A 57,671-nucleotide genomic window follows, 5' to 3' on the forward strand; every position below is an offset into this window, starting at 1 on the left:
GCACAGATATTTTTCCTACAGTGAAGGTATGAAAATCCTTAGTCATCAAAGCCAGAACTGCGGAATGTGGGTTAGAACAAGCTGAATGGTCGATCGCCCTCGTAATTCCCGGCGACAATCTCGAAAAAGAACTCCTTCCTTTCAAGATACTAGCAGTAGCCGCCGGCGTACTTGCGGCCGCAGCTATTTTCTCCGCAATTGTGGCGCTCAAGCTGTTTGCCCTAAATGGCATTCGCAGTCACACAGAAGCCCTTCTCCACCGCTTGACCGGCCGCATTCGCGCTTGCTTGGACCTCGATCGCATCCTCCAAACTACAGTAGACGAACTCGGTACTTTACTGAAGCTCGATCGAGCAATTTTCGCATGGTACGACCCCCGACAAGATACTTTAGAATTTGGCTGGGAATATTGCCGGGAAGGTTTGCCGGGGCGCTTGGGAATCTTTGGTGTTCCAGGAGGGCCCTCTGGAGATTTAGCTGCACGGCTTCACCGCTGCGAAACGATACTGCTATATAAAACCGCTTCCCCTGATGCCACAGCGTCTGAGGAACACGCCCATATCGAACTCACAAATAGTCACTACGCAGCAGTACCCGTACTAACTGAGAATCATCGGCTTGGATATCTGTTCGCCTGTGCAAACCGCCGATTTGCGACTCCCGACGAGGTGCAAGTTTTGGAAGCAATTGCCGACTCGCTGGCGATCGCAATTTCCCAATCCCAACTCCACGGGCAAATTCAAGAAGAACTCAAACTTTTGGAAGAAGTATTAGCCAAACTCAGAATCACCGAAGAGCATTTAGTACAAAGCGAAAAAATTACAATGGTGGGTCAACTAGCCGCCGAAGTTGCCCAGGAAATCAATAACCCGATTAACTTTATTTACGGTCGCCTGATACACCTCAACGATTATATCAAAGATTTGCTTAGTATAATTCGCCTCTATCGCGAACAATATCCCGAACCTGTGCCGCGAATTGCCAAAAAAATAGAGCGTTGCGACCTAGATTTTATCAGTCAAGAGTTGCCGCAAATCCTCAATTTTTTGAAAATAGGAGCCGATGGCATTCGCCAGATAGTCCTGGCTTTGCGAAAATTTTCACTTCCTGACGAAGCCAACAAAGAACACGCCAACGTTAATGAGAGCATCGACAATCTTTTGCTGTTGCTGGCTCACAGACTGGAGCAAAAAATATTAGTAGTCAAGGAGTACAACAACCTGCCACCAATTTTGTGTTATCCCGGTCAACTGAGCCAGGTATTCGCGAGTCTCATCATCAATGCTATAGATGCAGTTAAAAATATTGAAAATTCCGCTCAACTTATTACAATCAAAACCGATATTTTCGAGGATGATACAGGCAGGTTTATTGTTGTATCGATCGCCCACAATGGCTCTATAATTACGCAGGAAATTCAACACAGAATATTTGAGGATTTTGGTACTAATAAATCATTTAAAAATTTTACAGGGTTGGATCTGTCGGTTTGCTATAAAATTATTGTAGAATTGCACGGTGGCAGCCTGACAGTTGAATCTCCGGTTCAACCTCAAATTAAATCTCAAACTGGGGGCGGTGCTGAGTTTAGGGTAAAATTGCCGATCGTTTGATATCGCATTTTGCCGCCAGGGAAACCCGTCGCAAATCTTGCTAGTAAGCGGCGCGAAAAGCTTAATTTCGCTTCATAGGATCGTCAATTAAATAATTTCCCTTTTTTCTTGTGGGATGGGCGTCCCGCCCGCCCAGAAAGGACGGGCGGGACGCCCATCCCACAACAGTCATGAAAAGTGGATTTTATTTAATTCTCATCCCATAGTCAAGACTTTAGTCGTCATAAAACGGAGGGCTGAAGTCCTCAGTATAGAGCTAACGATCATTTGTTAAGAAAAATTGATAGCATAGGATTAGGGAAATAATAAAGGTGCAACCACAGCAAACAACCAGCCTCCCATTACCAAGACTTCCGCAACAATTAATAAAATATTTCTGTTCATTTTTAAATTAAGCATTTTCACATTAAGAGCGATCGACAAAAGAGCGAATTTTCTTCCACCAAGCAGCCGGCGAATCTTCCTGGCGATATGCGGCATCAAACATCGACAAAATTAGCGGCAAACCCCCCACCTTCGCACTCATCAACAAGTGCATTGCCAGACAAAATACCAATACCACCCAACCAGAAGCGTGTAAATAATACCAAACCTGCGTCAATTCCCCAGCCGGCAGCCATTCTTCCTTAACCATACTGCCAGAAGCGATCGCCCAAGTCAGTGCCAGCAACATCAATGTATTAACAATCCGGTGCAAACTGTACCACCAAATCGGTTTTCCCAACTGCGTTAGTTTCCCAAAAGAATCCGGCTGCACCAAGCGTTTTTGACCTGCGTGGAAACTGTACAATGCAAAAGTCGGCATTATTCCTAACAGCAACATCTTGCCAAAGGTACCGTGAATCCCGATAATATCTGCAATTTGAGGCACGGGGACTTTGCCAAACCGCCCATCGTAGGTGTTGTAAACCAGAAATGCGCTCAAAATTGCTAAAAGGGCGATCGCAGCGTTAACCCCATGCAGTAATCTGAGCAGCAATGGCTGGTAGGGTCTAGATTGCGGCATAGTCAATTCTGTTACTTGATAAATAATCTTTTACACAATACAGTTAAGCGCTGAGTTTTTCAACCCTCGCCAATTGTGAAATAAATGTGAGTCAAAAATGAAGAGATTATGATAATAACGCAATTGTATCAAAATTAAGTGTAAACTAAAACAGTCAAGAGGAACACTTTATTTATAACACCTAACACTTTACAAAAATGGATGCAGCCACTACCATCTTACTTTCCTTGGGACTAGCAGCAGATGCTTTTGCTGTCGCTGTTTCAAGCGGCTTAGCAATCAAACACATGAAGGTCAATAAAGCTTTAAAAATTGCCTTATTTTTCGGATTTTTTCAAGCTTTAATGCCCGTAATAGGATGGTTAATCGGTCTTAGTTTTAGTTTTTTGATAACACCGATCGACCATTGGATAGCTTTTGGGCTTTTGAGTTTCATTGGCGGGAGAATGATTTACGAATCGCTGCAAGGCGAAGAATGCGAGAAAAAGTTCAATCCCTTAGATACGGGGACTTTGATAACGCTTTCGGTGGCGACGAGTATCGATGCCCTCGCAGTTGGCATCGGATTTGCTGTCCTGAAAGATTCTATTGCTATTGCGGTGACTGCGATCGGATTTATTACTTTCTTTTTAGCCTTTGCAGGCGTGTTTATCGGACACAAGTGCGGCAACTTGTTTGCTAATAAAATTGAGATATTGGGGGGAGCAATATTGATTTTCATTGGCAGCCGAATCTTGTTTATGCACTTGACAGAGGTGCCATTAGTCATTAGTCATTAGTCATTAGTCAGCAGTCATTAGTCAGCAGTCATTAGTCAGCAGTCATTAGTCAGTAGTCATTAGTTGAACAGTGACATCAAAGTCTCTGTTGGCTGCAATTCCCAATTCCCAATTACCAAAAAATGCTATAACAGCAATATTGCGTTAAAGGATAAAAATTTCGTGCTGAAACTTTACGGCGGAGCCCGCAGCAGGGCCTCAATTGTCAAGTGGTATCTAGAAGAAATAGCGGTTCCCTACGAATTCGTCATGCTGGATATGCAAGCAGGGGCACACTTGCAGCCAGAGTATCTCGAAATTAACCCGATCGGCAAAGTACCCGCGATCGCCGACGGAGATTTTAAACTTTGGGAATCCGGCGCAATTCTGCTGTATTTAGCTCAAAAATATGGTAAAATGCCAGACACTTTGGAGCAGCAAGCTCAAATCGTGCAGTGGGTCACGTTTGCTAACGCTACGTTGGGGCCGGGAATATTTACAGAAGCAACTCGCGATCGCGAAACTCCCAAGTTGTTAAAACCGTTAAATGAAATCTTCGAGAAACAGCCGTTTTTAATGGGCGATGAATTTGGCGTCGCTGACGCAGCAGTCGGGTCAATGTTGGCCTACATTCCGATGATGCTAAAACTAGACCTCAGTGCTTATCCGGCCGTTGTAGATTACATCAAGCGGATCACAGAAAGACCGGCATTCAAAAGTGCGATCGGCGGTAGCTGAAGGAAGGCACTACACGGATTAATTATTCATCTCTCTCTTCTCTTCCTCTGCGGTCTCTGCGGTCTCTGCGGTTAAATCATTCCGAAACAACCGTAAACGAGATCAGCCCAAAAACTCAACACGTAAAAGCAGGAGCAATTCATAAATTGCCCCTGCTTTTAGCAAAATCAAACTTATCTGAACCCGACAGCCGCCTGCCAAACAAAAGCCAGCAACAAGAAAAATACGGGAATGACCGGCAAAACATTAACCAAAGGCTCAAAAATCGAATAAGCTTCGGGCAGTTTTGCTAAGAGTAATGCAGCTTCCATGAATCAACCTACCTATCCAACACAATTTTCATAATTGTCGCATATCTTTACCCAAGGCAATCATGATTGATCTACTCTCGGTGCAAGCCAGTGGGCAAACTCTTCAGTAAATCGATCGGCCAAAATCGCCTCCCGCATCCTCCCCGTAAAGCGAATTAACTCCGTCACATTGTGAATCGCCAGCAAAGTATAGCCCAGCACTTCGTTAGCCCGCGCCAAATGGGCCAAATAAGCCCGACTGAATTTTTGGCAGGTATAACAAGGACAAGACTCATCCAGGGGAGCAAAATCCTCCCGGAACCGAGCATTTTTCAAACTCCAGCGTTCCCCACCAACAAAAGCCGTCCCGTGGCGGGCCAGCCGAGTCGGAATCACGCAGTCAAACATATCTACCCCACTCGCCACCGCCAACGCCATTTCCCGATAAGTCCCAATTCCCATCAAATAACGCGGTTTATTTGCCGGCAACAGAGGCGCAGTCACCTTCACAATCTCTGCGATCAAATCCCCCGATTCCCCGACACTAACGCCGCCGATGGCGTAGCCTGGTAAATCCAAATCTACCAACTGGTTCGCCGCGCGCGATCGCAAATCGGGGAAAACGCCCCCCTGCACGATTCCGAATAAAGCTTGATCCGGGCGCGAGTGAGCTTGAATGCAGCGTTGCAGCCAGCGGTAAGTGCGATTTGTGGCCGCCTCCACCTCCTCCCGCGTAGCGGGGTAAGGGGGACACTCGTCAAAGGCCATAATCACATCGGCGCCCAACTGATTCTGAATTTCGATCGATCGTTCCGGTGTCAAATTAATCATGCGGCCATCGCGGGGAGAGCGAAAAGTCACCCCATTCTCAGAAATAGTCCGCATTTGGCTCAAGCTAAACACCTGAAAGCCGCCCGAATCCGTCAGCATCGGGCCCGGCCAAGCCATAAATTTGTGCAATCCGCCCGCGCCTGCGACAATCGCTTCCCCCGGCTGCAAGTGCAAGTGATAAGTATTTGCCAAAACCATTTGAGAACCCGCCGCCTCAAGATGTGCCGGGGTCAAAGTTTTGACATTAGCTAGCGTTCCCACTGGCATAAACTTAGGCGTTTCCACAACACCGTGGGGAGTGGCAAAAACCCCTGCACGCGCTTGGGTATGGCTGCAATTAGCCTGACATTTAAAAGAAAATTTCGCCCTGTCCTCAGTCATTAGTCCCCGATGCTCGTTAACCGCTACTCGGCCGTCCGTGTTATCTAATCTATTGTTGTTGACATCGCGACAAAAAACTCATGACCCCGCCCAAAAACGGAGACAAGTTTCCGACAATCGTCGTGGAGGGCAAAAAATTTTAGACCTTAGTTCTACCTCCCAGATTCACGGCGCTGCGAGTAAATCTAAAATCTAAAATCTAAAATCTAAAATCTAAAATCGACTGACTGACGATTAAAAGGGGGAATCATCTTCGTCCAATTGCAGATCCCAGTTGCCTGAGAGTACCTGATCGACAACCGCATCCAAAGCCGCAGCATTTAAATTCCGGGCGAATTGCTCTTGCAAAGGATTGGAGAGGGGAATTAACCGCAACTGCCGTCCCTCTTGAATCAGGTCAAAATAAGCACCATCGACCGGGGACTGTTTCAGTTCCAGGTAATCAAAACTATACACGTTCAAATAAAGCGCATGGTTGGCAATCAGAGTAGAACGGTGGGGGTTGGCGAAGACTTCGAGCACATAACCTTCCCCTTCGCTGTAAATCTGGCCATCTTGTATGTGAAGGTAGCGGACACGTCCTAAATCAAACAGCAATCTTTTGATATCGCGTTTGTTGACGACAATCCCTGTATCGATGATGCAAGGAGCAACTACCCTGTTATTCAATTGATCGTGACTCATGGAGTAAAAGCCTCTGTTGTAATGTATGTTCCCGTCTTGAAAATCAGGGAGTTAGCTAGAATTTTTAGGAATGGAAACGCGGATCTTGAGCTTAGTTATTTTAGAGAGGGAGCTTTGGGATCGCTGCCGACAGAGGTTTTCCGGGGAAAAGAGCGGGCGACAGGAGGAATGCTCGATCCAAAAAACTAGGGTGTTACAGTCCAATTCTGGCACACGCTAATCGATTGACAACTGCCTACCAGATGAAAAATTTTCTATCTTATGGTGCATGATAAATGGGTTCGCTCTACGATCGACTTTTTCCGGAATCAAGGGGCTGCCATCGCAGGCGCAGTCGCTTTTTATACTTGTTTGCCGGTACCGGTGTCTTGGACTTTGGAGTTTCGGGGCATTGCCCGCTTGGCACCGGCGATCGGGCTTTTGATTGGGGGGATGCTGGGGCTGGGGGATGTTGGGTTGCAGTTGTTGGGAATGCCTGCTCTGACTCGATCGGCCTTGGTGGTAGTTTTGGGCATCGCCGTGACTGGGGGGCTGCACCTAGACGGCGCAATGGACGCGGCCGACGGGCTGGCTGTACCCGACCCGGTACGCAGGCTGGAAGTCATGCGGGACAGCGTTACAGGAGCCTTTGGGGCGATGGCTGCGATCGCGATCGTGCTGCTGAAAACTGCCGCTCTTTCGGACTTGAATAACTATCGCTGGCTGGCTTTGATGGGTGTGGCGGGTTGGGGGAGGTGGGCCCAACTGGTGGCGATCGCCCGCTATCCCTATCTCCGGGCCGAGGGTAAGGGAGCTTTTCACAAGGAATCGATTTATTCTCCTTTTGATTTTATCCCAGGTGTGCTGTTGCTGCTGAGTTTGAGCGTGGTGCAAGTTGTCTTGGAGGGCGATCGGTGGCTGTTGGCGGTGGGGATGGCTTTGGGGGGAAGTGCGATCGGAATTTTTGCCGGAGCCTGGTTTAACCACCGTTTGGGCGGCCATACGGGCGATACTTACGGTGCCGTAGTCGAGTGGACGGAGGCTTTGTTGCTGTGTCTTTTGGCCGCTTTGGAAGGTTAAATTGTTTCTGAGTTAACGGCACCGTTCTGCATCATCCAAACGAAAAAGCTGAGGATTTGCTCGACTGGGGGCAGAGGATAGACGGATAAGTCGATCGTCACAGTTTGGTTTTCGAGTTTGATAAATTGCCATTGAATGCCATTACTCACACTCCCATAAATGATGGGGATGTTTTTTTCTTTGGCTTGATTGAAGCGTTGAGCGGCAACCATTTCGGCAATACACTGACCCAATCCGCTTTTGAGGTCGGTCTTTTTAGCTTCGACAATTACAACGGCGGGGGCTTCAATTTCTAGGACTTGGGACGATCGCGCTAGCAGAAAATCAAACACTCCATTCAGTCCGACAGCTTCGTCGATGGTGAAATCTTCGCCGGAAAAAAGGCTAATTTGGCGATCGAGAATCCGCCTCACTTCCAGCAGTACGGGATAGATAATTCCTTCCGATCGCGCTTTTTCACTTCCCGATGTAGCGACGATGGGGAGGCTATCTTTGAGAGTACCGCTGAGAATGTCTGAGGGTGCGATCGGGTTTAGCGGAGGTATAAAGCGAGATCCCTCTTGGACTGTGAGACCGAAAGCTTGTTTCGCTTTGGCGATCGTAGTAAATTGACTGTATGGCATAATTTTTTTAGTTCACCATTATAGGTTTTGTTTGGGTTTAAATTACAGTGTAAATTAGGTTAAACTGTAAAATAGTTACTCTGTTATTGATTGTTGAAACTATTACTTGAGTGCCGAACTATCCGGCTGCCGAAGACTAGAAGAGGCGGAAATCCGAACTCGCATCAGATATGTTTTATCCTGCTGACTGCCAATTGCTGCGTTAAATTATATAAAGCTAACCTCAATTTTTTTGAAAGCTATGGGATACTTGATTGCTGCGATCGTAATCGGAATGTTGATTTGGGCTGCGATCGAGATTGTCCAAACAATCCGCAATTGGGAAACGAATCCCGAAGAGACCACCAGCAAAATTCAAGCTGAAATGGTCCAAGAAACATATCGCGGTCAATTTGGTGCCGATGCGGTGGAGGGAGGGAGTCAGGCTGTCGGAAACGCACTCCATGCCGGCCACTGCGCCGCCGAAGCTGCAGCTTGCGAATCTGCTCCAAGTGCGATCGCTCATGCTGTAGAAAGCTTATCGCACCTGCTGCACCATTAATATCGTGTCTGCTAGCGTAAATTGTGCAAGTGTTTTTGATGCTGTAGGGGCGGGTTTTACCAATAATCTTTGACGCACGCAAACAATCTCATAAACCCGCCCCCCCACAACTAATAACCTATATCAACCTTGACTTTTATCTAAGGGTAAAAATGTAGGTAGAGGTTTACCGTTGAGAGATGGGGCGGGTTTATGGGATGATTAGTTTTTGGCGTAGATAGTTGGTAAAACCCGCCCCTACGAGGTCGCCAATTTTACAAAAACGAACCAATTAAACATGATATAAAAACACAAAATGAATGGAAAAGGCAATTTAATTTTTTCCATTCATTCTCAATTTTTACGCTTTCGGCTCAACCCAAATCGTCATCCCCTCAACCCTCAAACCTTTGCCGCGAGTACCGCAATATTGACCGTTAGCAGTAACAGGAGTATCACCTACATTCTCGATGTGAGCTGTATAAAATACGTCGTACTTATCAGCTTGCGGCCCTGTCAGGCGCGCGGCAAATCCTTCAATACGCTTAGCTTTGCCCCGAAAACCGGCTAGATCCCCTTCCGAGATCCAAGCAGTATCGCCAACTCCTTCAACGTGAGCCATGTACTGCAAATTTAAACCGGCAACGGGAGGCTCTATTTTAATTTGAAATCCTTCCACGCGGAGGCCTTTGCCGCGAGTGCCTGCATATTCTCGATCGCTAAAAGTTCGATCGCCAATTCCTTGAATGTGCGCCAACACTTTTAAACCCACAGGCGCCACTGTTTGGGAACTCGCAGACGGCGCGATCCAAACTTTGATGCCCTCTATTCTCAAAGCTTTACCGCGAGTGCCACAATATTCGCCGTTGGAGGACACGTCGGTGTCGCCGATATTCTGAATGTGAGCGCTATAAAATACGTCGTATTTATCAGCTTGCGGCCCGCTCAACCGCACCGCAAATCCTTCAATTCGTTTCGCTTGACCCCGAAAACCCGCCAATTCTCCTTCGCTGAGCCAAGGAGTGTCGCCAACACCTTCGACGTGAGCCATGTACTCGACATTTAAGCCGGGAATTGGCGGATCGATATTAATTTGAAATCCTTCGACGCGCAGCCCCCGCCCCTTAGAACCCGCGTATTCTTGAGAACCGAAAGTTTGATCGCCAATTCCCTGAATGTGCACCAAAACTTTGATTCCCAAACCGCCCTCTACTGCTACCGCTGGTTGAATGTCCCGAGGTGCGCCAAAAACAATGTTCCCGGAACCGGTTGTCTGAAGAGACTTAGGTACTTCCACGCTGGGAACAATAATTACCTCGTGCATGGGGACAGAAGGTGCGGGGGATTCCAAAATCTGGATCTGTGGCGCAACTGTAACTTGTTTCGGTGCGACATTTCCTGACGGGATGACAATCACTTCTGGCAAAGGTTCGGCGCTGATTTTTTGTTCTGGCGCTGCTTTAAATGCTGGTTCGACTTTTGCAGGTGCTGCTTTTACCATCTCAGCAATGGTTAATTTGCCTCTGGAAATGGCTACGGCTATTTGTTTGCCAAAAGCGGCGCTGACTGTTTCTTCGAGAATGACCCACTGTTCGTCATCTAATTTGTCTTGCTGTTCCACCAGGGCGAGCACTGCTGAAACTGGGTGTTTGCCGCTGACTAAGGATTCTGCGTCGGAATGCAGTTGAGTTGGGGTTGATTCGGAAATCGCGCGTTGCAGTTCGCGGGCTCTGGCATGAACTGATTGTAAGGGCGCGAAGTCGCTTTGTTCGCGGTGGGCGATCGCCAATACTCGATCAATCACTTTCAATGCTGCATCGCGAATTTCTGCTTTACCTTCGGAAGCTGCGGCAGTCTCGACTAAGTTTTGAATGTCTTTGAGGGAAGTAATTTCTCCTGGGGCGATACCGGATTTGTTGAGTTCGAGAGCTTGTTTTTGGACTGTGGCAAAGTTGCGACTGTAGGTGGCTACTTCTTGCAGCAAGCTGTCAGAGGGAGGAAGGCCGGAGTTTTGCAGTTGCTTTACTGCTTGGGATAGGCGATCTGCCAAATTAGCATAAGTTTCCGATAGTCGGGCTATTTGTTGTAGCAAATCTTTATGTGGTGCTTCCATATGTCTTGCCGTAAATATTTAACTTGCTGATTATAGACGTTGAGCGTCTTCTGAAGGTAGAAGGCAGTAGTCATCAGTCATTAGTCCCAGGGAAGAAGAAAAATGCTCCCACTCTCCGACTCCCCCACTCGGACACTCTCCGACTCCCCCACCCAGACACCCGGACACACTCCGACTCCCCACACTCCGACTCCTCCTCTGGCATCCCCCGCGTGATCGCCGTCACAAGCGTGCAAATACTTAGTCACACTCTGCGACTCCGGCTGTCACGAGTGGCCAGTAACAATGTCACACATATCGAGCAATAGCCGTCACTGCTGATTCTGTGAAAACAGTTGATACTTAGGCTTGAACCAATAAAATCCCGAAGTGTTATGGTACTAATTCGCGACCTCGCCCAGCAAGCTCTGGCTCTAGGCTATCTAACCCTTGAAGCCGAAAATCAACTGCGGCGGATGTTAACTACCACCAAATATGACTTGGAAGACTTAAATGCTTTTATGGCTTTGCAACTAGCAGCTATGTCCGGAGGAGTGAAACAAGAGTCTCGCGAGGTGAAAAAATTTGAAATCTTTGGCGAGACGGCTTCCGAAACTTCCTGTTAGCAATTAGTTGGATTTTGATTAGTTAAAATTTAGTAAGGGACTTTTCTACCGTGCAGATTCGTGAAGTTGTCAAACAAGCTATTGCCGCTGGATATCTGAGTTTGGAAGCAGAAAATGAAATGCAGAAGATTTTTTCCTCAGCCAAGTGTGATTTGGAAGATTTGAATGCTTTTATGAGCTTGCAGTTAGCTGCGATGGCTGGTCGCGTGAGGCAAGAGTCTTTGGAAGTGATTAAAATGCCCATTTTTACGGATAGAAATTAATTTTTTATTCTGTTGGCTGGCAAAATAAATATTAATTTTTCTATTCAAAAAATGCTGGTAAGATATAATTATTATTTTGATGATTTATATACTAATTAATTTAAAAAATATTGGTATTTTTGTTCAAGGGTGTTGAGCAAATTAACTAAAATTGACATAAATATTTAAATGAATATTTAAGTGGATTTTGATTGTTTTTTTGTGGGATGGGCTCTCGTAGCCCGAAGGCGTGTATTTTCACAGCAGGCGGAACACCCCACAATATATTAGTGTCAAGTTAAGCTTTTAGTCCGCCAGTCCTCCCGCTCACCCGGCAGTTCGCCAGGGAATGAATTCCACGGGGCTTATAGCTAAAGTCCTCTCACTCAAAGAGGACTGAAGAACTCATTAGTCCTCATAGCGAGGACTTTCGCTTTGAGGCTCTTGTTGAAACCCTTGCCGGACTGAGGGTTTAACGTGTTTGTTGACACCAATGCCCACAATAATCATCCTCAAATTGTGTAACGCCCCTTTTTCACCATCTTGACAGGTATGGCTGGGATGATGGCAAACAATTTATGATCAATGATTAACTGGACTTGGTAAGCTGTGTTGCATCTAGATTGCCTATGGTATTAGAGAGGGAGAGGGGGAGAAGAGGAGAGGGGGAGAGGATTTGACGATTTTTGATGGGGACTCGAAATATACAATTTAAATGCACAACAGCTTATGAAACAGCTAATATGATTTGCCTTCCATCGATCGCAATAAAATTAGTTAGTAGTGAGGACTTTAACCGTCATAAAACTAGCTCGTACTTCCGTCGTCACTATAAACGTTATAACGGTTATAATACCCATTTTTATATAATCACTGAGACTATTTTCTACGACTCCGACGCTCTAACTCTTTAATTACTCTCAGAACAAACAGCGACATTAAAGCGCCAATTAATGCCAGTTGCCACAACCCGCATCCAGCAGCAGTTCCTAAAGCTGCTGATACCCAAATAGCGGCGGCAGAGGTGAGCCCGTGAACTTCAACTTTGCCTCTTTCCTGGTGATTTTGCCGCAGGATTTCTCCGCCTCCCAAAAACCCAATTCCCGCAGCAATGCCTTGAATTACGCGCGCTACAGCATCTCCTCCGTTTTCATTTTTACCCATTGCCAGCGGCATTAAAACAAACAGCGCACAACCCATACTAACTAGCATATGAGTTCTCAATCCCGCTGGTTTGTTTCTGAGTTGGCGCTCCCATCCAATAATTCCGCCAACAAACATGGCTAGGCACAACCTTAACAGTATGCCTAGCCAATGATCGGGAGACCAAAAGTTAGCGATCGACAATGTTTTACTGCAAATAATTAATCCGAATAGCCCAATATTAGCGGAGCACGATGTCCGATCGCAATCTCACTGCCAAATCTTGTTCCGGGCGAATCACGAGTACGTCAACACTGCGCCGCCCCAACAATACTCCAGCTAAAGCGCCGATCCCAGCGCCTCCTAATACTTCTTCCGTCGCGATCGCTTTGTCGCCGGTAATGCCTGCTAGTGCTGCTGCTGCTGCTGCACCCAAGGCTGCACCTTGCGCTACTGAACCTGTGCCAGCACCTTTTTGGACTCTTTCGGTTCGGGTAATAATTCCCGAATAGCCATCAATCCGATAGCGTTGGCGGCGGCTGATAATTAACTCTCTGGCAACAAATTGAGTGCCGATTTGATTGCCTCTTCTGACAGGTTGCAGTGCCCCGACTATCTGGCTGCCTCCGGGGATTAATACTCTGCCTTGAGGTGTGCGGATGTCTTGCGCTACTGTTAAAGTTAAAGGTGAAGTTTCTTCGCGGGTGACAACTATTTTGTCTTTTTCATAGCTAACTGGAATTACACTGCCCGACGGAATTCGGATGCTATCAAATTGGGAAATTCGTTGTTGGGCTTCTGCGGGAGTAGCTACCACCAGCGGCGCGCTGCTTCCAACTGTAATGCCCAGTGCGAGGATTGCTGCTGTTGCTGAACGCCATTTTTGAGAAGTAATCATATAAATTGTCTCCTTGCTTCGGTTTTTGTTTACTTAGGAACGCACTACTGCTAAATTTGTTTCTGGTTTCGCATTCATTTGATGTTTTGATTATGGCCGGCTGGAATTCTACCAGTTGGGAAGATAAGGTCGATAATCAAGAATTTTAAAATTTGGAAAAATCGAGAAAATCCGCAAGACAGGGGCGATCGGGAAGATAAGGAAGATAGTCAACACTCAACAGCCAGTCGATTTGAGATTTGAGATTTGAGATTTGAGATTTGAGATTTGACTCCACAGATGGATCGGGAAGCTGGAAAGTAGGTGTAAAATATTTCGCTTGTCAACAGTCAACAATTAATTGTTGAGAGCGTTTAAAGCTAGCAATCCAGCACCGAAAGCTGGTTCGTATCGGGGCGAAATTACCTTAGCTTTTGGGGCGATCGCACTTATTGCAGCTTCAAACCGACCTCGGCAATTTGCCTCTCCACCCCACACACCTCCTACAATCACAATTTCAAATTCTTCTGTTTGGTTAAATAGCGCTGAAATGGCTATTTTTGTGGAATAGGTTAATTCTGCCACAGCATTATTGATAATGCAGTCAGCGACGCGATCGCCCTCTGCTGCTGCTCGATCGACAATCGGCGCTAAAGCAGCAATTTCTTTGACTCCCCAACCGCGCCCGTAAACGACTTCTACCAATTCTTCTAGGTTATTGAGGCCTAAATGCTTTTGAAATTTTTCCGCAAGCATGGTAAAATCTTCGCGTCCGTCATAGAACTTCAAAGCAGCTTGCAAACCGTGAAGGGCGATGTCGTATCCGCTGCCTTCATCGCCTAAAATATATCCCCAACCGCCGACTCGTTTAGTTTTCCCTTGACGGTTTTGCCCAAAAACAATCGAACCGGTTCCTGAAATAACGGCGATACCCACTGGATAACCTGTACCGCCAGCAAGTGCGATCGCGCAGTCGCTGCTAATTACTATATTCCTGGGCAGGAACGATCTGGTTACTGGTAAAGTATTCGTCAACTGCAAGTTCTGCACTACAAATTGCACTATTTCACGATCTTTTGGACGCCCGACGCCTGCTAGTCCCAGACCAATTGCTTCTATGTTGAGATTGCTATTCGTCTCGATTTTAGCGGACAGAACTGCTCGTTCTATCGCCAATTGGATGGATTGTTTTGCTGTCTCAATTCCCAGGGTTTGATAATTTGACGGCCCTGCTTCACCCCGTCCTAAAACAAGGTGGTTGTCATCCATTAAAAGGCAGATAGTTTTAGTGCCGCCGCCGTCGATGCCGAATACGTAGCTCATGAATAATTTAGAGAATAATAGAGCAACCCAGATTAACAGAGATATCTCTATTCTACGCTTTGTACAATCCGATTAAATCGACAGAGCAATGCTAATAATAATTAAACCTAATAAAGCTAACCAAACCAGATGGCGCTGACACCAATTTTTGATCGATTGCAGCCAGCCGCCGCTGATGTAACGGCTCGTCTGTGGCACAAGTGGCTCAGCTTGATTGTGATAAAGCGTGCATTCTTTGGCAAAGGGACGCGGCGGGTAGTTGCAAGTGTCGTCTTCGTGATAAATACAGGTAGTGCACAGAAAGTCTTCGGGTTTTGATCTATAAAGAGGGATACCCGGATGACCGAAAGCTTTGAGGGGGATTTTGCAGTGTGGACAGGCGAGCGCTTGGGCGTCTACAGGTTGGTGACAGCGGGGGCAATCAGGCATAGACAGCAGGGTGATGGGGTAATGTGGTGGGTAGGCTCATTAGCGGGTTTTCCGAACGCCGATTAGCGAGATCGCCTCGCCATCAGGCGGCTGGATGCTCCAAAATAGAAAGGTAGGTGTGCGCTGATGTAACTTTAACTACCAGCCGGGAAGTCCCTCGGTATATTTAGAGGGGACACATCTGAGCGCTGCGCGAAGTACCCCGAATAAATTACGCCCGCGTGATGGAAAGAAGCGTCGGATGTCGCGGACGGAAGCCGACAATTAGACTTAGCCACTATGAATCAATCTTCGGGAGTATCTTGATTTTCGATGTACTTCCTAAGTGGTGAAATGGTAAGTTTTGGTGTTGCATTGTGGACATACACAAACTATACTATGCAAAGGTCGAAAAAAAGAAGTTAAAAAATGCAACTCACGTACAAATACCGCCTCAAACCCACAAAAGCCCAACTAACAACGATGGTGGCTCACTTAGAACTCTGTCGTCGGCAGTACAACTACCGACTTGGCGAAAGATTTAGGTGGTGGGAAGCCACGAGAACACCTATCAACGCCTGTCCTTTAATTGTTTCTCTAGTCCCGATTGAGGAAATTTATCAAAATATTCCTTTGACGAGAGTGCAAACTAGGGATGGTAGAAAAAAGGATGAGTCAGGCAATCCTTTAACTAAAAAAGGTGAGGTTTTCTCAAACATTGAATGCGGATATGTACAGTGGCAAATAATACAACTGGCTGACCTGAAAAACACAAAAAAACTATTTCCTGATTATAAAGTGTTGGACTCTCAGGTTTTGCAAGATGTCGTCAACAGGGTGCAAACTTCCTTTTCAAATTTCACCACGCCAGACAAAAATGGTAATCGTAGAGGTAAGCCCAGATTCAAAGGGCTTCATTACTACAAATCTTTCACTTATCCTCAAATAGACAATCTTGATCTTGTCAAGGACGAGCAAAATAGGATTTGTATTGACCTCGCAAAAATAGGTCAAGTACCTATGGTTTTCCACCGTCCAATACCAACAAGGTTCACAGTTAAGACGGGAACAGTTATCAGAGAAGCTGATGGGTGGTATATCTCCCTGACGCTAGAAGATAAAACAGTTCCCGTAACGGTTGCAGAAATTCAACCGACGGTCGAAAATACTGTTGGCATCGATCTGGGAATCACTAATTACGCTGATCTTTCTAATGGTGAAAGAGTTGAAAATCCTAGATTCTTGAGGAAGTCTGCCCAGAAATTAGCAAGGCTTCAAGCGAAGTTAGCTAATAGAGTTAAAGGTTCTAAGCCTTGGAAAATCATCAAGAACAAGATTTCCCAACTCCATCAGTTTGTAGCTAGAGCTAGATTAGATTTTCAATTCAAAACGGCACATGAGTTATTTAGCAAGTGTGAGGTTTTAGTTGTTGAAGACTTGAGTGTCAAAAATTTAACTAGACGTGCCAAGCCCAAGACTGATGTTGAAAATGGTAATTTGGTTTATTTGCCGAACGGTCAGTCAGCTAAAAGTGGCTTGAATAAATCCATGCTTGATGCTGCTCATGGGCAATTCGCCAGCGTCCTAAAATATGTCGCCTGGAAATTGGGTAAAAGCATTTTGTTTGTCTCTCCAAGAGGAACTTCTCAACATTGCTGGAATTGCCTCAACAAAGTACCGAAAGAATTGTCGGAGCGCTGGCATTCTTGTCAATGCGGAGAATCTTTGGATCGAGATAAAAACTCAGCTAAGCTTATAAAGAGAATTGGTCTAAGTTACGAAAGTGGCGGGGGAACTCCGTCACTCAAAAAAGCCTTTGAACAAAAGGAAAAAGAAGCCTGCGGTCTAACTGTACTCAGTTGACCGTCAGGTTCGTTCACGTTTACAGATGGTTTCGCAGCGACTGCAGGCGACCTGAGCCGATCGGGTATGAAAGGGCAAACATTAGGAAAAATCTATGGATAACAATAGCAACTTACTCAAACAACTGGTAATGCTGGGCATTGGTACTACCTCTCTGGTGGCAGAGAAATTGCAGGAAGTCAGCGAGCAATGGGTCAAAGATGGCAAAATCAATCCTGAGCAAGCCAAAACCTTTGTCGATGACATGACCGAGCACATCAAGTCTGAACAGGGAAATTGGGAGACGCAGTTGCAGCGGCAACTACGGAATATGCTGCAAGATATGGGAGTTCCCCGACAGTCGGAAATGGATGAGTTGCGGGGAAGGCTCGATCGTTTGGAACGTCAGATGCGGGATTTAGAAAACCGTAACTGGCGCTGAGTTCGATCCTCTTCGAGGCCTTCGCTAACGCCCGCGAGAAGTTCGCTGCTATCTTGTGATAAGATGGTCACCCGAAGGCAGAAGGCTAAAAAAGGCACTTATGTAGAAGCCATTTATGTAGAATTACAAACATTTTGACTTCATACTTTTGCCTTGAAAATTATCTGGTACCTGCCGTTTTTTGGTGGAAAAGTTCAGATAAAATTTGGTAGTTCTTGTTGTACTATAGCAATCCTAAATGATTCAGATAAATTTGTAGGGTAGTGCTACCCCTACTCCCCGTGCCTACCCCCTATCTATCGGGCAACCGGGCGTGGGATTGCCCCTACAATAATTATGCAAATGATGCGAGGATTGCTATAGATGTCTTAGATATCTGAGATATCGCGGTTAAAAGTATCAGGAGGATTAATTTTGCGAGGAGTTCTAGTCAGCTTGGGAGTAATGCTGGTTTGCTTTGTGTTTTTGATAGTCGCTCAAATGGGCGGTTCTGGGTCCCAAGCAGTTGCAGCCGAATTGAACAATCTTTTACCGGAGACTGCTATTGAGAAGTTGTCAGCGCAGTCTTTGAATGAAAATAGCTTGCTAGTAGCTGATGCTACTTTACCAGAGGTACCAGCTACTATCGCTGGCAATGACATGACTGATAATACTGAGAAAACTGTTAATACTGAGAAAACTGTCACCACAGATTCAGGTCTGAAATATGTTGAATTGAAAGAGGGTAAGGGGGCGACTCCAAAAACCGGGCAGACGGTTGTCGTACACTACACGGGAACTTTGGAGGATGGCACGAAGTTTGACAGTTCGCGCGATCGCAATTCTCCTTTTCAGTTCAAAATTGGCGTGGGTCAAGTAATTAAGGGTTGGGATGAAGGTGTCGGTACGATGAAAGTTGGAGACCGCCGCCAATTGATTATTCCCCCTGAACTCGGTTACGGTGCTCGCGGTGCGGGCGGGGTGATTCCTCCTAATGCTACGCTGATTTTTGATGTGGAATTGTTGAGAATCGGTGGCTAGGTAGCTCAATCTCATTCAACGTAAAACTTTTACGGTATTTAGAAACCCGGTTTTTTTTAAGAAACCGGGTTTCTGTGTATGTTCTGGTTGATTTACGATCGCTTCGGAGATGCCAGATTGCGAAAGCAGGTAAATTGGGCGTCAAATAATAGTTTGATGATTCCTGTGGGCCCGTTTCTGTGTTTGGTAATAATTACTTCTGCAATTCCGCGATCGGGCGAATCAGGGTTGTAATATTCATCGCGGTAGAGCATAATTACTAAGTCGGCGTCTTGCTCTATGGAATTATGGGCATACAAACCTTGTGTGGCAAAGCTTTCAATATTTTCTACTGTCATATCGTAAACCATTTCTTCGCCACAAAAATTGATTTCTCTCACCTTATCCCAATAGATATCGCTAACAGCTAGCTTGAATATCTCTTCGGCATCCAAAATATTCCCCAACTGATATGCGCGTTCTCGACCAATATCACATTTGTAATCCGTTGTGGCTGAATAACGCATACCTAAGCAATCTTGCATCTGTTTGACGGTTAAACCAAGGCGCTTTTGGGCAAGATTGACTTGAGTTCGCCAAAGTTCATTCGGAATTAAATCCCGATTAGTCTTCCCACTATCAGCATTATTTAAATATATTTTTACCTCTTCCAAACTAGATTTTTTATAATTACCAACTGCACCAATTACATTCGCAAATATTTCTATGTCTGATTTCCCTCCTAACCAAACTTGATATTGTGCGCGCCCTTTTTTACCTTGAGAAATAACTCTGACAGCCGCATTGATGTTCAGTCTAAGCAACAGAGAACGGACTCCTCTGGCTAACTTCTCGCTACTAGAAGCATAATAAATAGCTGGATAAAGACATTTCTTCCCTTTAGTCGGTTTGATACAACCATCAGTTGCCCATAGGTGTCGAAGGAAAAGAGCGATCGATTCTTGCGGTTGGGTAAATACTAAACTGGGAATAAATTTTTCATGGGAACGTAAACCAAATATTTCTAATTGTTCGAGCCATTTAGTAATCTGATTTTTAATATTGGGAGCGAGACGATAACTAGCGGAGAGATAAACTTGATACCAATCGCGTTCGCGTTTAATGCGGGGATTAATTTTATCACCAAATACTTCTCTAGCCAAATGTGCAACTAATTCAGCTAAATCTAATTCTCGCGTCCTGTACTGAATGGTATGTCTGGGTAAAGTACAACCATCACCAATTAAATGTCCTAGTAAAGCTAATTCAGCATTACCCATCGTCTGCACTTCAGTACAAGGAATTGAGCGAGGTGTAGCAATTCGATCGCCTATTTTTAATTCATCTAACCGCTTCCAACCATCTGATGTAAAGAACTTATGATTGCCTGTTGCTGTAATCGAATTTCCCAAGCAAGTCGTCATCTCCCAGACGGGCTTGACTCCAGTACAAAAAGCATTAGTCACCATCGCTTTTTCCTGTTTCAGGGTATCTGAATTTAACCCCCAAACAGCAAAGCCAGATTTGCCGACTAAATCACGAATCGGGACTTCTAATCCACTATCCGCCAGGGTTACTAAACTATCGCCACCGAGACATCCGCTTTCGCGTAAATCAGACATCATCGGCCGCTTGTTTGTCCTCGCTTCCACACCCCGACTCAACTGAGATAAGGCAATAATCGGCACGTTGAGTTCGCGGGCTAAACCTTTAAGACTTCTGGTAATTCGAGATAGTTCTTGCACGCGGTTGTCGCTGCTACCTTCCATTAATTGCAGGTAATCTAGCAAGACTAATCCTAGGGTTCCGCCTTGTTCTGCTTGGAGGCGGCGGACTTTCGATCGTATTTCTGTGACGGTAATATTGGGAGTATCGTCAATAAATAGTGGTAGTTCTGATAAATTGCCAATGGCTGTACTGATTGGTTCCCATTCGTTTTGACTGATTCTACCCGATCGCAATCGGTTACTTTCTATTTTGGCTTCACTGGACAGGATACGCTGCACTAGCTGTTCTTTCGACATTTCTAAGCTGAAAACGGCAACCGGCAATTTCTGCTGTCCAGCGGCGATGTGGTGGGCGATGTTGGTACAAAAGGCGGTTTTGCCCATCGCCGGCCTAGCTGCAACGATGATTAAATCCGATCGCTGAAAGCCTCCTGTCATAGCATCTAAGTCATAAAAACCGCACGGAATACCGGGAAGTGTGAGGCCTTCATTGCGATTTTCTAGGTCTTGAAATGTTTGGTTTAGTGTTTCGCCGATCGACACTAAATCCTGTTGCGGGCGTTCTTGAGTGATGCTGAAAATTTCTTGTTCGGCGCGGTCTAAGACTGTTTCTAGTGGTGTTGCCGTCTCGTAACCTAATTGTACTATGTTGTTGCCAGCTTCGATTAATTTGCGGCGCTGATATTTGTCTTCAACTAAAACTGCATATTGGTCGATGTTGACTGCGGAAACTGTGCGATCGACTAATTGTGCTAATTTAGTTAGTCCTCCTACTTGCTCTAACTGGTTGCGGTCGGTTAGCGAAGTTGTTACCGTCATTAAATCGGTAGGTTGACCCTGTAAAAATAGCCCTAATGCCGATCGATAAATGACTTGATGAGCGGTGATGGCAAAAAACTCCGGCCGCAGCAGTTCGGCAATTCGGGAAATAGCTTCGGGGTCAATTAAAATCCCGCCCAAAATTGCTTCTTCTGCCTCTATATTTGTCGGCATCAAATCGCTCATTAGTCAATATTTCTCACTCAATAGTCATTAGTTATTAGTCGTTAGTCATTAGACATCTCCAATAATTCTTGTGGAACAGGCATCTTGCCTGTTCAAAACTTGCTTTTCTGGAGATGTCTATTAGTTATTAGTCCGCACAACTAATGACTAATGACTGATGAATGTTAATTACATCGGAACAACTTGAATATCAACTTCGGCGATAACTTCGGCGTGTAGTTTGATTTCAGCTTTGTATGTACCAGTTTGGCGAATTTCGGGCAGGGTGATGCCGCGCCGATCGACTTCTTGACTGGTAGAGTTGAAAATCAATTCTGCTACTTCTTGGTTGGTGACAGTACCAAAGATTGCGTCTGCTTCGCCAACTTGCTTGGAGATGATGAAAGGCCCAGCCGATTCGAGGGCGGTTTTGCGGACTTCAGCTTGCTGCTTGAGCTCTAGCTGGCGCACTCTTTCTTCTTCACGGCGGCGCTCTGCTTGCTTGAGAATGCCCGGAGTGGCTCTAAATCCCATTCCTTGGGGTACTAGGTAGTTGCGGGCGTAGCCTGGGGCTACTTCTACTACGTCGCCAGCTTTGCCGAGTTTGCTGACATCTTTATTTAAAACTAATTGGACGCGCTTGGCCATGATCGTGGATTGTGGGGTTTTAACTGCAACTTTTTATAATAGCGAAGTTTGAGGGGCGATCGCAAGGTGGAGGAAAGAAGGAAGAAGGAAGAGAGAAAAGTAGGTACGGACAGCCCACCAGCTAATTAGTGTCAACTTAAGCTATCAGTCGCTCAGTCTTTTCGTCCACCCGTCAGTCCGCCAGGGACTGAAGTCCCTGTCTCAAAGCTAAAGTCCTCTTCAGAGGACTAATGAGTTCTTCAGTCCTCATAGCGAGGACTTTAGCTATTAGACGGGGGTTTCAACCCCTGGCGGACTGACGGGTGGACGAGAAGACTGAGCGACTAAAAGCTTAAGTTGACACGAAGAAGGGCATTGCCGCGTCCCTACTGCGCCCCGTAGGTAACGATCACTCGCGCTACAGTAGCAACTAACAGGGTCGGATCGATCGGCTTGGCTAAGTGTTTGTCAAATCCTGCTTGCAAAACTTGGCGCTCGTTCGCTTCTCCAGCATAGGCCGTTAAGGCGATCGCCAACAACTGCCGATACTCAGGCGCAAGCTGAGTGCGGATACGATTTATCAACATATATCCGTCCATCTGGGGCATTCCGATGTCGCTGACGAGCAAATCCGGTGCAGTTTGTTCGATCGACTTTAGCGCCTCAGCAGCAGATGACAGGGAAATCACCTCTGCACCCGCTTCCTCAAGCACAAAAGCGACAAAATCTCGCGAGTCGAGTTCATCATCTACCACCAAAATTCTCAATCCAGCTAGTGGCAAGGATGAGAGATCGGGACTAGCAGCCCCATTAACGGCTTCCTCCTCCTGCCTTCTAGAATCATCATTTAATAGCGGTAATCTCACCGTAAACGTCGCTCCTTGACCAACTCCTGCGCTTTCTGCAAACACCGTTCCGCCGTGAAGTTCGATCAGTTGGCGAACGATCGCCAATCCCAGTCCCAAGCCGCCAAATTTGCGCGTTGTAGCGCCATCTTCTTGTCGGAAATGGTCAAAAACATAAGGCAAGAAATCGGGAAGAATGCCTTTACCCGTGTCTGTGACTTGAATTTGAGCTTGGTGTTCGATTTGCCCTAATCGAACTTCAACTCGACCGCCTTCGGGCGTGAATTTCACCGCGTTTGATAACAAATTCCACACAATTTGTTGCAAGCGACTTGTATCGCCGAGAACTTGCCCGACATCGGGATTTAAGATTGTTTGGATTTGAATTTTTTTAGCTTCGGCGGCTAATTGCACGGTTTCCACAGCAGACGGAATAATAATTGCCAGATTCACCGGAGCAACATTCAATCTGAGTTTTCCTTGCAGAATCCGAGACACGTCAAGCAAGTCTTCGATTAATTGAGATTGCAATCTGGCGTTGCGCTCAATCGTCTCAAAGGCTTTGGCACTTTGACTCGCCTTCAGCTTGCCACCGACGAGCAGTTGCGACCAGCCTAAAATCGGATTTAAGGGCGATCGCAACTCATGAGAAAGCACCGCCAGAAACTCGTCTTTAATGCGGTTAGCTCGCTCGGCTTCCGCGCGAGCAGTTTGTTCTAATTGCAGAACCATATCGCGCTCGGTTTCCACTTGTTTGCGTTCTGTAATGTCGATTACAGAGCCGATATAACCCTCAAATTGTCCGCTTTCGGAAAATCTGGGAGTAGCCGCATCGATCGCCCAAGAATATCCGCCATCCTTGCGCCCCACGCGATATTCCACGCGGAAAGATTTCTGGCGTTCGTTAGCGGTCAAAAATGCGTTCTTGGCGTATTCTCGGTCTTCTGGATGCAGCGCGTTTACCCAACCCAATCCCAAACCTGTTTCCTCAGTTTGACCTGTGAACTCATACCAGGTTTCGCTCAGGAAAATGCAGTAGCCTGTGGAGTCTGTTACCCAGACCATAAATGGAGCGTTGTTCGCCATATTGCGGAATCGTTCTTCGCTTTCTTGCATTGCTGCTTCTGCTTGTTTGCGTTCTGTGATATCCCGACAGACAATCACTCCGCCTTTGATTTCACTGCTAGCATCAACTACCGGATAACCGCTGATACTTATCCAGCGTTCTGGGGAATTTTCGCGGCGGACAAATACCTCTACATCATTGACATATTCACCTTTGATTGCTCTGGCTAGAGGTAGTTCAGCGTCGGGGAAGAGGGTTTTTTTGTCTGCCGTAAATAGCCCGTAGGTAATCGACCATTCCTCACAAGATTTTTCATTCGATAGCTGACCGAATATCCGGACTGCCGCTTGATTAAACAGCACAAAATCCCCTTGTTGGTTGGCCAAAATCAAACCATCACCAATGCTGTCAATGATTACTTGTAGTAACTTAGTTTGTTCTTGCAGGGCGACTTCTGATCGTTTTCGATTTGTGATGTCGCTGGAGATGCCAATCAGGCCGATGACTTCTCCCGCCTGATTGCGGTAGGGAGCTTTCATTGCCACAAATGTCCGAATGCCATCGGGAGATTCTTCGACGACTTCTGTTTGTCCAGATTCCATAATTCGCCGATCGTTGTCCGTGACTGTGGCTCCAAGTTCTGCTATTGGGTATAAATCGCGATCGCGCCGGCCAATTACTTCAGCAGCAGATTTGCCCAGTACGTCTAGCGTGGCTGGATTTGCATAAATAATCCGTCCTTCTCGATCTTTGACAAAAATTGGGGTGGGTGCTGACTCGTTAATCAGATTCAAAATCGCATTCTTTTGCCGCAGTTCTTCTTCAGTGCGTTTGCGATCGCTAATATTGCTCCAATAAGCCGTAAGTCCTTGGGCCGCAGGATAGGCGCTCACTTCTATATACATCTGGAGCGATGGCGAAAACTCTTCAAATTTGACAGAAACTTGCTCGTTAACGACTCGATGAAATTCTTGATATGCCCTTGAATAGGATTCTTTTTCGGCGGGGAATAGCTCCCAGATCGATAGACCTAACAAGTCGTTTCTCGATCGAGAAAGCAGTTTTTCTGCTGTGGCATTAACGTAGGTAAAGCGCCATTGTGAATCGATCGCGATAAAGGCATCGGTAATACTTTCTATAATATTGCTGACTTGTTGGTTGGCCCCAGAGAGCGCGAGTTCAGCGTTTTTGCGCTCGGTGATGATTTCGCAAAAAATCATGATGCCGCCAATCTCATTAGTGTTGGTTCGCCAAGGGTGAATTTCCCAGCGCACCCAGTCGATCGAGCCATCAGGGCGGGGAAACTGCTCTTCAGGGCAGGTTTCGACTGCTCCCGCCAGACAGCGCTGGTGGATTTGTTTGAAATGATCGGGCAAATTAGGAAAGATGTCGTAGTGCGATCGGCCCACAATGTTTTGAGTGCCGAGCCCGTAACTTGCCAGCCAGCGGTCGCTCACCAGCATATACCGCATCTGGCGGTCAAACATCGCCACTCCCGCAGGCGAATGTTTTACGAACAGTCGCAGTTGCTCTTCCTGTTGCCGCAGGAGATTCTCCGATTGTTTGCGATCGGTGATTTCTTGGAAAAGTATGGCGACTTTTCGGCTCTGCGGCTCAGGAGTGCGGAACGCCGAAACCTCAAACCAGCGGTTCATGACTTCCGAGCCATGCTCAAAGCGCAAGGGTTCCCCCGTCAGGGCGACTTTGCCGTAAATCTCAAACCAATAATCTTCGAGTTCAGGAAGCATCTGTCGCGCCGTTTTACCCACAGCTTGTTCGAGTCCGGTTTGTTTCACAAAGGCAGGATTGACTTCCAAAAAGCGGTAATCGATCGGCTTTTCGTTGGCGTCAAACAGCATTTCGATGATGCAAAAGCCTTCGTCTAGGCACTCAAACAAAGTGCGATAGCGTTCCTCAGAGTGGCGCAAAGCAGCAAGAGCTTGTTTGCGATCGCTAATATCCATAAAGGCAGCCACACAGCCACGAACTGCGCCCTGTTCGTCAAATAACGGCACCGCATTCACCAACCAATCAAAGGCTACCCCGTCCGATCGCACCATTTGAATTTCCATATCTCGCACTTCGACGCCGGAAGCCACGGCCAGTTGCATGGGCAGTTGTTCTCCCGGAATTTCTTCTCCGTTGCGGAATCGTCTAAACGGAAGGGCTGCGGCTTGCTCTCCGGTTCCAGAAACATTGGTATCCGGCGGCACTATCAACATCGACTGGGCAAACCGGTTAGCCCGAATTACTTTACACTGTGGGTCGTGGGCGATCGTAATGCCAACGGGTACAGCATCAAGTATCGATTCCAGTTCATTGACTCGTCGCTCTAGTTCTTGGTTGAGCCGTTCAATTTCTTTTTTAGTAGCTTTGCGATCGGTAATTTCCTGCACCGTCACATTCACCCCCAAAACGCGATCGTCCTCGGCTTTGAGCGGATAGAGACTCAACAGCCAATCCTGTTCGACTCCCGGCTGTGCTGAGTTCGTCCTGCGAACTTCGAGCTGTTGGAGTGGAACTTTAGTTTCAATAACTTGTTGGTAAAGCGGCTCTAAATCATCTGCCATTTCTGGTAAGATTTCGCGCAATGTTTTGCCGATGTGGGCGGCGGCTGGAACTCCGTTAATTTCTGCTAGCCGATCGTTGAGGCGGACAAACCGCAACTCGGTATCAAGGAAGCAAAGTCCGATCGGCGCACTAGCATAAATCGCCTCGATTTCTGCTAGTTGTTGGTGTGCCGTTTGCGCTTGTTGAATAAAAGCAACCCGAGCAGCTTTCTCCTCGGTCACATCTTGAAAATAAACGGCAAGCCCCGATGGGATCGGATAGGCTCGTACCGCATACCAAGCATTGAGCGGCGGATAAAAAGATTCAAAACTAACTGTAACTTGGAAGGTGGCGGCGTGGCGATATTCCTGCTCAAACAAACTGCCCACTGATTCGGGAAACTCTTCCCAAATGCTGTTGCCAATCAAATCTTTTGAGGCTCGATTCAGCCACCGCGCCGCTTGCGAATTGAGGTAGGTAAATCGCCAGTTTCGATCCAAAGCAAAGAACCCGTCCGAAATACTTTCGAGGGTGTCTGACAGTTGTTGCGCGGGCGCGTTACAAACTGGTTCAGGCTGAGGTTGAGCGATAGGAGTGAAGGTTGTTACTACGGCATAGGGAGTCGATCGATCTCCCTGAAATAAAGGTTGAGAATTGAGCGTCAACCAAATCAATTCTCCCTGTGGCCGATAAAAGCCCATGATGACATTTAAACATGGTTGCCCGGTTTGCAGCGCCACCATCGCCGGATGTGTCTCGCCGGGAAAATCTGAGCCATCTTCACGCAGAGTCTGCCACCGAGTTTTGATTGAAGTGCATAAGAGCATCTGTTCTGCTGTCATCCCCAACAGCTCCTGGGCGTGAGAATTGCACCCCTGAATGCTACCATCTGCCAATTGCAGAACCATCCCTACATCAGTTGGCAAAGGCGCGACTGGGTAGAACGCTTTGTTAGAATCCGTTGAAACAGAGGGGTCGATTTTTGCTTGGGGTTCAGTATTGCGTGGGTTTTGCATCGGTTTCTAACAACGATCATTTTACTTTGGGCAAAGCAAATCGCGCTCAATAATAGGGAAATAACCAGAGGAACTTTTGACTGGAGCAGGGTGACACTTCAAACCTAAGATGGATGTCGATCGTTCTGCGGTAATATCCATATCTAGACAATTTATTTTATCGTAGAGTCCCACGTCTGAACCATTTGCGGGATTCAGCACAGGCGACGGGGAATTTTCTGGCTGTTTCAAATGCCAGGTTAGTCCGTCTCATCAGTTTTCCGTGTTGCTGCATATTACCCATTGCTGTTGCTGGTTTTCGCGCGCGAACAGATGGCACTTGCACACAGATAAATAAGTAGATTAAGCTGGAAAATACATAAGCCCTCTCTTGCAGCGAGTGAAACGAAGCAATCGCTCTTGTTACCCCCGCCTTACATTCTGTTACATTGTGGTAAACTTTATTGGCGCCTACCTACTTAAAAACCCGGTTTCTTGGCGTAAACCAGATGGTAAATTTAGGCAAGGTTATGTTCGTCTCAACGGTAAACGGGCGAGCGTATTTACCCAATACAGGGCAGCCTGCTTCCTCCCGTGCCGACGTTTGTGTCAAGTTTGACCGCGCGCCTTTTACCTTTGTTAATTTCACCAACTTAATCCTATGCACATATTCACCGCCGGCGATCGCAACTATATTCTGGGGTTAGCAGCACTTCTTAAGTCTATAGATCTGAATGCTAGTAAATCGGGACAGGAGCAGGTAAAAATTAGCATTGTATCTACCGACCTAGATCCACAGCAAAAGAAACAGTTACAGAATTGCTGCAAATACCAGATTGAATGGCAAGAATTGCAATCTAATTACAACCAACTTCTTTCGATGTCAGGTTCTATAATTCCTTACGTTAAATTGGAGCCGCGAAAATATACCAAGGAAACAGAAAGGCTGATTTGGCTCGACAGCGACACGATCGTTCTGGGAAGTTTAGAGCAGCTGTGGAACCTAGATATTCAAACAATGCCGATAGCAGCCGCACCCAACGTCTGGGGAAATCCGAACAATTCTCAAGATCGAAACCTTTATTTAAATAGTGGCGTTTTAGTTTACAACATGAAGCTTTGGGAGGAAGATCAACTGTCCGAAAAGTTGATGGAAAACGCTCGATTAAACCTTTGGGTGGATCACGATCAGGGTGCATTAAATTCATTTTTAGCGGGAAGGTGGAAGCAATTAGACCAAATCTGGAACAACCACAAGACTGATGATATGTCAAGTAAAGTGATGCACTTTATGTCAAGACCGAAACCGTGGGAAAGCTCAACCCCCAATCAATTATGGCTCGATATGTTGTGTCAGACACCGTTTAAGGACGAAGTGGAAAAAATTCCCAATAAGTTTAATTGGCTGTCGAGCTTTAAGATAAAATACAGAGCATTTGGCCAGTGGTTGAGGGAACCGATACTCAAGTTTAAGAGTTACCTGAAGAGAAAAAAACGTTAAGGTCAAAATTGGTCTTTCATGCCGCGCAACCGAGCGAAGGTTTGCACTGGATCGCGGGTGTTGGCGGCTGATTGGAGGTTGGGAAAATCCCAGCGCAAAAATGGGTTTGTGCTTTTTTCGAGGCCGATCGATGATGGTATTGTAGGTTGCGATCGACTGCGCGCTTCTTTGACTTCGGCGAAGCGCTGCTGTAAATCGGGATTGTCGCCATCCACACTCAAGGCAAATTGCAGGTTGTTCAGCGTGTATTCGTGGGCGCACCAGACTCTCGTACTATCGGGCAAGTTTCGCAGTTGCGCCAGAGAGGCTAACATTTGGGCGGGAGTGCCTTCTTTGAGCCTGCCGCAGCCGCCGGCAAATAAGGTGTCGCCGCAGAACAACTCGCCGGTTTCGCTGGGGTTGCTGGGGGGGAAATAGTAGGCGATGTGAGCTTTTGTGTGGCCGGGTAGGAAGAAGACTTCGGCGGTTCTGTTGGCGAAAGAAACTCGATCGCCCGCTTGTAAAAACACTTGCTGTCCGGGTATTCTGCCTCGGTCTTCTGCGCCACCGTAAACTTTAATTTGGGGAAAGCGATCGATCAGTTCCTGATTGCCGCCTATGTGGTCGCTGTGGTGGTGCGTATTGAAAATTGCGGTTAATTCGGCTCCAAGTGCTTGCAGTTGCTCTAATACTGGCTGCGATCGTGCTGGATCGACGACGGCTGCGGTGTGGCGATCGGGGTCGTGCAGCAAGAAAATGTAATTGTCGGACAGTACCGGAAGCCGATAAACCTGCATAGAAAAGTGCCTCTCTCGAAAAAATATTATATAATTAAGTTAGTCTGAACGCTATCGGAAGGCTGATTGCAGATTTATTAAGTCCACATATCTATCTTGGGAAGTAAAACTCTGATACGTTTTCTAATACGTTTTCTAATACGTTATTTCTGCTGTTGAGCAAATTGATTTGCGGTCGAGTACGCACTATTTTTGGGTCAAGAACTGCAATCCGCTTTAATTATTTTAGCATACAAGCGATCGAATAAATGCGAACATCTCACAACAAATCGAACTTAACAATTTCTCAAAAAGTCGATCGGATTGTAGCGTCTGGCAAGATCAGTCGCAGGGAACACTTAGTTTTGACTTCTGCTATCCTGTCAGATGATAAAATTTCAGAAGAGGATCGACATCAGATTAATCGGATATTTGATTATATCCAAATCGGTCGCCTCAAGTTTATCGATTGAACAGAAAGACTTGCACAGTCAGCATCTGTCTGGAGTGTAAAAAGCGTTTTTTAGGAGTGCGATCGTCCCGTCCCGCACAGCAAAATCTATATATCTCGCTTTAATTCTCCGGCTCACGCGGAGTGTGAAAGCGTCAGATGTGGAAGTCTCAAATTAACAAGGGTCTTGGCAATCCCAGCTACAAAAACAGGCAGAAAAAAATGAGTGCAGACAAACCAACTATTTTGGTGACGGGCGGAGCTGGATATATTGGCTCTCACGCGGTATTAGCGCTGAAAAACGCCGGTTATGGTGTGGTGATTTTGGATAATTTAGTTTACGGTCACAGAGATTTAGTAGATCAGGCTTTGCAGGTGGAGTTAGTAGTTGGCGACACGAACGATCGCACTCTTCTAGACAACCTGTTTGCTACGCACAAGATTGATGCGGTAATGCACTTTTCTGCTTACGCTTACGTGGGCGAATCTGTTACCGACCCAGCTAAATATTATCGCAACAATGTCATTGGCACTATTACGCTTTTGGAAGCAATGATCGCTGCTGGGGTGAAGAAATTTGTGTTTTCTTCTACTTGCGCGACTTACGGTGTACCGCAGAAAATTCCGCTCACAGAAGACCACCCGCAAAATCCGATCAATCCCTACGGTGCTACTAAGTTAATGGTAGAACGGATTTTGTCGGATTTTGACGCTGCGTATGATTTCAAGTCTGTTTGTTTCCGCTATTTTAACGCGGCTGGGGCTGACCCTAACGGGTTGTTAGGAGAGGATCACAATCCAGAAACTCACCTGATCCCACTGGTGTTGTTCGCGGCTTTGGGTAAACGAGATTCGATCGCGATTTTTGGCACGGATTACGATACTCCTGACGGTACTTGCATTCGGGATTACATTCACGTTAACGATTTGGCATCTGCTCACATTTTGGGATTAGAATATTTGCTAAATGGTGGCAAATCTGATTTCTTTAATTTGGGCAATGGGGGCGGGTTTTCGGTGAAAGAGGTGATAGAAACGGCTCGCCAAGTGACGGGAAAAGAGATTAAGGCTGTTGAGTGCGATCGGCGCCCTGGAGACCCACCTGCTTTGGTTGGCAGCAGCGAGAAAGCCATCAAAACCTTGGGTTGGTCTCCAGAATATCCCGACATTAAGAACATTATCTCCCATGCTTGGCAGTGGCACCAAAAACGCCACTCACAGGCATAACTATAAAGGCAGAAGGCAGAGTTAAAATTTTCTTTATTTCTGCCTTCTAGATTTTTATTGAACTCTTATAGGGAGCCGCTTACTGCGAGTTAGAGAGACAAGTGAAATTAGAAACCAAAGGATTTCTCACTATTTTAACCGGTCTTTACTCTTTTCAAGACTGCGTGCATTTTCTGGCTTCAGTCAGGAAGTTTCACCGCGAACCCATTGTTGTTTTAATAGATAGAGTTCCTCGGATTTTATATCCTTTACTTCTGGCGTTTGGAAATGTAAAATTGCAGCCCGCACCACCTGACGAAAATCCTGTTTTGGCTTCCCGGCAAGCTAAGGTGGCTTTGTATGACGGCTCTCCTTTTGAGAAGACTATTTACATGGACTGCGATATTTGTTTGTTATCGCCAATAGATGAGGTTTTTGACTATCTTGATGAAGTGGATTTGCTGGTGACTGAAGATCTACAACCTGCAATCGCTAAAGCTGCTCATTTATTAAGAGTTGAGCGAGATATTCTGTCAACTTTGCAATCTGTAGGATTACCTTTGGGCGAAAATAGTATTCAATACAATGGCGGATTTATCGCTTTTAAAAAAAGCACTAAAAATCAAGAGGTTTTCCAAAGTTTTAAGAAATATTTAGAGATAGTAATTACTAATCAAAACCTGCTAATGTTGAGAGATCAAGGTGCTTTGGCTGCGGCAATCGAAGCGGTAAAACCAAAAATGAAAACATTGCCGCCTGTTTACAACTACTTAGACCAGTGGAAAGCCACTTATACGATCGACAAACCGATTAAAGTAATGCACTGCACTTATCCTTACCGCCCTCAGTACGCGAAGAACGTGACGCGATCGCTCTTTACTAGAATATTCGATCGCACTGCTAAAATATTTTTACCAAATCAACTTAACAATCCCTGGCGTTTAAAATAATTAAAGTTTGTTGGCAAACTGCATCAAAAACAACAAAATTCAGCCCACCATAAAAAAAAATTAGCCTCAACATATCCGCAAATTTACTTAGAAGAATTCTTGCTGGCTTGAATAACAGTCTTGGGTTCATTACTAGACCTCTTGCAAAATAATTTTGTGCTATTATGGAAAGTTTAGCCAATTTTATAATCTAGCAGCCTGGGCAAGTTTAAGGAGATGCCAATCAACCCAATAATTCAAAGTTTGACCTAAACTTGAGCAAATTTTTAAGTATAACACATATTTTTTTTGCAAGAGGTCTAATGTGTTTTTTTTACAAAAATACTTCGTTGCGGCCATTTTCCCTGGTTAAAAACCCGGTTGCTTTGGTCTGGAGTGCGTGACTCCCCGTCGCCTTGACAAAAGCTCGGTTAAGCAGGAAAATTAAACAAATGTTTTAAACAAAATACTCAGTGAAAGTTTCATTAGTAGTGAGCGATTTGTCAGGAGCAGGTGCAATTCGTGCTTTTTTCTTAGCTCAAGTCTTGATAGAGCTTAAATGTGATGTAGAAGTTGTTGGATTTCAGTTTGGCAAGGAATTGTATGCTATTCCTCCCAGAGATATCCCGGTATGTGCAATACCGGGTAAAAATTATCCGGGGTTTTTGATGGATGCTCAAAAACTTTGGAAAAAAATAGATGGGGATATTATTTATGCAGTCAAACCTAAACCTACAAGCTTTGGGTTATCACTGCTAAAAAAACTGGCGACTCGCCACTCTATAATTTTAGATATAGACGACTGGGAACTGAGCTGGTACGGCGGAGATGAATGGAAATACCGTCCTTCTTTTAAACAACTTTATCGAGATATTTTTAAACACAATGGCCAATTGAGAGAACCAGATAATCCCCTGTATGTAAAGTGGATGGAAAGTCTCATCCACGGTGCTGATGCAGTCACCGTTCATACTGAGTTTTTAAAACAGCGTTTTGGGGGTGTATATTTGCCTAATGGTAAGGATACTGTAATGTTCGACCCTGCTAAATACAATCCTGAATTGAGCAGACAGCGTTACGGCTTGTCCGGGTATAGAGTTCTGATGTTTCCGGGGGCACCGCGACCTCATAAAGGCGTGGAGGATGTTTTGATGGCGCTTGAACAGTTAAATGAGCCCGATTTAAAATTAGCGATCGTCGGCGGGAGTCCTTATGATGATTATGATGATAAACTTGTGAAACAATGGGGGCGGTGGATTATTAAACTGCCAAGGTTTCCAGTGGAGACGATGCCGTCGGTTGTAGCGGCGGCTCATGTTGTCGTTGTTCCTCAGCGAGAAACTCTCACAGCCGTGGCTCAGTTTCCGCTCAAGCTGACAGATGGCATGGCAATGGCTAAGCCTGTTTTGTCTACGCGAGTGGGGGATATTCCAGCAATTTTAGGGGGAACGGGTTATTTAGTCTATCCGAGTTCTCCCACTCAAATTTCACAAAAGATTCAATGGATATTTCAAAATTTGACAGCGGCTAATTTACAAGGAATGAAAGCTCGGGAAAGATGTGTAAAAAAATATAGTATTCAAGCAATGAAACCGATACTTTCAGATATAATCGCAGGTATGTAAATGTTATTTTCAAACCACTCGCGGGAGGAAGAAAAACTGGCTGTTATTAAAGAATATTTTGAGATGCCGTACTGTTTAGCTGGGAATGCTTCATGTCTGCCAATAAGCTACTCCTAAAATTTGCCAGACGATATCCCGGCAGGATTCTCTTAACTGTGATGCTGGGCTTTTCTGGCGCTTTATTTAACGGTATCAGCACTACTCTGATTGTACCAGTGCTTTTAAGTTTTTTAGAGGAAGCTATCGAGCTGCGTGGTGCTCCACCTCTAATTAAAACTTTGATGTATCCCTTTGAGGGAATGCCCGGAAATCAGCGTTTAATGCTGATGACCGGGGCGGTTGTGCTGGCAATTTTTTTAAAAAATGTGGCGAGTTATATCAATACTTTAGTAGCTACTTCTCTGACGCGATCTCTAACTTTTGATTTGCGAGAAGCAGGTTTGCAGTTGTTGTTAAAAGTAGATTTAGATTTTTACTCTAAAACTAAAGTCGGGGATTTAATTAATAGATTGGGCGGAGAGATTGGTCGGACTGCTAGTGCAGTTGGTACGGCTATCGGAATGTTTACTACCTCAATCACGGTTTTGGTTTTTGTGGGTTTGCTACTTTCGATATCGTGGAAACTTACGGTGACAGCTACAGTTTTGCTGGCGTTAGTTGCTTGGACAAATCAATATATTATTAACCGTTCCAAGCATTTTGGTCACTTGCTTTCTGAAATGTCGAAAGATTATTCGGTTAGGGTGCTGGAAACGATTACTGGGATTCGGCTGGTCAAGTCAACGGGGAACGAGGAAAGGGAGTATCAGCGGATTAAGCATTTAATTCAAAGGCGAGAACAAGCGGATTTTCAGGCTCAGGTAAATTATGCGGCGATCGCCCCAATTAACGAAGTTGTTAATTTGATAGTTATAATTTTGATTGTATTTATAGGTCGCACAATATTTGCGAATGAGATAGAGTCTATTGCGACAATTTTATTAACCTATTTATTGGTACTTTTTCGGCTAATTCCTTTAATTTCTCAGTTGAATAGTGGGCGCAGTCAATTTGCTAATACGTCGGCTAGTGTAGAGGTGGTTAATAATTTTTTGAGGTGCGAGGACAAGCCATTTATGCAGGACGGTGAAGTGGAGTATACTCATTTGCGATCGGGAATTCATTTTAATAAAATATCTTTTAGTTATCCTAACCACAAAAATTTAGTTTTGCAAGGAATTGATTTATTTCTACCTCATGGCACTACTTTGGCTTTGGTAGGAACTTCGGGTTCTGGCAAGTCAACGTTGGCCGATTTACTGCCTAGATTTTACGATCCTACTGAAGGTCATATATCGCTCGATGGCACGAATTTGCGTGATTTTAAGCTGAAAAGTCTCAGACAAGCGATGGGTATTGTTAGCCAAGATACGTTTTTGTTTAATGCTTCAGTGCGCGAAAATATTGCTTACGCTAAGCCCGAAGCGACTGACGAAGAAATTGTGGAAGCGGCGAAGGGAGCGAATGCTTACGAGTTTATCCAACTGTTGCCGGAGGGGTTGGATACTCAAATTGGCGATCGGGGCGTGATATTATCGGGAGGGCAGCGTCAGAGAATTTCAATTGCTAGAGCCCTGCTGCAAAACCCGGAAATCTTAATTTTAGATGAGGCGACGAGTTCGCTGGATACGGTTTCGGAAAGGTACGTGCAAGCGGCGATCGAGAAATTGAGTTGCGATCGCACAACCTTAGTCATCGCCCACCGCCTCTCCACAGTCCAAAAAGCCCACAAAATCGCCGTGATCGATCGCGGACAAGTAGTAGAAATGGGTTCCCACGAAGAATTGCTAGCAAAAGGAGGTTACTACACTCGCTTGTATTCAGTGCAATTTGCCGAAGAAACCGCTCGCGATGAAGCTCTAATTAGAGGTTCTTACGAAATTCGCACTCGCCTAACTCCCATGATAGCTTACCTCAAATTGCTAGTAGATGAAATGGTAGACTCTCCCGAAGAAAGAGACGAGTTAATCCGAGAATCATTTCACTCTGCTGCTAATATTTTCACTACTTTAGAATTTATAGAAAAGACTATTAAGCGTCAGGCTGTTAAAAAGTAGTCAGTAGTCAACAGTTTGCACAGTCAACAATTACTAATTACCAATTACAAATTATATCATGTCCGGTCAATTAACCATGATTCCTGTAGGGGCGGGTTCACCAAGATATTGAATAGAAACGGGAAAATCTGTAAACCCGCCCCGGCCTTTAATCGCGGTCAATCGATCGGACATGATATTACCACTTACTAACTACCAATTACCATGTCCAAATATTATGTATTTTTTACCAGAAATATCTTGCCCCAACCAAATGTAGCGAGCTTAGTTCAAGTTGCAGACTCTGCCAATGCCGCAGCAAACCTCGGTTATCCAGCAGTTTTGGTATACCTCCGCAAAGGCTGGAATGCTTGGAATCCGGTTGATTTGCTTTTTCCTTTTCAACCCCGGAAAACCGATGACAAACTTGCCACAATTTACAATATTCAAGATAAATTAAAAGTAGCAGATTTACCGATGCCGTGGCCGATCGATTTTTGGGACAGCAAGTGGACGAGTTCCAGTACAATAGTATCAAAATACTATTTACCGATTCACCTACTTAAATCAACTAAAATTGTCCATAGCCGGGACTGGAACTTTGTCAAAGCAGCAGTTAAAAACGGAATTCCCTCTATCTACGAACAGCACCACCACGAAAACAAGCAATTTGAATCAGAAATTGTCCGCCATCCTCTATTTCAAATTGCTGTAACTGTTGCCGATACTGTCCGAGACAGCATGATTAAGAATGGGATGCCACCGGAAAAAGTAATTACGCTGCACAACGGTTTTAACCATTTGTTTCTCGCGAGACAAACAGAAGCTGCCCAGAATTGGCGACAGCAATTATTAGAAGATGACCGACGGCATTTAGCAGTTTATGCAGGGGGACTTTACCCGTTTAAAGGTGTTGATATGCTGGTGGATGTGGCTAAGGAATTGCCCCTGATTCAATTTGCGATCGCCGGCGGTGATTCATCCCAAGTAACAGCTTACCAGCAGTTAGCCAAATCCCAGCAAGTTAACAACATTAAATTTCTCGGCTACCAGCCTCAAAATCAACTTGCTAGCTTGCTGCAAGCAGCCGATATTTTGGCTCACCCGCACTGTTTGACAGCAGCCGCGACGTTCACATCTCCTTTAAAAATCTTTGATTACATGGCATCTGGAACTGCGATTGTCGCGACGGAGATTCCATCTTTAATGGAATTTAAATCGGGAAATATAGCAGCAACTTGGTGCGAACCGGATAACCCGCACCACTTCGCGCAAAGCATTCGAGATTGTTTAACCAAATATCCGAGTAAAAGCGAAGGCTATGCAGAAAAAATGGATTTTTTCAAGCAATTTTCCTGGGAAAATAGGATACAGAAAATTATGGGTTATGTCGAAAATTTAGTGCGATATCCGATAATTCAAAATTCCGTAGGGGCGGGTTTTACCAACAATCATCGCCTCAAATAAACAATCTCATAAACCCGCCCCGCCCACACGCAAAAACCAGATTTATTATTAGATATGAACCCAAAAATTATCGGCACAATCACCAGCTATCCAGGAATGAGCCAAAGCGACTGGCTGTGGCAACAAACCCCCCACAACTTCGGAAAATGGGGAAACATTCAAATGCTAGCAAACCACCCAGAACCCGACTTTTTACTCATGTATCAATTCGACTTTCCCCAACCTTCCAAAAAGCAATCGTGGGTCGATACAATACGTCGCTACAGGCATCAAAACCAAGAAAACGACATTCAAGAAAAATTGCGCGGTGTCCCCAAGGAACGCATAATTAACCTGATCCGCGAGCCGCCCTTGCCAGAAGTAATTGAAATTACCAAAGCCAACTACGAACAAGCCAAACTTTATTGCGGTTACATTTCCGGGCCCGACGATTTCGCACCAAAACCCGATTATATGCCCGCGATTTGGTATCACTCTAACTCGTTTCGAGAACTCGATGAAATGCCTGCGCCGCCGAAAACTAAATCCTGTTCTTGGATTACTTCAGGTGTTAGCCGTAGCGCCAATCACCGCCACAGATTAGACTTTATCAAATTGCTGCAATTACAAAAATTAGATTTTGACCTTTACGGGCGAAACTTGCCAACTTGGGCGCGGGGGAACGGGACTGTGAACAATAAATGGCACGCTGTCGCGCCATACTATTACAACTTAGCTATTGAAAATTATGCCAAAAACGATTGGTATGTCAGCGAGAAGCTTTGGGATGCCTTATTAGCTTGGTGTTTGCCAATTTATTACGGCGGTTCGGCGGCGGATAAATTGTTGCCCGCAGGGAGTTTTCTGCGGCTGCCCAGTCTGGATGAGAAAGGAGTAGAATTTATTAAAGAGGTTGTGGCTACTGCGGATTATTGGCATGAAGCGAGGGAGAAAATTGCCGAAGCTAGACAAATCATTCTCCACGAATTGAACTTGCTCAATTGGCTGTCTAAGTTTGTATCTCAGGAAATAGCGCAATGACAGAAAACCAAAATCAACCCAGAGAATACGAGGCCGTACTCGGCGGTCAAAATCCGCCACCCATAGATGCTGCTGTCTTAGGCGGGATTTCCGGCGTTAAGAGTCGTTTGGCTTCACCGATTGTCGAAGTGAAGATTGCTGCACTGTCTGAAGCGCTGAAATATGGAGATGCAGGTTTAGATTTAATAATTGGGGTGCTGCAAGAGGAATCAATGTTGGTGAAGTTTGCAGCCTATTCGCTGCTGCAAACTACAGAATATTTAAAGGAAAAATTGCCGTTACACAACTATTTGCCTACCTTTGAGTTTGATGCGATAACAGTAAATTTTCAACCAGTAAAAAACAGTTGCAACCGTCATTATGCTCACTTCTTTCCCGAGGACTTAGGGAACGAAATTGTACTGGAAATGGTGGGCATTCCCGGTGGCACATTTATGATGGGTTCCCCCAGCAACGAAACAGGACGATATGATTACGAAAGTCCACAGCATCCAGTCACGGTACCGGCTTTTTTTGCAGGCAAATATCCCATCACCCAAGCACAGTGGCAAGCAATGATGGGAAACAACCCATCGAACTTCAAAGGTGAAAAACGTCCTGTAGAAAATGTATCGTGGGATGATGCCGTGGAATTCTGTTCCCAACTCTGGCAAAAAACCGGGAAAAAATATCGCCTTCTGAGTGAAGCAGAATGGGAATACGCCTGTCGTGCCGGTACAACAACCGCATTTCATTTTGGGAAATACATTACCACCGAAATAGCCAACTATGACGCAAGCGACCCCTGCGGATACACAGCCGGAGAACTTTATCGCAAAGAAACAACCGATGTCGGGATTTTTCCCCCCAATGCCTTTGGATTGTACGATATGCACGGCAATGTTTCGGAGTGGTGCAGCGATAGGTGGAACCAAAACTATAACGGCGCACCAACTGACGGAAGTTCTTGGGAAACTGGCACAGATGATTACCGGGTGCTCCGTGGCGGTTGCTGGGTCAGTGAGTGTATCCGTTGCCGTTGTGCCTCTCGCGGCGCTTCCTCGGCGGGCAATACGTTCAGCGGTAACGGTTTTCGCGTTGCGGTGGCGTCGCTTTCTCCCTCGTCTTAGTTTTCCCGCCAGGACTCTTTTTTTGCCCTTCTTCCTATTTTCTAGCCTTCCCGCGAGGACTGAAGTCCTTTTAATTGGTTCCCCGGCTCTGCCTGGGAACTGATATCTAGAGGCTCTGCCTCGCTAATATTAATTGGTTCCCCGGCTCTGCCTGGGAACTGATATCTAGAGGCTCTGCCTCGCTAATTTCTCAACAAGATATGAATGGAATTTGCACGCTAGCCAACGATACAGTTTACGACCAACTAATTGCCTTGCTCAACAGTATTGAAGTTATCTTAGGCTCAAATACTCCCGTCTGCATTTATCCTTTCGACGACCAAATAGAGCAAATCCAAGCTGAAATTGCTAACCGCCCCAACGTCTTTATTTATGAAGATAGCGCATCTATTCAGCGATGGGATGAATTCATGCAAGCAGCCGCACCAGAGCGTTTGAACCGCAAAAAATTCCGGCTTTACGGCGCACACCGGCGCTTTTGCGCTTTCGACGGCCCCTTTGAAAAGTTTATCTATATGGATGCGGATACTTTGGTGATGAATTCCCTTGATGCGGTTTTTCAGAAGTTAGAGGAATCGGATTTTGTGGTTTATGATTTTCAATTTTGCGACCCTACTAAAGTATACAATATTCAGTCCCCAAAACTTCTCGAAGTTTTTGAGCAAAATCGGATAGACTCGGAAATATTTTGTTCGGGATTTTATGCCAGCAAGCAAGGATTGTTTGAGCAAGATACTAGGGAATGGCTGTTAGCTCAACTGCAATCGGGCGAGGCGGAAATTCTCTATGAAGGTGCGGGAGAACAGCCGTTGCTCAATTATATGGTGATGAAAACGGGGATGAATAGCTATAATTTTGCTTATAGCCTCCCGGATGGCGAAAAAACTGGGTGTAGCGTTACTTCTAAACATTTTGAAGAGCAAGATCAGATTTTGTACGACAAGGGAAACCGCCTTACTTACATTCATTATATTGGTGTGCCGCCGGATTTAATTCAGAGAGTTTGTGCGGGCGAAAATATTGAGTTTCCCTATCGCGATTTGTTCCTGCATTACCGCTATCTCCGCGAACCCTCCAAGCGTCCGATTTTTGCCGAAGCGCCAAAGTCTTATACTGAGGTTTCTGCGCCGAATTTGTTAAAAAGGGTATTGAGAAGGTTGAGGATAAATGTATGACTCGCGGTATTTATATTGTTGCGAATGATAAGGTGATCGAAAGTGCGATCGCCCTTTTAAACAGCATACGTCTGTACAATTGTCAAGTACCTGTTTTTCTGATTCCCTTCGACGACAATTATCAGCAAGTCGCAGCCGCACTCAGCAGTCTCCACGGGGTGCGATTGTTCCCAAATCTGGAGTTTGTGGAACAGTTTACCAGAGAAATTGGCCAAATGTTCGATCGCAACTTTTTAGCCCTCCCCAACAAAATGCGAAAACTCGCCGTTTGGTTTGGCCCGCTTGACGAATTTCTGTACATCGATACCGATATCATCGTCTTTGAAGACATCGCAGCCAACCTTAACAAACTATCAGAAGTAGACTTTTTTTGCTGCGACTACCACCACCTCAGCGAAAAACTGCGAAATGTATTTTCACCCGCTGTAAAAGAACAGAATATCTTTACAGATTCACAGCTTCAAGATGTATTCAACAGCGGTTTTTGGGCCTCCAGAAAAGGAACTATTACATTCTCGCAAATGTATGAAAATTTGCGAGAATGTTCGCAGCATCGAGAATTTTTTGACTTTACTCAAAATGTCACAGACCAACCTTTACTAAATTATATTATTCTTAAGCTGATTCCCAAGCGCTGCAACCTTGTTAAAGCTTCACCAACAGAGCCCGGAAGCTGGGCGGGTTCTAAACATTTTCAAGAAATAGATTATGTTCTTTATGACAAAGGCAAAAGGTTAAAATATATTCACTGGGCGGGAATACCAATTAAATCCGGTAGTCCTTATTGGAAACTGTGGAAACATTATCGTTATCTCAATGAGGAACCACCAAATTTAGTGCAAAAAATATTTCGCTCTTTGCAGGGTGTGTTGAGCGCTGTTATAATATGCGATATTGTATGGTGTGTTGGGCGCTGTTATAATATTTGATAAAGCCGAGAGATTTGGCAGGGGCCAACGCACCTTGGGCGAGAATTTCGGTGCATTGGGCGCTTTTTTGATATTCGATAAATTCGATAAAGCCGAGATTATCCCCCAGCGCCCAACACACCCTACCGGAATATTTGGTAAAGGATTTAAAAAACTTAAAAATTATGACGAATGGTATTTATATTCTAGCAAACGATGTGGTTTTCGACCACTTAGTCGCTTTATTAAACAGTCTCGAAGTCAATGGGGCAAAAGATATTCCCGTTTGTATCATTCCCTATGATGATAGACTGAAAAAAGTGCGAGGAGAAATTGCAATTCGTCCTAATGTCACCCTCTTTGACAACACCGATTCAATTCATTTCTGGGAAGACTTTGCAACTCAAGCTTGGACATCTCACGCCAAAGCTCAAAAAGTTTGGCAAGCTAAAGGTTTGAAATCAGTTCACTGTTTGACCAGGCATCGGAAATTATGCTGTTTTGACGGGCCTTTTGACAAATTTGTATATTTTGACGCGGACACTCTGTTAATGGGTTGTCTGGATTATATTTATCAAAAACTCGATCGAGTTGATTGGGTAGCAAACGATTTTCAATACAAATCAGACCTCAACTATGTATTTGACTTATCCTCAGATAAATTGCCACATATTTTCAATATAGAGCAACTGCCCTCTCATACTTTTTGTACAGGTTTGTTTGCTTCAAAAAAACAAATATTTAACAGAGAAAATTCAGTCCAACTGTTAGATAACTTAACATCAGGAGAAGCGGAAATTATGTGTTTGAGTGCATCTGACCAATCTTTATTAAACTATTTAGTAGCCCGCAGCAAAATCTCTTTTTACAACTTTGCATATTCTCAACCAGAACAGGTAACGGGAAATCATTGGTCTTCTAAATTTGATGTGAGAGATTATGTTCTATATGATAAAGGACGGCGGCTGACTTACTTGCACTACATGAGTATTTCGGCTGCAAAAATTAATCGCTTGTGTGCTGGCGAAGATGTGGAGATTCCCTACCGAGACGTATTTCTGCACTACCGCTATTTGAAGTCGCCGGAAACACAGCCAAAACTCGCGCCTCCAAATTTGTTGGTTTGCTTGCAGAGAAATATCAAAAGTTGGGGACTTCAAAAAGTTAATAATGTTCAATTTAAGTTGCGAAATTTCTGGGATAGATAAGCTGTTTTACATTTAAACTGTGTGTCAAAAATCCATAAAACTATTGTGGGACGGGCTTCTAGCCTGTCCCGAATTTTCAATTTAAATGCGTAACAGCTTAGCATCTAACTGTACTCTAACTGTACAAAGACTGAATCCACTCCCATTCGCGCCTTAAACCTTCTTCTAAAGCAACCTGCGGCTGATAACCTAAGATTCTCTGGGCTTTAGACACATCGGCGCTAGTGTGCCGCGCGTCTCCCCTCGCAGCTTTGGTAAAATCTATCCGAATAGGTCTCGCGACAATTCTCTCTATTGTATCAATAACTTCTCTCAAAACTACCCGACTTCCCCCACCAATATTAAAAACTTCCCCCGCAGCTTCGGCAACCTCAGCCGCCGCTAAATTCGCAGCAACGCAATCGCTGATAAACGTAAAATCCCGCGTTTGCAATCCGTCGCCGAAAATTGAAATTGCCTCGTCAAACAAAATCGACTTAAAAAACTTGTGAAAAGCCATATCGGGGCGCTGTCTGGGCCCGTAAACAGTAAAATAGCGCAGCGAAGTAGTGGGAAGACCAAAATTTTTGTAATAAAGCCCGCACAAACGTTCACCGGCTAATTTCGTAATTCCGTAGGGAGAAATTGGCTGGGGACAAGCGTTTTCATTCGTGGGAAAAGATTCAGCATTGCCGTAAATTGAAGAAGAAGAAGCATAGACAAACTTTTGCAATCTTGGCGCATCTTTGGCCGCTTCTAACAATACTTGAGTGCTGTTAATATTGCGTTCGGTATAGCTGCGAAAACCTTCGCCCCAGCTAGCACGAACTCCTGCTTGCGCCGCCTGATGAAATATTACCTTAGCATCAGATAAAAGACCTCGCCAATTTAGAGACAAAATATCGCCTTCCACCAATTCAAAACCCGGATACTTTTCAAAGCGAGCAATATTCTTGCGCTTGAGATCCGGATCGTAATAATCGTTGAACTCATCAACACCGATCACCGTCTCCCCTCGATTTAAAAGAGTTTCTACTAAGTTAGAGCCAATAAATCCCGCCGCACCCGTAACAATTAAAATACTCATTCGATTTTAGATTTGAGATTTGAGATTTGAGATTTTAAAAAATTTACACCCATTATTGCCTAAGTTGTCATCTTCTTCTTTCTCTTCCTCTGCGTTCTCTGCGTTCTCTGCGGTTCAAAAAGCCTCAAATTAGGATAATATTAGATAACTATCAACCCCTTTGCTTTTCACAAAAGAGGTTGATAGTTAACTTTCATTGTTCAAAAGAATCTAAATCCAGCGCTTGGGAACCTCCGCGTTCTAACTCGATCAAAAGCTTACCTAGCTGAGTCCAAACTAGCCAGCCCGTGAGTACCGTCAGTGGCAAAGCTAGGGCATAACAAAGTAGTTTTGGGAAGCCAAAAATCTCCATCCCCGAAGCTAAAAATACACAAATTCCGGCCGCCATTCCCAGAAAAGGTATGACCAATTGCAGCCTTGGCAGGTTAGCCAAAGTGCGAGTAGAACGATTTTTAGACCACTGTTGTACGGATTGTTTGAGAGTTGCTTCAAATGCTACGCCGGAGGCCATACCTGCTAGTAATCCAGCCGACATTAAAAAATAGGGAGGTTCTGGAAAATAATACACGAATAATTCCTTAATTTGGGTAATTGGAAGTTGGGAATGGGGAATGGGGAATGGGGAATGGGGAATGGGGAATGGGGAATGGGGAATGGGGAATGGGGAATGGGCAAGAGTAGAATTATTTTTCTTCCTTCTTCCTTCTTCCTTCTTCCTTCTTCCTTCTTCCTTCTAATTAAAATCGAGTTAGCGCGGCTGCTCCTGCTGTGGAAAAGTCCGTCAAAGCGCCTAGAGCAACGTTGAACAGGCGACCGGGCTGCAAATCTTCCTTGACTAAGTTCCACAGGCTGCGAACTTCTTCGGTGTGGATTCGATCGTCCTCAATCAAAGCTAACATTAGCTGGCGTCTCAAAAACGACCCTTCCTCTGACAGCAAAAATTGCAAGCCTAGTTGTGCTGTGGGGAGCAAGTCGAAACTGCGATCCGATCGGGCGATCGCGATCATGTCCTCCAACCTGTTCCACTGGAATTTGCCATCTTTGAATAATACCTCAATCAGACGCCGCCGCAGAGCCGGAGATTCTCCGTTCAACAAACGCCGCGCTACATAAGGATACCCCACCTCGACTATCTTGAAATTCGGATTCAGCGTCAGGGCCAAACCTTCTTCTGTCACCAGAGAGCGAATAATTAAGGCAAATTTCGCCGGCACTCGGAAAGGATAATCGTACATCAACTCCGAAAACTGGTCTGTAACCGTCTTGAAGTTAAAATCTGACACCTTTTCGCCGACGATATCACCCAGTACAGATTCCAGCGCCGGGACGATCGGCATAATATCTGTATCTGGCGTCAAAAAGCCCAGTTTGACAAAATCCTTGGCTAACTCTAAGTAATCTTTGTTGATCAAATGAACCACAGAATCAACCAAAGTTTCTTTAGTTGTTTCTTCCATCTGATCCATCATCCCAAAATCAATGTAAGCCATGCGGCCGTCCGCTAAGGCAAACAGATTTCCCGGATGGGGGTCAGCGTGAAAAAATCCGTGTTCCAGCAACTGCCGCAAACCGCTGCGGACTCCGACTTCAATTAAACTATCGGTATCCAAACCTGCGGCTTTAACACGTTCTATATCTGTCAGCTTGATGCCATCAATCCATTCGAGAGTCAGAACGCAATTTGAAGTATAACGCCAGTAAATACTCGGAACTTTTACTGTCGGGTCGTCGGCAAAATTTGTAGCAAATTTCTCGGCGTTCCGTCCTTCATTGATATAATCAATTTCCTCGAACAATTTGATACCGAATTCATCGACTATTAAACAAAGGTCGTGACCGAGATTCAGCGGCAGCAACGGGCCCAACCATCCAGCCGCCCAGCGCATTAAGTAAAGGTCAAGGCTCAAGACGGGCAGCAAATTCGGTCGCTGAACCTTGACTGCTACTGCTTCCCCGGTGAAGAGGCGAGCTCGGTAGACTTGACCAAGACTTGCCGCTGCGACAGGTTCGGGGGAGATTTCGCTATAGGTTTCGCTAATTTTGCGATCGAGTTCCGCTTCAATAATCTCGAAAGCGCGCACCGAGTCAAACGGCGGCAATTGATCCTGAAGTTTGATCAATTCTTCGAGAAAGTCTTTGCGGATCAAATCCGGTCTAGTAGAAAGGGCTTGGCCGACTTTAATGAAAGTGGGGCCCAAGCGAGTGAGTATTTGTCGCAGGTGGGTAGCCCGTTCCGGCTGGTGTGCTGCGACTTCGTGCTGCCAACTATCCCACAGCATCCCCAGAACGAAGCCTGCAAAAGACCAAATAACGGTAATTGCGCGCCAAATTGCTTTCCAAGGACGGTTGCGGTAATACTGAGCGATCGCTTGTGGATCGTAGCGTCTAGCCTGAGTGAATTGATACTGAGGCACTCGTTTATTTTCCTCTTATCTTCTGAAAATTACAGGTTAAATTGAGAATTGGGCATCGGCCATCGGGCATCGGGCATCGGGCATTAGGCATCAGGGATCGGGCATCGGGGATTGGAAGTCGAAAGTTCAAATATTATTTATTCTTCGTTCTTCGTTCTTCCTTCTTCGTTCTTCCCTCTTCCCTCTTCCTTCTTCCTTCTTCATCATTGACCGATCGCATTGCAAGGTTTAGGCGAGCGGAAAATGCACCCGTTCGAGGCGGATTGCTAGCCTAAATTTGTTTCTTTTCATTAAATATAGTACATAAAAGTACAAGTGATCAGTCAAAATACTTAACAGCTCTCCCTGACCGCTGCACATTCTCACAGCACTGCAACCCTGCAATTCTTTTCTCCTCCTGCATTTCCCTCGCTGATGCCATCGCGCCAAAGCTACCGGATGCGATCGGCATGAGCCAAGCAATCTTTCAGACCATAAATCGTCCGCTCTTGTTGATCCCTCGACAGTTCCGGGAACATCGGCAAAGACAAGACTTGGCAGCAAACTTGCTCAGCCTTTGGCAATTGACCTGCTTGATAGCCCAAAGATTTGTAAACAGGTTGCAGGTGCAAAGGTAACGGATAGTAAACCATCGAACCGATGCCAGCTTCCTGTAACTGATCCCGCACCGAGTCCCGGAAATCGCCAGAGGGATTTTGCGCGTCTTCTGGACTTGTCAGCCGGATCGTGTATTGATTCCAAACTCCTTTTGCTTCCGGCAACTCTTTGGGGACGGCAACTCCGGGCACGCGGGAGAGAAATTCGCTGTAAAGTGCCGCTTTCTCCTGCCGCTGCGCGTTCCAACTGTCGAGATACCGCAATTTAATGCTGAGAATCACCGCTTGCAGGGCATCTAAACGGCTGTTGTATCCGATTTCTTCGTAGAAATACCTAGAAGACTGTCCGTGTTCTTTGAGCATTCGCATCGAAGCTGCGAGGGCTGGATCATTTGTCGTCACCGCGCCACCGTCACCGCAAGCGCCTAAGTTTTTGGTCGGATAAAAACTGAAGCAGCCGACATGACCAATGCTGCCGACTTTTCGAGACTGCCACTCGGCCCCGACAGATTGGGCGCAATCTTCAATTACGGCTAAATTGTGCCGAGTCGCAATTTCCATCAGCCGAGTCATGTCTACCGGTTGGCCGAAGATGTGGACGGGCATAATTGCCTTGGTTTTGTCGGTAATTGCCGCTTCGAGGAGTTCGACATCCAGATTAAAAGTCTCGCTGTCAATATCGACAAATACTGGAGTCGCACCGACGGCGCTAATTGTCTCAGCCGAAGCAAAAAAGGTAAAAGGAGTGGTAATCACTTCATCGCCAGGGCCAATTTTGAGAGCTCGCAAAGCCAAAATCAGGGCATCGGTGCCGGAGTTGCAGCCAACGCACTCGGAAACGCCGATGTAGTCGGCGAACTCTCGTTCAAAACTCTTCACGACTGGGCCGCCTACGTAGCCGCCAGAGGCAAGCACTTTTTGCACCGCAGCGGTTATTTCGTCGCCAATCTGCGCGTATTGGCGGGTTAAGTCGAGGGGGGGAACATTATTCACTCTTCACACCACAAATTTCAAGCATTATCAGAAAACTGGGTTTAAAACCCCGTCCTGATAGGACGGCTTTAATTGTAAACCTTTGTTGCCAAATAGATATCTTATGCTCAATGGCTTAGTATAACAGAGGAGGCAAAGCAATGCTAGTTTTTGAGTTCAAAACCTACGGAAAATCAAGTCAGTTTACAGCGATAGATGAAGCAATTCGTACAGCCCAATTTGTCAGAAATAGCTGTTTGCGCTATTGGATAGACAACAAAAAAGTGAACAAATACGACTTGAATAAATACTGCGCGGTACTAGCTCACGACTTTCCGTTTGCCGACGAACTTAACTCAATGGCCCGACAAGCCAGTGCCGAACGAGCTTGGTCTGCTATCTCCCGATTCTATGATAACTGCAAGAAGGGTATCCTTGGCAAAAAAGGATATCCAAAGTTTCAGAAAAATTCTCGCTCTGTTGAATACAAGTCAACCGGCTGGAAACTTGCCGAAGATCGGAAATCAATCAACTTTACCGACAAAAAAGGAATCGGGCGGTTAAAACTGAAAGGAACACGGGATTTGCATTTCTACCAAATTAGCCAAATAAAACGAGTGAGATTGGTAAAACGTGCAGATGGCGTGTACATTCAGTTTTGTATTGATGTCGATCGAAAAGAAAACACAGAACCCTCTGGGAATACCATCGGCTTAGACGTTGGATTAAAGGAATATTACACCGATTCAAACGGAACTACGATTGAAAATCCTAGATTCCTACGAAAAGGTGAAAAAGTTCTCAAGCGTTCAGCACGTCGTGTCTCTAGGAGAGTAAGAGGTTCAAAAAACCGAGGCCAAGCTAGGCAGATTCTAGGCAAGCGCCATCTCAAAATAAGCAGGCAGCGCAAAGACCATGCTGTAAAATTAGCACGGTGCGTAATCTCATCCAACGATGTAGTCGCCTACGAAGATTTGAGAATAAAAAATATGGTGAAGAATCATTGCTTAGCTAAGTCTATTAACGACGCATCTTGGTATCAATTCCGTGTCTGGCTCGAATACTTTGGAAAAGTATTTGAGAAAGTTACGGTTGCCGTGAATCCCCAGTACACCAGCCAAGAATGCTCTAGTTGCGGTGTAATCGTAAAGAAAACTCTATCTACTAGAACGCACGTTTGTAAATGCGGATGCAGTTTGGGTAGAGATGAAAACGCAGCTAAAATCATCCTTAGTCGAGGATTGGGTACGGTAGGGCATACCGGAACCTTTGGTATTGAACCAAGCAACGCTTTAGGAGAATTGACCTCTACTGTTGCTGGAGAAATCTTGCCTCAGCAAGTTAGCTCGTCGATTAAAGAATCCCCACGCCTTTAGGCTGGGGAGTGTCAAATTTGGACAGGCAAACAATCACGTTATCGAAAGGGTGGGCAGATGTTAATTCTGCTAGATTTTACTGATTTGGGTTGGGCTTTGGGGATGGTGGCGATCGCGATCGGGCTTTCGGCGTGGCAGAAATTGGGATTGGAGGGGGCGATCGCGATCGCCGCAGGGCGCACCCTGATCCAGCTAATCTTAGTCGGGTACGTGCTCGCAGTCGTATTTGACCCGGAGGGGAAAAATCCTTGGCTGGTTTTAGCAGTTTTAGCAATCATGCTGACAACCGCTAGCATGGTTGCCAGTAACCGCATCAGCAAAAAAATCAAGAACTTACTGCCCTTAGTTTGGGGTTCAATTTTTATCAGTACGGCCTTGACTCTCGCCTATACAAACTTGCTAATTTTGCAACCTGACCCTTGGTACGAACCGCAATACCTGATTCCTTTAGCGGGTATGATTTTGGGCAATGCCATGAACTCCGGGGCGATCGCGGGCGAAAGACTTGTGAGTACAGTTAATAGCAGCCAGTTAGAAATAGAAACCCATTTAAGTTTAGGTTCGACGCCGCAGCAAGCAGTAAAGCAGTACCGCAAAGATGCCATCAAAGCTGGATTAATCCCGCTCTTAAATACAATGACGGTGGTAGGAATCGTGAGTTTACCTGGAATGATGACAGGTCAAATGCTGAGCGGTGTCAGTCCTCTCGATGCAGCATCTTACCAGATTTTGATTATGTTTGTGTTAGCGCTGGCCACTGTAATCGCAACTCTGCTGTTGACTGAGGGATTGTCCCGGAAGTTTTTCAATCAAGATGCACAATTGATTAAATGGTAATGGGGCATTGGTGATTGGGCATTGGGAATTGGGCATTGGGCATTGATAATTGGTAATATAATGTAGGTAGGAACTTGCATTTGGCACTATTTTTAAGAACAGGCAAGATGCCTATTCCACAAGACTTAAATTTTCTTGTGGGGAGTAGGGGTTGGGCATCTTGCCCGCCCGAAAAATACAATTTAGATGCTAGACACCTTATCTATTAAACCCGCAGTATTTTTAAGAACAGGCAAGATGCCTGTTCCACAAGACTTAAGCTTTCTTGTGAGGTGGGCCCAACAGGCAAGATGCCTGTTCCACAAAGAGTGAGTTTTCTTGTGGGGTGGGCTTCTAGTCCGCCCCAGTCATCACTAAGGAGAATAGCCATGATTCAAATAGCAACTAAACCGCTAACTTTTGAAGAATTTGCGGAATGGAAGCCCGAAAACGCACGTTATGAACTTCACAATGGAGAGATTGTTGAAATGTCACAGCCATTAGGAGAGCATGAAGAAGTTATCAGTTTTTTAGGTTCAGAGTTAAACGCTGAGTCCAGAAGGCGAAAACTTCCGTACATTTTCCCCAAACAAGCCTTAGTTAAAAAGAGCGAAAACCTCTCTGCTTATTCTCCAGATATTTTGATATTAAACCGCCCAAATTTAGCATCAGAACCTCTGTGGCAAAAGTTCTCAACTGTGACTCAAGGCGCATCAATTCCGCTCGTTGTTGAAGTCGTTAGCACGAATTGGCAAAATGACTACATCAGGAAAGTGGGCGAATATGAACTAATCGGGATTCCTGAATACTGGATTGTGGATTATCTCGGGTTGGGTGGCCGCAGGTTTATTGGCAATCCCAAACAACCAACGATATCGGTTTATCAGTTGGTTGACGGCGAGTATGAGGTGAGTTTGTTTCGGGGAAATGATAGGATTGAGTCGCCAGCTTTTCCAGAGTTGAATTTGACGACGGAACAAGTTTTTCAAGCTGGATTGACAGCAGGTGAAATTGCTGGCGATGCGTGAGTGTAAATATTGCGATCGCTCTGACAGATTTTTCGCCCTCACGCACCCTACAACTACAACTACTTCGGTTCGTGACTCCCAATCCGCTTGCCTTCGCCATCGTACACCTGCATCGGGATTTTGGCGTTTTCGGCGATCGCCTCCAAAGCTTTTTGCAATGTTTGAACGTGGTTTTCTACAGCTTGGCGAGTCTTCACAGCATTGTTGTTGTTTGCTTGGATGAAGGTTTGTTGCAGTTTCTGCACGTAACCTGGAGTCATCTGCACGGCAATCAAACCTTTGCTAACAGTATAGTCGCAAATCTTGGGGTTGCCTTTACAAGTTCTATCTAAATCAGTGCGGGCTTTTTGCAGGTTCCTTTCTTCCTGCAACTTTACTTCTGCTTGCTGCAATGAAGTTTTGTAGGAAGCGATCAGCGGTTGGGCTTTCTGAGAATAGGCAGTTGCCGCCGGCACTTGCTCCGCGTAACTCAAAGCTCTTCGCCAGGATTCTGATGCTTTAAACCAGGCATTTTTGCCCTCAAAAATTTGAGCTTCCGCTGCTAAAGTCACAGCTTGAGTATACGCATTTTCCGAAATTCCTTCGACATTTTTGCGCTCGCGAGCTTCTGAAAGTTTGGTTTCGTATTTGGGAACTAGCAGTTTAGCTTGTTGGTAAGATGTCGTGCCCGTGGGAATTTCTGATAGGATTACGAGGGATTCTTCCCAACCTGATTGTACTTGAGCCCAAGTCTCGGCTGTCTGAGCTACGGCTTCGCGAGCTTCTGCTATTTGGGCTGTACTTTTGGCCGCGAGCAGCGTTTTTTCGGCTTTTTTCTCTGTGCTTAACTGCCGATTTCCTGTTGCTACATTCTTCCGGTATTCTTTTGTCTTTCTCTGAGCAAACGGATAAACTGGGCTGTCTTTGGGGATTTCTCCGAGTTCGGCGATCGCACTTTGCCACAGAGCTTGCGCTTCCTGCCCGTTCTCGGCAGAATAAGGCGGATTTTGGGTTTTCTGGGCTGCTGACTGTGCGAGGCGCGCTCCATCGATCGCAGAGTTTAAATTCAGATTTTGCGAACGGTAGCTTTCCAGGGCGCTTTGAGCTTCACCGCGATGAATTGACCATGAGGGAATCGGTTCCAAAAGGGCGATCGCCTGTTTTAACTGTCGCTGCGCTTCTTGGGGGCTGTTGGCAACTTTTGACGTTTTCAGCGTCTTCGTCGAATTCTCGCTCAACTGCTTGGCATTAGCTAAAGCAGGACATCCTCCGATGACGCAGGGCCGGCTCAGCATATAATAACCGCCGGCCAAAACTAGCGCCGCCATGCTGACCATTCCTGCAGCAGCCAGCATCGCCAACGGTGAATGCTTGGGTTTTTGGGCAACTGTTACCACTTCCATATCCAGCGGATTGAAGGGATTGTCTCCAATATCTGCCGGGATTGCAGCTACCCTAAAGGCGATCGGATCGGAATTGCTGGAACTCTCAGACAAATTGGGAAAATATTCTTCATCCCACGCATCTTTATCATCGGTTTCTAACGGTATCTCCTCCTCTACATCCGCCGTCTGTACCATATTTTCGGTTAAGACTATCCCCGTTTCTTCAGCAGGGAGATTCTCGGTTTTTTTGAACAACAGCACTGTTTTGGGCCTTGACAAAACAGGCTGGTGCATAGTAAAAGAATGGAAAGCATAAGGCTGTTTTTGCCCGGTAATTTTTAGGCAAAGCCCAATCTGTTGAATAGATTCTGGTTCTATTTCGAGAATTGCTGCTTCTAGCACCGCAAAAGTCGGTTTGGCTTTGAGAACTAAACTGCGCGGGTGTTCTCCCACAACCGTTAAAGATTCATCTCGAAAATCGCAACTAATATAAAGCGGTAAGTTTTTAAATCCGGCTGCTTGCAAGTGTTGCTGCAATTTTACTTCTAGAATTTGGGCGTTGCTTTGGATCGTTGCTGCTGTCATATTTTCTCCTCTGTCTGAGCTCACCACTTTCGATTTTAGATTTTGAATTTTAGATTTTTGATTGCAGAACTGTCGGGATTTTTGAGTTGTTTGAACTTTGGCACCGATTCATTCCAAATCTTAACTCTGAAAATTCAACTTGCAACAAAATCTTAACTCTCAAATCTCAGCTTGCAAAGCCTGTCCATAACTTTCGCTGTAATAAACTTGAGTCACGTCAAAACGCCCGCCATATTGTTTGAAAGGTGCTGCAGCATAACCAAGCGGCAGCAAACAGCAAACATCTACTTCTTCGGGAATTTGAAAGGCTTCTTTCACCTTAGCGCTGACAAAACCTTCCATCGGACAACTATCTACCCCAAAGCTTTTAGCTGCAATCATTAAGTGAGCTACTGCGAGCATTGTATGCCTGTTTGTCCAAGTTTCGAGGGACTCGAAGCAGGGACGGTTCTCGAACAATTGCGGGATTGCTTGTCGCATATAACCGGCTAAATTGTCATTCATTGCGCCTGCCGCTTTGCCCAATTCGATGACAGCTTCGGTGTTTTCGGGTTCACCGGCGCGCCGATCGCCACAACAGATTAATACTACTGGGGCTTCTACCACTTGGCGCTGATCGAAAGCGCAAGCTTTTAATTTTTCTTTGCTGGCTGGATCTTGAAGTACGATAAACCGCCAAGGCTGTAAATTGTAACCAGAGGGCGATCGCACTCCCAATCGCAAAATCTCTGCCAATATTGCTGGGGGAATCGGATCGGGTTGGAAGCTGCGCGCGGCCCGGCGGCTTTCGATCGCGGTTTTAACATTAATTGAAGGTTGGATTTCAATTGTCATGGATAATTGGTAATTGGTAATTGGTAATCGGTAATTGGGCATTGGGCATTGGGCATTGGCCATTGGGATTCGGGCATTGGGATTGGTAACTTAAAAAAGTTGAATTGTTGTTCTTCCTTCTTCCCTCTTCCTTCTTCCTTCTTCCTTCTTCCTTCTTCCTTCGTCATCCCAAGCCCAACTCGCGCTTGAGCAAATTAATCGACTTAGAGCCGATGTAATTTTCGGAGCATATCAGTTGCGGGGGACGAATAATATCTTCTCTAGCCGCATTGATGGCAGCTTTAACTGTAGCAAAACTCGGTTGGTCGCAAAAAATTGTTCTGGCCGATCGCACGATCGAGTTAATCTTGTACTCGTCTGACACCAAGGCCGTCATCACCAGCAAATCCTCTCCCCGGATGCTGTGGATGATGACTTCGGTCGATCGCAGCATTCCCGGACTCAGGCTAACGAGACCCAAATAACTGTCTTTCGGCAAACCCCCGACTAGCTGGATTTCCTGGCTGTAGTCATAGATGTCTACGGGAATAACTCGCACCGAACGCGGTGCCGAAATCGATTCTGCTTCTCCGATAAAATATCGACTCGTGATCACAGTTCCCGAAGAGATTTGATCCAAAAAATTACCTAGCTGTTCCATCGGCACTAACTGTATGGGAATGCGAAGAGCTTGTTCGAGTTCTTTCGCCATCAGTTCACCCACGCCGATGTCTTCTGTGGGGGCTGTGACGACCACGCGGGCGCTGCACCTGAGCCGCCAGTCAATTTCGGCCAAAAATAATTCCCTCGCTTGGTTGAGCGTACAGCCCTGTCCCAGCAGTTGATCGATACTTCCTTGCACTATTTTGTTGGCAAGAGGATATTCTTCGAGGATCGGAGATTTGAGTTTGTTGCCGTGTTCGTTGCCTTGAGCGCGGACATAAATACCCGATCCTGCTTGGGCTTCTACGAGTCCGGTATTTTCGAGCTGGCGGTATACTTTGCTGATGGTGTTGCGGTGCAAACCCGTCTGCATGGCTAGCTGTCTAGTGCTGGGCAAGCGGTGTCCGGGCGGAAATTGTCGCGAGGCGATCGCAAACCTGATTTGATTGAATAGTTGAGTGGATGCTGGAATATCGCTATCTGTTTGAATATGAAATTGAACCATTATTAAAGGCTCCGACGACTTCAACTTAGTATTTTTATAACGTCGAGTACCGCGCCTAGGATTGCTCCGATATCTCTGTCTATAGCATAATCTTATTTGGTTGATCTGCGGCGGCGGTTTTGCCACTGGGCGATCGCGCCTTATTGGCGATTAATCGCAGCCTCCGGAGTTTCCCTCAACAATCAGGTACTTTCAAGTCTTTGTTTTATTTACTCTGCAATTTTGAGATCGCTTACTGTTTTTCGGCCCGTCAGCAAATAAGCCTGCATTTTCCCTTGACCTTTAATCTCTATCTCGCCGCGATCTTCAAATTCATATTTATCCGGCAGCAACTTATAAGTATAGTGGCTGACTTGAATACAACCTGTTATGCCGTGAGATTCCATACGGCTGGCTGTATTTACCGCATTTCCCCACAAATCATAAATAAATTTTTTAGTCCCGATTACCCCCGCTACCACCGGGCCGCTATTAATCCCGATGCGGAGGTCAAATTTCGCGTCTAGCTTCACATTTAATTTCTCAATTGCTACTAGCATATCCAGCGCCATTTCGGCGATCGCCTCTGCGTGGTCTGGACGTTCAATGGGAATACCGGCTGCTACCATGTAAGCGTCCCCGATCGTCTTGATTTTTTCTAAGCCGTGCTTCTCACTCAGTTGGTCAAAAGCTGAGAAAATTTCATTCAGCAAGTACACTAAATTAGTGGCGGACATTGTAGTAGAAATTTGGGTAAAATTCACCAAGTCAGCAAAAAGAATTGTTGCTTTTTCAAACTTGTCAGCAATCACCCCCGGTTGGTACTTCAACCTGTGGGCGATCGGTTCTGGCAAAATATTTAGCAGTAAACTTTCAGTTTTTTTCTGTTCTTTCCTGAGTGCAGATTCCATCTGCCTGCGCTTAGTTATATCATGAAAAAACACAGAAATGCCGTCGTGAGAAGGAAAAACCCGGACTTCCAACCACACTTTTAAGGGACGATAATATTTTTCAAAAGCAACTCCAATTTGTTTGGCTACAGCTTCATGATACTCTTTATAAAAATCTGAATTCATGAATTCGGGAAACTCTTCCCAAAAATTTTTACCATAAAGTTCTTCCTGCGATCGCTTCAAAAATTGCGAGCCTTTGTAATTGACGTAAGTAAATCGCCAATGGGTGTCGAAAGCAAAAAAAGCATCGCTCATTCCTTCTAAAAAATTGACAATTTGCTCGTCTGTAGAACGGAGTTTTTCTTCTACTTGTTTGTTCTTGATCTGTGCGCGCTTTAATTTAGTCAGATTTATTCGCAACTCCATCTGGTGAATAATTTGCCGTCCTAAAGTCCGCAGCGCTTCTAACTGTTCCGGGGTGAGATTTCGCGGAATTGTATCTATCGCGCACAAAGTGCCGATCGGATAACCGTCAGGAGTTACTAGCGGGGCTCCAGCATAAAACCGAATATTTGGATTGGAAGTTACTAGCGGATTGGCGGCAAAGCGATCGTCATCTAGAGCATTGGGTACAACTAGCAATTCGTTGGGATTTAAAATAGCGTGGGCGCAAAAAGCTAACTCTCTCGGAGTTTCTGGCGCTTCCAGACCAACTTTGGATTTAAACCACTGTCGGTTAGAATCTATTAAGCTGACTAAAGCAATAGGAGTGCCACAAATATAAGATGCTAAAGCTGTTAGGTCATCAAAAGCTGCTTCGGCCTCTGTATCGAGAATGTTGTAGCCGTGAAGTGCTTCTAGCCTCTCTTCTTCGTTGCTGGGCAAAGGTGCAGCTTGCATCGGCGGCGGCGAAGATACAGGTTTGCGAATGCGTGGAGGCCTCAGTCCTAATAATTTTCTGACCTGCGAGATCACTTTTTTAACTAATATCAAAAGACTTCTTTGCCAACCTTTATTCATCTTTATTTATTTTTTTTCACCCCTGATGGAACTGCGTATGTGCGATCGAACTCGGCTCTACTTACGTATTTACCGCAACTAACTCCTCAATCTCCGGAGCTTTAGTGGGCAATTTCCCTGTCAATACTTCTCTACCCTCATTGATTACAAGTATATCATCTTCTATGCGTATCCCTCGCACATCTGCGAATTTTTCCAACTTTTCCCACTTAACAAAGTCTTTATATTTGGCGCGGTTTTCAGAGTTATTTAAAATTGCCGGAACTTGATAAAATCCCGGTTCGATCGATACCAGCATTCCCGATCGCAAAACTCGATTCAGCCGTAAAAATCCCAACCCAAAGCGACTGCTTCTGGTTCTTCCTTCTTCATAGCCAGCCAAATCCCCTAAATCTTCCATATCGTGAACATCCAAACCGATTAAATGTCCGATACCGTGTACAAAAAATAGCGCGTGAGCATCCATTTCCACCAAGTCTTCAACATTGCCCCGCAAGATACCCAAATCAATTAATCCTTCCGCCATAATTCGAGCAGCTAATAGATGAATGTCTTGATATTCCACCCCGGGACTAACTTTATCAATACAAGCATCATGCGCTGCCAAAACTACATCATAAATAGCTCTTTGAGTCGGAGAAAACTTGCCAGAAACAGGCCAAGTTCGAGTCACATCAGCCGCCCATCCCGTTGATGTTTCCGCACCAACATCTGCTAACAACAAATCTCCTGTTTGTAGGGCATTGTGATAATGTTCGCTGTGCAGCACTTCTCCATGCACAGTAACGATACTAGGATACGCATAGGTCATTTTTTCCGAGATGATGACACTTTCCATTGCAGCGCGCACCCCTGCTTCAA

The 57,671-nt window shown here is 45.5% G+C and carries 50 protein-coding genes (1 of these 50 running past the window's edge); 24 read left to right on the plus strand and 26 right to left on the minus strand.

The features are described from left to right. On the minus strand, positions 1-211 hold a 211-nt coding region (locus QUB08_RS17665), incomplete at its 3' end, for a hypothetical protein (RefSeq protein WP_333225927.1). Here QUB08_RS17665 and QUB08_RS17670 point away from each other — a divergent pair. After that, positions 201-1,613, plus strand: coding sequence for an ATP-binding protein (locus tag QUB08_RS17670; protein ID WP_333225928.1), 1,413 nt, complete (start codon positions 201-203; stop codon positions 1,611-1,613). The two genes, QUB08_RS17665 and QUB08_RS17670, sit on opposite strands and share 11 nt — an antisense overlap. Before the next feature lie 406 nt (positions 1,614-2,019). Here the strand turns inward: QUB08_RS17670 and QUB08_RS17675 are convergent, their stop codons facing one another. Next, positions 2,020-2,619 carry a cytochrome b/b6 domain-containing protein gene (locus QUB08_RS17675; protein WP_333225929.1) on the minus strand — a complete coding sequence of 200 codons (600 nt, stop codon included), beginning with the start codon at positions 2,617-2,619 and terminating at the stop codon, positions 2,020-2,022. 197 nt (positions 2,620-2,816) lie between these two features. Here QUB08_RS17675 and QUB08_RS17680 point away from each other — a divergent pair, with 197 nt between their 5' ends. Continuing rightward, positions 2,817-3,398 carry a manganese efflux pump MntP family protein gene (locus tag QUB08_RS17680; RefSeq protein ID WP_333225930.1) on the plus strand — a complete coding sequence of 194 codons (582 nt, stop codon included), beginning with the start codon at positions 2,817-2,819 and terminating at the stop codon, positions 3,396-3,398. Positions 3,399-3,560: 162 nt separating this feature from the next. Beyond that, positions 3,561-4,115, plus strand: coding sequence for a glutathione S-transferase family protein (locus QUB08_RS17685; protein ID WP_333225979.1), 555 nt, complete (start codon positions 3,561-3,563; stop codon positions 4,113-4,115). A gap of 173 nt (positions 4,116-4,288) precedes the next feature. On the opposite strand, the gene QUB08_RS17690 is transcribed toward QUB08_RS17685, so the two are convergent. From QUB08_RS17690 to QUB08_RS17700, 3 genes are all read right to left on the minus strand, one after another. Beyond that, positions 4,289-4,426, minus strand: coding sequence for a photosystem II reaction center protein K (locus QUB08_RS17690; RefSeq protein WP_006634808.1), 138 nt, complete (start codon positions 4,424-4,426; stop codon positions 4,289-4,291). A gap of 60 nt (positions 4,427-4,486) precedes the next feature. Then, the gene (gene tgt, locus QUB08_RS17695) at positions 4,487-5,617 is read right to left on the minus strand and encodes a tRNA guanosine(34) transglycosylase Tgt (protein ID WP_333225931.1); all 1,131 of its coding nucleotides are present in this window, start codon (positions 5,615-5,617) and stop codon (positions 4,487-4,489) included. Between the two features lie 234 nt (positions 5,618-5,851). Continuing rightward, a complete protein-coding gene (locus tag QUB08_RS17700; RefSeq protein ID WP_333152995.1) occupies positions 5,852-6,301 on the minus strand; it encodes a hypothetical protein in 450 nt (149 codons plus the stop codon). Between the two features lie 261 nt (positions 6,302-6,562). Here QUB08_RS17700 and cobS point away from each other — a divergent pair, with 261 nt between their 5' ends. After that, a complete protein-coding gene (cobS, locus tag QUB08_RS17705; RefSeq protein ID WP_333109446.1) occupies positions 6,563-7,360 on the plus strand; it encodes an adenosylcobinamide-GDP ribazoletransferase in 798 nt (265 codons plus the stop codon). On the opposite strand, the gene QUB08_RS17710 is transcribed toward cobS, so the two are convergent. Beyond that, positions 7,357-7,983: a hypothetical protein gene (locus tag QUB08_RS17710; RefSeq protein WP_333225932.1), complete on the minus strand. Its 627-nt coding sequence runs from the start codon at positions 7,981-7,983 to the stop codon at positions 7,357-7,359. The two genes, cobS and QUB08_RS17710, sit on opposite strands and share 4 nt — an antisense overlap. Positions 7,984-8,224: 241 nt before the next feature. On the opposite strand from QUB08_RS17710, the gene QUB08_RS17715 reads away from it, so the two are divergent. Beyond that, entirely contained in the window at positions 8,225-8,524 is a 300-nt protein-coding gene (locus tag QUB08_RS17715) for a hypothetical protein (RefSeq protein WP_333109450.1), read from the plus strand. Between the two features lie 340 nt (positions 8,525-8,864). Here the strand turns inward: QUB08_RS17715 and QUB08_RS17720 are convergent, their stop codons facing one another. Together QUB08_RS17720 and QUB08_RS17725 are read right to left on the minus strand one after the other, a co-directional pair. Next, positions 8,865-10,616: a hypothetical protein gene (locus QUB08_RS17720; protein WP_333225933.1), complete on the minus strand. Its 1,752-nt coding sequence runs from the start codon at positions 10,614-10,616 to the stop codon at positions 8,865-8,867. A gap of 80 nt (positions 10,617-10,696) precedes the next feature. Next, a complete protein-coding gene (locus tag QUB08_RS17725; RefSeq protein WP_333225934.1) occupies positions 10,697-10,864 on the minus strand; it encodes a hypothetical protein in 168 nt (55 codons plus the stop codon). A gap of 126 nt (positions 10,865-10,990) precedes the next feature. Here QUB08_RS17725 and QUB08_RS17730 point away from each other — a divergent pair, with 126 nt between their 5' ends. Then, positions 10,991-11,221 (plus strand): hypothetical protein, encoded by a 231-nt coding sequence (locus tag QUB08_RS17730; protein WP_333225935.1) that lies wholly within the window; start codon positions 10,991-10,993, stop codon positions 11,219-11,221. A gap of 50 nt (positions 11,222-11,271) precedes the next feature. Beyond that, the gene (locus tag QUB08_RS17735; protein ID WP_333225936.1) at positions 11,272-11,484 is read left to right on the plus strand and encodes a hypothetical protein; all 213 of its coding nucleotides are present in this window, start codon (positions 11,272-11,274) and stop codon (positions 11,482-11,484) included. Positions 11,485-12,342: 858 nt separating this feature from the next. On the opposite strand, the gene QUB08_RS17740 is transcribed toward QUB08_RS17735, so the two are convergent. The 4 genes from QUB08_RS17740 to QUB08_RS17755 all read right to left on the minus strand — a co-directional run bounded on the left by QUB08_RS17740 (position 12,343) and on the right by QUB08_RS17755 (position 15,235). Then, on the minus strand, positions 12,343-12,744 hold the full coding sequence (locus tag QUB08_RS17740) for an MgtC/SapB family protein (protein WP_333085418.1): 402 nt from the start codon (positions 12,742-12,744) through the stop codon (positions 12,343-12,345). Between the two features lie 103 nt (positions 12,745-12,847). Next, positions 12,848-13,504 (minus strand): hypothetical protein, encoded by a 657-nt coding sequence (locus tag QUB08_RS17745; protein ID WP_333225937.1) that lies wholly within the window; start codon positions 13,502-13,504, stop codon positions 12,848-12,850. A 336-nt stretch (positions 13,505-13,840) separates the two neighbouring features. Continuing rightward, positions 13,841-14,806, minus strand: coding sequence for a BadF/BadG/BcrA/BcrD ATPase family protein (locus QUB08_RS17750; protein WP_333225938.1), 966 nt, complete (start codon positions 14,804-14,806; stop codon positions 13,841-13,843). A 72-nt stretch (positions 14,807-14,878) separates the two neighbouring features. Further along, entirely contained in the window at positions 14,879-15,235 is a 357-nt protein-coding gene (locus QUB08_RS17755; protein WP_333225939.1) for a zinc ribbon domain-containing protein, read from the minus strand. Positions 15,236-15,643: 408 nt separating this feature from the next. On the opposite strand from QUB08_RS17755, the gene QUB08_RS17760 reads away from it, so the two are divergent. The 3 genes from QUB08_RS17760 (at position 15,644) to QUB08_RS17770 (ending at position 18,518) form a co-directional block, all read left to right on the plus strand. Beyond that, positions 15,644-17,077 (plus strand): transposase, encoded by a 1,434-nt coding sequence (locus QUB08_RS17760; protein ID WP_333225940.1) that lies wholly within the window; start codon positions 15,644-15,646, stop codon positions 17,075-17,077. Positions 17,078-17,171: 94 nt separating this feature from the next. Further along, the gene (locus QUB08_RS17765) at positions 17,172-17,498 is read left to right on the plus strand and encodes a phasin family protein (protein ID WP_333053835.1); all 327 of its coding nucleotides are present in this window, start codon (positions 17,172-17,174) and stop codon (positions 17,496-17,498) included. 414 nt (positions 17,499-17,912) lie between these two features. Continuing rightward, complete coding sequence (locus QUB08_RS17770; protein WP_333225941.1) at positions 17,913-18,518, plus strand: FKBP-type peptidyl-prolyl cis-trans isomerase; 606 nt, start codon at positions 17,913-17,915, stop codon at positions 18,516-18,518. Positions 18,519-18,610: 92 nt separating this feature from the next. Here the strand turns inward: QUB08_RS17770 and QUB08_RS17775 are convergent, their stop codons facing one another. The 3 genes from QUB08_RS17775 to QUB08_RS17785 form a co-directional block, all read right to left on the minus strand. Continuing rightward, positions 18,611-21,229, minus strand: coding sequence for a replicative DNA helicase (locus tag QUB08_RS17775; protein WP_333225942.1), 2,619 nt, complete (start codon positions 21,227-21,229; stop codon positions 18,611-18,613). Between the two features lie 168 nt (positions 21,230-21,397). Next, on the minus strand, positions 21,398-21,856 hold the full coding sequence (rplI, locus tag QUB08_RS17780; RefSeq protein WP_333225943.1) for a 50S ribosomal protein L9: 459 nt from the start codon (positions 21,854-21,856) through the stop codon (positions 21,398-21,400). A gap of 365 nt (positions 21,857-22,221) precedes the next feature. Beyond that, positions 22,222-27,312 (minus strand): PAS domain-containing protein, encoded by a 5,091-nt coding sequence (locus QUB08_RS17785; RefSeq protein WP_333225944.1) that lies wholly within the window; start codon positions 27,310-27,312, stop codon positions 22,222-22,224. A gap of 640 nt (positions 27,313-27,952) precedes the next feature. On the opposite strand from QUB08_RS17785, the gene QUB08_RS17790 reads away from it, so the two are divergent. Continuing rightward, positions 27,953-28,792 carry a glycosyltransferase gene (locus tag QUB08_RS17790; protein ID WP_333225945.1) on the plus strand — a complete coding sequence of 280 codons (840 nt, stop codon included), beginning with the start codon at positions 27,953-27,955 and terminating at the stop codon, positions 28,790-28,792. A 2-nt stretch (positions 28,793-28,794) separates the two neighbouring features. On the opposite strand, the gene gloB is transcribed toward QUB08_RS17790, so the two are convergent. Then, a complete protein-coding gene (gloB, locus tag QUB08_RS17795; protein WP_333225946.1) occupies positions 28,795-29,568 on the minus strand; it encodes a hydroxyacylglutathione hydrolase in 774 nt (257 codons plus the stop codon). A gap of 652 nt (positions 29,569-30,220) precedes the next feature. On the opposite strand from gloB, the gene galE reads away from it, so the two are divergent. The 10 genes from galE (at position 30,221) to QUB08_RS17845 (ending at position 42,720) form a co-directional block, all read left to right on the plus strand. Continuing rightward, positions 30,221-31,225, plus strand: a complete 1,005-nt coding sequence (gene galE / locus QUB08_RS17800) for a UDP-glucose 4-epimerase GalE (RefSeq protein ID WP_333225947.1) — start codon at positions 30,221-30,223, stop codon at positions 31,223-31,225. A 101-nt stretch (positions 31,226-31,326) separates the two neighbouring features. After that, the gene (locus QUB08_RS17805; RefSeq protein WP_333225948.1) at positions 31,327-32,154 is read left to right on the plus strand and encodes a hypothetical protein; all 828 of its coding nucleotides are present in this window, start codon (positions 31,327-31,329) and stop codon (positions 32,152-32,154) included. Positions 32,155-32,606: 452 nt separating this feature from the next. Next, positions 32,607-33,758, plus strand: coding sequence for a glycosyltransferase family 4 protein (locus tag QUB08_RS17810; RefSeq protein ID WP_333225949.1), 1,152 nt, complete (start codon positions 32,607-32,609; stop codon positions 33,756-33,758). Positions 33,759-33,850: 92 nt separating this feature from the next. Then, positions 33,851-35,854, plus strand: a complete 2,004-nt coding sequence (locus tag QUB08_RS17815; RefSeq protein WP_333225950.1) for an ABC transporter ATP-binding protein — start codon at positions 33,851-33,853, stop codon at positions 35,852-35,854. A 204-nt stretch (positions 35,855-36,058) separates the two neighbouring features. Next, on the plus strand, positions 36,059-37,300 hold the full coding sequence (locus QUB08_RS17820; protein ID WP_333225951.1) for a glycosyltransferase family 4 protein: 1,242 nt from the start codon (positions 36,059-36,061) through the stop codon (positions 37,298-37,300). Positions 37,301-37,354: 54 nt separating this feature from the next. Further along, positions 37,355-38,320, plus strand: coding sequence for a glycosyltransferase family 10 domain-containing protein (locus tag QUB08_RS17825; RefSeq protein ID WP_333225952.1), 966 nt, complete (start codon positions 37,355-37,357; stop codon positions 38,318-38,320). Beyond that, positions 38,317-39,429, plus strand: coding sequence for a formylglycine-generating enzyme family protein (locus QUB08_RS17830; RefSeq protein ID WP_333225953.1), 1,113 nt, complete (start codon positions 38,317-38,319; stop codon positions 39,427-39,429). Before QUB08_RS17825 ends, QUB08_RS17830 begins: the two co-directional genes overlap by 4 nt. 200 nt (positions 39,430-39,629) lie before the next feature. Beyond that, the gene (locus QUB08_RS17835) at positions 39,630-40,604 is read left to right on the plus strand and encodes an Npun_R2821/Npun_R2822 family protein (RefSeq protein WP_333225954.1); all 975 of its coding nucleotides are present in this window, start codon (positions 39,630-39,632) and stop codon (positions 40,602-40,604) included. Next, the gene (locus QUB08_RS17840) at positions 40,601-41,533 is read left to right on the plus strand and encodes an Npun_R2821/Npun_R2822 family protein (RefSeq protein ID WP_333225955.1); all 933 of its coding nucleotides are present in this window, start codon (positions 40,601-40,603) and stop codon (positions 41,531-41,533) included. Before QUB08_RS17835 ends, QUB08_RS17840 begins: the two co-directional genes overlap by 4 nt. A 164-nt stretch (positions 41,534-41,697) precedes the next feature. Beyond that, on the plus strand, positions 41,698-42,720 hold the full coding sequence (locus QUB08_RS17845; RefSeq protein ID WP_333225956.1) for an Npun_R2821/Npun_R2822 family protein: 1,023 nt from the start codon (positions 41,698-41,700) through the stop codon (positions 42,718-42,720). A gap of 115 nt (positions 42,721-42,835) precedes the next feature. On the opposite strand, the gene QUB08_RS17850 is transcribed toward QUB08_RS17845, so the two are convergent. The 4 genes from QUB08_RS17850 to QUB08_RS17865 all read right to left on the minus strand — a co-directional run bounded on the left by QUB08_RS17850 (position 42,836) and on the right by QUB08_RS17865 (position 47,789). Then, positions 42,836-43,786: an NAD-dependent epimerase/dehydratase family protein gene (locus QUB08_RS17850; protein WP_333225957.1), complete on the minus strand. Its 951-nt coding sequence runs from the start codon at positions 43,784-43,786 to the stop codon at positions 42,836-42,838. A gap of 193 nt (positions 43,787-43,979) precedes the next feature. Continuing rightward, positions 43,980-44,354: a hypothetical protein gene (locus tag QUB08_RS17855; protein WP_333225958.1), complete on the minus strand. Its 375-nt coding sequence runs from the start codon at positions 44,352-44,354 to the stop codon at positions 43,980-43,982. A gap of 169 nt (positions 44,355-44,523) precedes the next feature. Further along, complete coding sequence (locus tag QUB08_RS17860) at positions 44,524-46,200, minus strand: AarF/ABC1/UbiB kinase family protein (protein ID WP_333225959.1); 1,677 nt, start codon at positions 46,198-46,200, stop codon at positions 44,524-44,526. A gap of 431 nt (positions 46,201-46,631) precedes the next feature. After that, positions 46,632-47,789 carry a DegT/DnrJ/EryC1/StrS family aminotransferase gene (locus QUB08_RS17865; RefSeq protein ID WP_333225960.1) on the minus strand — a complete coding sequence of 386 codons (1,158 nt, stop codon included), beginning with the start codon at positions 47,787-47,789 and terminating at the stop codon, positions 46,632-46,634. Between the two features lie 140 nt (positions 47,790-47,929). On the opposite strand from QUB08_RS17865, the gene QUB08_RS17870 reads away from it, so the two are divergent. The 3 genes from QUB08_RS17870 (at position 47,930) to QUB08_RS17880 (ending at position 50,988) form a co-directional block, all read left to right on the plus strand. Further along, on the plus strand, positions 47,930-49,144 hold the full coding sequence (locus QUB08_RS17870) for a transposase (protein WP_333225961.1): 1,215 nt from the start codon (positions 47,930-47,932) through the stop codon (positions 49,142-49,144). Between the two features lie 57 nt (positions 49,145-49,201). Next, the gene (locus tag QUB08_RS17875) at positions 49,202-49,981 is read left to right on the plus strand and encodes an ABC transporter permease (RefSeq protein WP_333225962.1); all 780 of its coding nucleotides are present in this window, start codon (positions 49,202-49,204) and stop codon (positions 49,979-49,981) included. Positions 49,982-50,349: 368 nt separating this feature from the next. Further along, on the plus strand, positions 50,350-50,988 hold the full coding sequence (locus QUB08_RS17880; protein ID WP_333225963.1) for a Uma2 family endonuclease: 639 nt from the start codon (positions 50,350-50,352) through the stop codon (positions 50,986-50,988). A gap of 59 nt (positions 50,989-51,047) precedes the next feature. Here QUB08_RS17880 and QUB08_RS17885 read toward each other — a convergent pair whose 3' ends face one another. From QUB08_RS17885 to QUB08_RS17910, 6 genes are all read right to left on the minus strand, one after another. After that, the gene (locus QUB08_RS17885) at positions 51,048-52,937 is read right to left on the minus strand and encodes a hypothetical protein (RefSeq protein WP_333225964.1); all 1,890 of its coding nucleotides are present in this window, start codon (positions 52,935-52,937) and stop codon (positions 51,048-51,050) included. A gap of 159 nt (positions 52,938-53,096) precedes the next feature. After that, complete coding sequence (locus QUB08_RS17890; RefSeq protein ID WP_333225965.1) at positions 53,097-53,771, minus strand: nitroreductase family protein; 675 nt, start codon at positions 53,769-53,771, stop codon at positions 53,097-53,099. Further along, complete coding sequence (locus QUB08_RS17895) at positions 53,768-53,938, minus strand: hypothetical protein (protein WP_333225966.1); 171 nt, start codon at positions 53,936-53,938, stop codon at positions 53,768-53,770. The genes QUB08_RS17890 and QUB08_RS17895 overlap by 4 nt, the downstream gene beginning before the upstream one ends. Next, on the minus strand, positions 53,935-54,918 hold the full coding sequence (locus tag QUB08_RS17900) for a GntR family transcriptional regulator (protein ID WP_333161111.1): 984 nt from the start codon (positions 54,916-54,918) through the stop codon (positions 53,935-53,937). The genes QUB08_RS17895 and QUB08_RS17900 overlap by 4 nt, the downstream gene beginning before the upstream one ends. A gap of 209 nt (positions 54,919-55,127) precedes the next feature. Next, positions 55,128-56,690, minus strand: coding sequence for an adenylate/guanylate cyclase domain-containing protein (locus tag QUB08_RS17905; protein ID WP_445300933.1), 1,563 nt, complete (start codon positions 56,688-56,690; stop codon positions 55,128-55,130). Between the two features lie 181 nt (positions 56,691-56,871). After that, a protein-coding gene (locus QUB08_RS17910; protein ID WP_333225968.1) for an aminopeptidase P family protein crosses the window boundary here: on the minus strand, positions 56,872-57,671 show its 3' portion. 589 nt of this gene lie beyond the right edge of the window; the window shows 800 of its 1,389 coding nt (coding positions 590-1,389); the start codon falls outside the window, past its right edge; its stop codon occupies positions 56,872-56,874.

This window comes from Microcoleus sp. BR0-C5 (assembly GCF_036705045.1).
Classification (GTDB): domain Bacteria; phylum Cyanobacteriota; class Cyanobacteriia; order Cyanobacteriales; family Microcoleaceae; genus Microcoleus.

Bases quoted from the DNA above. Each gene is read 5' to 3' on its own strand.
- galE (WP_333225947.1), top strand. From the start codon at position 30,221: ATGAGTGCAGACAAACCAACTATTTTGGTGACGGGCGGAGCTGGATAT.
- QUB08_RS17690 (WP_006634808.1), bottom strand. From the start codon at position 4,426: ATGGAAGCTGCATTACTCTTAGCAAAACTGCCCGAAGCTTATTCGATT.
- QUB08_RS17905 (WP_445300933.1), bottom strand. From the start codon at position 56,690: ATGCAAGCTGCACCTTTGCCCAGCAACGAAGAAGAGAGGCTAGAAGCA.
- QUB08_RS17715 (WP_333109450.1), top strand. From the start codon at position 8,225: ATGGGATACTTGATTGCTGCGATCGTAATCGGAATGTTGATTTGGGCT.
- QUB08_RS17785 (WP_333225944.1), bottom strand. From the start codon at position 27,312: ATGCAAAACCCACGCAATACTGAACCCCAAGCAAAAATCGACCCCTCT.
- QUB08_RS17680 (WP_333225930.1), top strand. From the start codon at position 2,817: ATGGATGCAGCCACTACCATCTTACTTTCCTTGGGACTAGCAGCAGAT.
- QUB08_RS17825 (WP_333225952.1), top strand. From the start codon at position 37,355: ATGAACCCAAAAATTATCGGCACAATCACCAGCTATCCAGGAATGAGC.
- QUB08_RS17745 (WP_333225937.1), bottom strand. From the start codon at position 13,504: ATGATTACTTCTCAAAAATGGCGTTCAGCAACAGCAGCAATCCTCGCA.
- QUB08_RS17875 (WP_333225962.1), top strand. From the start codon at position 49,202: ATGTTAATTCTGCTAGATTTTACTGATTTGGGTTGGGCTTTGGGGATG.
- QUB08_RS17895 (WP_333225966.1), bottom strand. From the start codon at position 53,938: ATGACGAAGGAAGAAGGAAGAAGGAAGAAGGAAGAAGGAAGAGGGAAG.
- QUB08_RS17750 (WP_333225938.1), bottom strand. From the start codon at position 14,806: ATGAGCTACGTATTCGGCATCGACGGCGGCGGCACTAAAACTATCTGC.
- QUB08_RS17765 (WP_333053835.1), top strand. From the start codon at position 17,172: ATGGATAACAATAGCAACTTACTCAAACAACTGGTAATGCTGGGCATT.
- QUB08_RS17730 (WP_333225935.1), top strand. From the start codon at position 10,991: ATGGTACTAATTCGCGACCTCGCCCAGCAAGCTCTGGCTCTAGGCTAT.
- QUB08_RS17830 (WP_333225953.1), top strand. From the start codon at position 38,317: ATGACAGAAAACCAAAATCAACCCAGAGAATACGAGGCCGTACTCGGC.
- rplI (WP_333225943.1), bottom strand. From the start codon at position 21,856: ATGGCCAAGCGCGTCCAATTAGTTTTAAATAAAGATGTCAGCAAACTC.
- QUB08_RS17840 (WP_333225955.1), top strand. From the start codon at position 40,601: ATGACTCGCGGTATTTATATTGTTGCGAATGATAAGGTGATCGAAAGT.
- QUB08_RS17720 (WP_333225933.1), bottom strand. From the start codon at position 10,616: ATGGAAGCACCACATAAAGATTTGCTACAACAAATAGCCCGACTATCG.
- QUB08_RS17740 (WP_333085418.1), bottom strand. From the start codon at position 12,744: ATGTTTGTTGGCGGAATTATTGGATGGGAGCGCCAACTCAGAAACAAA.
- gloB (WP_333225946.1), bottom strand. From the start codon at position 29,568: ATGCAGGTTTATCGGCTTCCGGTACTGTCCGACAATTACATTTTCTTG.
- QUB08_RS17700 (WP_333152995.1), bottom strand. From the start codon at position 6,301: ATGAGTCACGATCAATTGAATAACAGGGTAGTTGCTCCTTGCATCATC.
- QUB08_RS17790 (WP_333225945.1), top strand. From the start codon at position 27,953: ATGCACATATTCACCGCCGGCGATCGCAACTATATTCTGGGGTTAGCA.
- QUB08_RS17885 (WP_333225964.1), bottom strand. From the start codon at position 52,937: ATGACAGCAGCAACGATCCAAAGCAACGCCCAAATTCTAGAAGTAAAA.
- QUB08_RS17835 (WP_333225954.1), top strand. From the start codon at position 39,630: ATGAATGGAATTTGCACGCTAGCCAACGATACAGTTTACGACCAACTA.
- QUB08_RS17710 (WP_333225932.1), bottom strand. From the start codon at position 7,983: ATGCCATACAGTCAATTTACTACGATCGCCAAAGCGAAACAAGCTTTC.
- QUB08_RS17880 (WP_333225963.1), top strand. From the start codon at position 50,350: ATGATTCAAATAGCAACTAAACCGCTAACTTTTGAAGAATTTGCGGAA.
- QUB08_RS17890 (WP_333225965.1), bottom strand. From the start codon at position 53,771: ATGACAATTGAAATCCAACCTTCAATTAATGTTAAAACCGCGATCGAA.
- cobS (WP_333109446.1), top strand. From the start codon at position 6,563: ATGGTGCATGATAAATGGGTTCGCTCTACGATCGACTTTTTCCGGAAT.
- tgt (WP_333225931.1), bottom strand. From the start codon at position 5,617: ATGACTGAGGACAGGGCGAAATTTTCTTTTAAATGTCAGGCTAATTGC.
- QUB08_RS17870 (WP_333225961.1), top strand. From the start codon at position 47,930: ATGCTAGTTTTTGAGTTCAAAACCTACGGAAAATCAAGTCAGTTTACA.
- QUB08_RS17775 (WP_333225942.1), bottom strand. From the start codon at position 21,229: ATGAGCGATTTGATGCCGACAAATATAGAGGCAGAAGAAGCAATTTTG.
- QUB08_RS17900 (WP_333161111.1), bottom strand. From the start codon at position 54,918: ATGGTTCAATTTCATATTCAAACAGATAGCGATATTCCAGCATCCACT.
- QUB08_RS17850 (WP_333225957.1), bottom strand. From the start codon at position 43,786: ATGAGTATTTTAATTGTTACGGGTGCGGCGGGATTTATTGGCTCTAAC.
- QUB08_RS17820 (WP_333225951.1), top strand. From the start codon at position 36,059: ATGTCCAAATATTATGTATTTTTTACCAGAAATATCTTGCCCCAACCA.
- QUB08_RS17675 (WP_333225929.1), bottom strand. From the start codon at position 2,619: ATGCCGCAATCTAGACCCTACCAGCCATTGCTGCTCAGATTACTGCAT.
- QUB08_RS17760 (WP_333225940.1), top strand. From the start codon at position 15,644: ATGCAACTCACGTACAAATACCGCCTCAAACCCACAAAAGCCCAACTA.
- QUB08_RS17845 (WP_333225956.1), top strand. From the start codon at position 41,698: ATGACGAATGGTATTTATATTCTAGCAAACGATGTGGTTTTCGACCAC.
- QUB08_RS17815 (WP_333225950.1), top strand. From the start codon at position 33,851: ATGTCTGCCAATAAGCTACTCCTAAAATTTGCCAGACGATATCCCGGC.
- QUB08_RS17755 (WP_333225939.1), bottom strand. From the start codon at position 15,235: ATGCCTGATTGCCCCCGCTGTCACCAACCTGTAGACGCCCAAGCGCTC.